General features: G+C 71.9%; 48 protein-coding genes (2 of these 48 only partly in view). 29 read left to right on the forward strand and 19 right to left on the reverse strand.

Annotated elements, in window-relative coordinates:
• The 3 genes from OG538_RS28990 to OG538_RS29000 all read left to right on the forward strand — a co-directional run.
• Positions 1-525: the end of a DNA polymerase III subunit alpha gene (locus OG538_RS28990; protein ID WP_406098395.1), read on the forward strand. It extends 3,003 nt beyond the left edge of the window; only the last 525 of its 3,528 coding nucleotides appear in the window; its start codon lies beyond the left edge, outside the window; it ends in the stop codon at positions 523-525.
• Entirely contained in the window at positions 522-1,520 is a 999-nt protein-coding gene (locus OG538_RS28995) for a hypothetical protein (protein ID WP_406098396.1), read from the forward strand. Before OG538_RS28990 ends, OG538_RS28995 begins: the two co-directional genes overlap by 4 nt.
• A gap of 189 nt (positions 1,521-1,709) precedes the next feature.
• A complete protein-coding gene (locus OG538_RS29000; RefSeq protein WP_406098397.1) occupies positions 1,710-2,603 on the forward strand; it encodes an esterase/lipase family protein in 894 nt (297 codons plus the stop codon).
• A gap of 31 nt (positions 2,604-2,634) precedes the next feature.
• Here the strand turns inward: OG538_RS29000 and OG538_RS29005 are convergent, their stop codons facing one another.
• The gene (locus tag OG538_RS29005; protein ID WP_406098398.1) at positions 2,635-3,687 is read right to left on the reverse strand and encodes a lytic polysaccharide monooxygenase; all 1,053 of its coding nucleotides are present in this window, start codon (positions 3,685-3,687) and stop codon (positions 2,635-2,637) included.
• A 230-nt stretch (positions 3,688-3,917) separates the two neighbouring features.
• Here OG538_RS29005 and OG538_RS29010 point away from each other — a divergent pair, with 230 nt between their 5' ends.
• On the forward strand, positions 3,918-5,465 hold the full coding sequence (locus tag OG538_RS29010) for a trifunctional class I SAM-dependent methyltransferase/NUDIX hydrolase/VOC family protein (protein WP_406098399.1): 1,548 nt from the start codon (positions 3,918-3,920) through the stop codon (positions 5,463-5,465).
• Between the two features lie 103 nt (positions 5,466-5,568).
• On the opposite strand, the gene htpG is transcribed toward OG538_RS29010, so the two are convergent.
• The 3 genes from htpG to OG538_RS29025 form a co-directional block, all read right to left on the reverse strand.
• A complete protein-coding gene (gene htpG / locus OG538_RS29015; RefSeq protein WP_406098400.1) occupies positions 5,569-7,512 on the reverse strand; it encodes a molecular chaperone HtpG in 1,944 nt (647 codons plus the stop codon).
• Between the two features lie 329 nt (positions 7,513-7,841).
• Positions 7,842-8,375 carry a DUF402 domain-containing protein gene (locus tag OG538_RS29020; RefSeq protein ID WP_406098401.1) on the reverse strand — a complete coding sequence of 178 codons (534 nt, stop codon included), beginning with the start codon at positions 8,373-8,375 and terminating at the stop codon, positions 7,842-7,844.
• Complete coding sequence (locus tag OG538_RS29025; RefSeq protein ID WP_406098402.1) at positions 8,356-9,276, reverse strand: GNAT family N-acetyltransferase; 921 nt, start codon at positions 9,274-9,276, stop codon at positions 8,356-8,358. Before OG538_RS29025 ends, OG538_RS29020 begins: the two co-directional genes overlap by 20 nt.
• A 70-nt stretch (positions 9,277-9,346) precedes the next feature.
• Here OG538_RS29025 and OG538_RS29030 point away from each other — a divergent pair, with 70 nt between their 5' ends.
• Positions 9,347-9,721 (forward strand): GntR family transcriptional regulator, encoded by a 375-nt coding sequence (locus tag OG538_RS29030; RefSeq protein WP_406098403.1) that lies wholly within the window; start codon positions 9,347-9,349, stop codon positions 9,719-9,721.
• Positions 9,722-9,767: 46 nt separating this feature from the next.
• Here the strand turns inward: OG538_RS29030 and OG538_RS29035 are convergent, their stop codons facing one another.
• Positions 9,768-10,883 carry a DUF5925 domain-containing protein gene (locus OG538_RS29035; RefSeq protein WP_406098404.1) on the reverse strand — a complete coding sequence of 372 codons (1,116 nt, stop codon included), beginning with the start codon at positions 10,881-10,883 and terminating at the stop codon, positions 9,768-9,770.
• Positions 10,884-11,112: 229 nt separating this feature from the next.
• Here OG538_RS29035 and OG538_RS29040 point away from each other — a divergent pair, with 229 nt between their 5' ends.
• The 3 genes from OG538_RS29040 to OG538_RS29050 all read left to right on the forward strand — a co-directional run bounded on the left by OG538_RS29040 (position 11,113) and on the right by OG538_RS29050 (position 13,276).
• Entirely contained in the window at positions 11,113-11,922 is an 810-nt protein-coding gene (locus tag OG538_RS29040; RefSeq protein WP_406098405.1) for an SGNH/GDSL hydrolase family protein, read from the forward strand.
• Between the two features lie 284 nt (positions 11,923-12,206).
• Positions 12,207-12,470, forward strand: coding sequence for a hypothetical protein (locus tag OG538_RS29045; protein WP_362889458.1), 264 nt, complete (start codon positions 12,207-12,209; stop codon positions 12,468-12,470).
• Positions 12,471-12,667: 197 nt separating this feature from the next.
• Complete coding sequence (locus tag OG538_RS29050) at positions 12,668-13,276, forward strand: TetR/AcrR family transcriptional regulator (protein ID WP_406098406.1); 609 nt, start codon at positions 12,668-12,670, stop codon at positions 13,274-13,276.
• Positions 13,277-13,291: 15 nt separating this feature from the next.
• Here OG538_RS29050 and OG538_RS29055 read toward each other — a convergent pair whose 3' ends face one another.
• Complete coding sequence (locus OG538_RS29055; RefSeq protein WP_406098407.1) at positions 13,292-14,128, reverse strand: ABC transporter permease; 837 nt, start codon at positions 14,126-14,128, stop codon at positions 13,292-13,294.
• Entirely contained in the window at positions 14,125-15,087 is a 963-nt protein-coding gene (locus tag OG538_RS29060; protein WP_406098408.1) for an ATP-binding cassette domain-containing protein, read from the reverse strand. Before OG538_RS29060 ends, OG538_RS29055 begins: the two co-directional genes overlap by 4 nt.
• 63 nt (positions 15,088-15,150) lie before the next feature.
• On the opposite strand from OG538_RS29060, the gene OG538_RS29065 reads away from it, so the two are divergent.
• Complete coding sequence (locus OG538_RS29065) at positions 15,151-15,861, forward strand: TetR/AcrR family transcriptional regulator (RefSeq protein WP_406098409.1); 711 nt, start codon at positions 15,151-15,153, stop codon at positions 15,859-15,861.
• Between the two features lie 24 nt (positions 15,862-15,885).
• Here the strand turns inward: OG538_RS29065 and OG538_RS29070 are convergent, their stop codons facing one another.
• The 3 genes from OG538_RS29070 to hmgA form a co-directional block, all read right to left on the reverse strand.
• On the reverse strand, positions 15,886-17,103 hold the full coding sequence (locus OG538_RS29070; RefSeq protein ID WP_406098410.1) for a type ISP restriction/modification enzyme: 1,218 nt from the start codon (positions 17,101-17,103) through the stop codon (positions 15,886-15,888).
• A gap of 160 nt (positions 17,104-17,263) precedes the next feature.
• Positions 17,264-18,049, reverse strand: a complete 786-nt coding sequence (locus OG538_RS29075; RefSeq protein ID WP_406098411.1) for a GntR family transcriptional regulator — start codon at positions 18,047-18,049, stop codon at positions 17,264-17,266.
• 40 nt (positions 18,050-18,089) lie between these two features.
• Entirely contained in the window at positions 18,090-19,418 is a 1,329-nt protein-coding gene (hmgA, locus tag OG538_RS29080) for a homogentisate 1,2-dioxygenase (protein ID WP_406098412.1), read from the reverse strand.
• 130 nt (positions 19,419-19,548) lie between these two features.
• Between hmgA and OG538_RS29085 the strand changes: the two genes are divergently transcribed.
• The 10 genes from OG538_RS29085 to OG538_RS29130 all read left to right on the forward strand — a co-directional run bounded on the left by OG538_RS29085 (position 19,549) and on the right by OG538_RS29130 (position 34,176).
• The gene (locus OG538_RS29085) at positions 19,549-21,708 is read left to right on the forward strand and encodes a right-handed parallel beta-helix repeat-containing protein (protein ID WP_406098413.1); all 2,160 of its coding nucleotides are present in this window, start codon (positions 19,549-19,551) and stop codon (positions 21,706-21,708) included.
• Positions 21,709-21,764: 56 nt separating this feature from the next.
• Positions 21,765-22,544, forward strand: a complete 780-nt coding sequence (locus tag OG538_RS29090) for a hypothetical protein (RefSeq protein WP_406100361.1) — start codon at positions 21,765-21,767, stop codon at positions 22,542-22,544.
• 23 nt (positions 22,545-22,567) lie between these two features.
• Complete coding sequence (locus OG538_RS29095; RefSeq protein WP_406098414.1) at positions 22,568-23,851, forward strand: hypothetical protein; 1,284 nt, start codon at positions 22,568-22,570, stop codon at positions 23,849-23,851.
• A 263-nt stretch (positions 23,852-24,114) separates the two neighbouring features.
• Complete coding sequence (locus OG538_RS29100) at positions 24,115-24,735, forward strand: TetR family transcriptional regulator (RefSeq protein WP_406098415.1); 621 nt, start codon at positions 24,115-24,117, stop codon at positions 24,733-24,735.
• Positions 24,736-24,913: 178 nt separating this feature from the next.
• Entirely contained in the window at positions 24,914-27,166 is a 2,253-nt protein-coding gene (locus OG538_RS29105) for a molybdopterin-dependent oxidoreductase (protein ID WP_406098416.1), read from the forward strand.
• Positions 27,167-27,286: 120 nt separating this feature from the next.
• Complete coding sequence (locus OG538_RS29110; RefSeq protein ID WP_406098417.1) at positions 27,287-28,699, forward strand: CitMHS family transporter; 1,413 nt, start codon at positions 27,287-27,289, stop codon at positions 28,697-28,699.
• An 8-nt stretch (positions 28,700-28,707) separates the two neighbouring features.
• Positions 28,708-29,976 (forward strand): MFS transporter, encoded by a 1,269-nt coding sequence (locus OG538_RS29115; RefSeq protein WP_406098418.1) that lies wholly within the window; start codon positions 28,708-28,710, stop codon positions 29,974-29,976.
• Between the two features lie 133 nt (positions 29,977-30,109).
• Positions 30,110-31,468, forward strand: coding sequence for an ABC transporter ATP-binding protein (locus OG538_RS29120; protein ID WP_406098419.1), 1,359 nt, complete (start codon positions 30,110-30,112; stop codon positions 31,466-31,468).
• A gap of 173 nt (positions 31,469-31,641) precedes the next feature.
• Positions 31,642-33,036, forward strand: coding sequence for an aldehyde dehydrogenase family protein (locus tag OG538_RS29125; protein WP_406098420.1), 1,395 nt, complete (start codon positions 31,642-31,644; stop codon positions 33,034-33,036).
• A 60-nt stretch (positions 33,037-33,096) separates the two neighbouring features.
• Complete coding sequence (locus OG538_RS29130; RefSeq protein ID WP_406098421.1) at positions 33,097-34,176, forward strand: Zn-dependent alcohol dehydrogenase; 1,080 nt, start codon at positions 33,097-33,099, stop codon at positions 34,174-34,176.
• 154 nt (positions 34,177-34,330) lie between these two features.
• Here the strand turns inward: OG538_RS29130 and ppk2 are convergent, their stop codons facing one another.
• From ppk2 to OG538_RS29145, 3 genes are all read right to left on the reverse strand, one after another.
• Positions 34,331-35,281 carry a polyphosphate kinase 2 gene (gene ppk2 / locus OG538_RS29135; RefSeq protein ID WP_406098422.1) on the reverse strand — a complete coding sequence of 317 codons (951 nt, stop codon included), beginning with the start codon at positions 35,279-35,281 and terminating at the stop codon, positions 34,331-34,333.
• Positions 35,247-36,227 (reverse strand): DMT family transporter, encoded by a 981-nt coding sequence (locus OG538_RS29140; protein ID WP_406098423.1) that lies wholly within the window; start codon positions 36,225-36,227, stop codon positions 35,247-35,249. Before OG538_RS29140 ends, ppk2 begins: the two co-directional genes overlap by 35 nt.
• Positions 36,228-36,294: 67 nt before the next feature.
• A complete protein-coding gene (locus OG538_RS29145) occupies positions 36,295-36,945 on the reverse strand; it encodes a TetR/AcrR family transcriptional regulator (protein ID WP_406098424.1) in 651 nt (216 codons plus the stop codon).
• A 63-nt stretch (positions 36,946-37,008) separates the two neighbouring features.
• Here OG538_RS29145 and OG538_RS29150 point away from each other — a divergent pair, with 63 nt between their 5' ends.
• From OG538_RS29150 to OG538_RS29160, 3 genes are all read left to right on the forward strand, one after another.
• A complete protein-coding gene (locus OG538_RS29150; protein WP_406098425.1) occupies positions 37,009-38,160 on the forward strand; it encodes an acyl-CoA dehydrogenase family protein in 1,152 nt (383 codons plus the stop codon).
• A gap of 89 nt (positions 38,161-38,249) precedes the next feature.
• Positions 38,250-38,540, forward strand: a complete 291-nt coding sequence (locus OG538_RS29155; protein WP_406098426.1) for a YiaA/YiaB family inner membrane protein — start codon at positions 38,250-38,252, stop codon at positions 38,538-38,540.
• Between the two features lie 74 nt (positions 38,541-38,614).
• Entirely contained in the window at positions 38,615-39,238 is a 624-nt protein-coding gene (locus tag OG538_RS29160; RefSeq protein ID WP_406098427.1) for a TetR/AcrR family transcriptional regulator, read from the forward strand.
• Between the two features lie 71 nt (positions 39,239-39,309).
• Here the strand turns inward: OG538_RS29160 and OG538_RS29165 are convergent, their stop codons facing one another.
• Positions 39,310-39,771 (reverse strand): MaoC family dehydratase, encoded by a 462-nt coding sequence (locus OG538_RS29165; protein WP_406098428.1) that lies wholly within the window; start codon positions 39,769-39,771, stop codon positions 39,310-39,312.
• A gap of 120 nt (positions 39,772-39,891) precedes the next feature.
• Here OG538_RS29165 and soxR point away from each other — a divergent pair, with 120 nt between their 5' ends.
• A complete protein-coding gene (gene soxR, locus OG538_RS29170) occupies positions 39,892-40,377 on the forward strand; it encodes a redox-sensitive transcriptional activator SoxR (RefSeq protein ID WP_406098429.1) in 486 nt (161 codons plus the stop codon).
• A gap of 63 nt (positions 40,378-40,440) precedes the next feature.
• Here soxR and OG538_RS29175 read toward each other — a convergent pair whose 3' ends face one another.
• Positions 40,441-41,052 carry a hypothetical protein gene (locus tag OG538_RS29175; RefSeq protein WP_406098430.1) on the reverse strand — a complete coding sequence of 204 codons (612 nt, stop codon included), beginning with the start codon at positions 41,050-41,052 and terminating at the stop codon, positions 40,441-40,443.
• 229 nt (positions 41,053-41,281) lie between these two features.
• On the opposite strand from OG538_RS29175, the gene OG538_RS29180 reads away from it, so the two are divergent.
• Entirely contained in the window at positions 41,282-44,128 is a 2,847-nt protein-coding gene (locus OG538_RS29180; protein WP_406098431.1) for a penicillin acylase family protein, read from the forward strand.
• Between the two features lie 184 nt (positions 44,129-44,312).
• Here the strand turns inward: OG538_RS29180 and OG538_RS29185 are convergent, their stop codons facing one another.
• The gene (locus tag OG538_RS29185) at positions 44,313-45,590 is read right to left on the reverse strand and encodes an exo-beta-N-acetylmuramidase NamZ domain-containing protein (protein WP_406098432.1); all 1,278 of its coding nucleotides are present in this window, start codon (positions 45,588-45,590) and stop codon (positions 44,313-44,315) included.
• 184 nt (positions 45,591-45,774) lie between these two features.
• Here OG538_RS29185 and OG538_RS29190 point away from each other — a divergent pair, with 184 nt between their 5' ends.
• The 3 genes from OG538_RS29190 to OG538_RS29200 are packed head-to-tail and all read left to right on the forward strand — an operon-like array spanning position 45,775 to position 48,826.
• The gene (locus tag OG538_RS29190; RefSeq protein WP_406098433.1) at positions 45,775-46,539 is read left to right on the forward strand and encodes an SDR family oxidoreductase; all 765 of its coding nucleotides are present in this window, start codon (positions 45,775-45,777) and stop codon (positions 46,537-46,539) included.
• Positions 46,536-48,194: a class I adenylate-forming enzyme family protein gene (locus OG538_RS29195; protein WP_406098434.1), complete on the forward strand. Its 1,659-nt coding sequence runs from the start codon at positions 46,536-46,538 to the stop codon at positions 48,192-48,194. Before OG538_RS29190 ends, OG538_RS29195 begins: the two co-directional genes overlap by 4 nt.
• Before the next feature lie 38 nt (positions 48,195-48,232).
• Positions 48,233-48,826, forward strand: a complete 594-nt coding sequence (locus OG538_RS29200) for a TetR/AcrR family transcriptional regulator (protein ID WP_326735315.1) — start codon at positions 48,233-48,235, stop codon at positions 48,824-48,826.
• A gap of 9 nt (positions 48,827-48,835) precedes the next feature.
• Here the strand turns inward: OG538_RS29200 and OG538_RS29205 are convergent, their stop codons facing one another.
• Positions 48,836-49,714, reverse strand: coding sequence for a LysR family transcriptional regulator (locus OG538_RS29205; protein ID WP_406098435.1), 879 nt, complete (start codon positions 49,712-49,714; stop codon positions 48,836-48,838).
• 74 nt (positions 49,715-49,788) lie between these two features.
• On the opposite strand from OG538_RS29205, the gene OG538_RS29210 reads away from it, so the two are divergent.
• Positions 49,789-49,953, forward strand: a complete 165-nt coding sequence (locus tag OG538_RS29210) for a hypothetical protein (protein ID WP_406098436.1) — start codon at positions 49,789-49,791, stop codon at positions 49,951-49,953.
• Positions 49,954-50,027: 74 nt separating this feature from the next.
• Positions 50,028-54,593 (forward strand): HEAT repeat domain-containing protein, encoded by a 4,566-nt coding sequence (locus OG538_RS29215; RefSeq protein WP_406098437.1) that lies wholly within the window; start codon positions 50,028-50,030, stop codon positions 54,591-54,593.
• Between the two features lie 35 nt (positions 54,594-54,628).
• On the opposite strand, the gene OG538_RS29220 is transcribed toward OG538_RS29215, so the two are convergent.
• Together OG538_RS29220 and OG538_RS29225 are read right to left on the reverse strand one after the other, a co-directional pair.
• Positions 54,629-55,843 carry an acyl-CoA dehydrogenase family protein gene (locus OG538_RS29220; protein WP_406098438.1) on the reverse strand — a complete coding sequence of 405 codons (1,215 nt, stop codon included), beginning with the start codon at positions 55,841-55,843 and terminating at the stop codon, positions 54,629-54,631.
• Positions 55,844-55,851: 8 nt separating this feature from the next.
• On the reverse strand, positions 55,852-56,871 hold the 3' portion of the coding sequence (locus tag OG538_RS29225; protein WP_406098439.1) for a phosphotransferase family protein. It continues 9 nt past the right edge of the window; the window shows 1,020 of its 1,029 coding nt (coding positions 10-1,029); its start codon lies off the right edge, out of view; the stop codon is at positions 55,852-55,854.

A 56,871-nucleotide genomic window follows, 5' to 3' on the forward strand; every position in this document is an offset into this window, starting at 1 on the left:
CTCGGCGCGGTCTCGGCCAAGCGGCTGCGCGAGGCGCGGCACGGGGACACCGTGCTGGTCGCGGGCGCCAAGGCGGCCACCCAGACCCCGCCCATCCGCTCCGGCCGTCGGGTCGTCTTCACCACCCTGGACGACGGTACGGGCCTGGTCGACCTGGCCTTCTTCGACGACAGCCATGCCGCCTGCGCGCACACCGTCTTCCATTCCTGGCTGCTGCTGGTGCGCGGGGTGGTGCAGCGGCGCGGGCCGCGGAGCCTGAGCGTGGTCGGCGCGGCCGCCTGGAACCTCGCCGAGCTGGCCGAGCTGCGGCGCACCGGTGGGCTCGACGCGGTCGCGGCCCGGCTGGCGGAGGTGCCCGCCGAGGCGGTTGCTCCGAAGGAGGAGGCGCCCGCTGCCGACGGCGGCCGCCGGATCCGGATGCCCACCGGATACGAGATGAATCCCTGGTCCGACCTTCAGCCGCCCGGCGAAGGGGCACCCACCGGAAGGAAGCTGTGGCACCAGAGCCCAGGGAGCGCGGGATGAGCGAGCAGCCCGGAATCCTCTGCCTGCGATTTCGCCGGGTCGGCGGCGGCCTCCCGGACGGCGCCGGCTATGCGGGACTGCTCGCCCTGCTCGGTTCGTTCACCCCGCTCATCGAGGCGGCGCCGCCCGACGGCGCCCTCGCCGATGTCCGGGGCGCACTGCGCTATTTCGGGCGGGACGTGACGGGGCTGGCCTCGGTGATCCGGGTCCGTGCCCTGGCCCTGCACGGTGCGGACTGCGCGATCGGGGCCGCCGAGAACCCGATGCTGGCCCGGATGGCGGCGCGGCAGGCCGCGCCCGGGACGACCTTCGTGGTGCCCGTCGGCGAGGCCGCCGCCTTCCTCGCGGACCGGCCGGCGGCCGCGCTGGACGGCGTCGGGGCGGCGACGGCCCGCACCCTGTGCGGATACGGGCTCGACTCCGTCGGCCGGATCGCGGCCGCCCCGCTCGGCACCCTGCAGCGGATCACCGGGGTGCGGACGGGGCGCGAGCTGTGGGAGCGGGCGCACGGCATCGACCGTACGACGGTCGTGCCGAACGCCGCGGCGCGCTCGCTCGCCGCCGAACGGACCTTCCCGCGCGACGAGCTGGACCGGGAGCGGCAGCGGCGTGCGCTCATGTCGCTCACCGAGGAGCTGGGCGCGAGGATGCGCGGCGAGGGGCAGGTGTGCCGCTCGCTCGCGGTCTCCGTGCGCTATGCCGACCGGACCGGCTACTCGACGCTGACCCGCAGTCGTACGCTCCGCGAGCCCACCGCGCACTCCGCGGAACTCACCGCACTCGCCTACCGGATCCATGACTCGTTCGCCCTGCAACGGGCCCGGGTGCGGGGGATCGCGCTGCGCGCCGAGGGGCTCGGTGACGCCGGGCGGGCCGCGCACCAGCTGACCTTCGACCCGGTCGACGAACGGGCGCGGCGGATCGAGGCGGTCGCGGACCGGCTGCGGGACAGATTCGGGCCGCAAGCCGTGATGCCGGGGCGGCTCGCGGCCTGAACTGCCCGTGGGGGGACCGTCCTGAAGCTGTGACGAGTGCCGGGCCAGTTTTTACCGACGCGTAACTTCCCAGCCCACCTTACTCATGCGTAATTTGGCATGAGCACGTAGAACGTCGTCAGAACTTGTGGTCCGGGCCGCAGGGTGCACAGACACCGCAATTCCCTTGAGCCGCAAGGAGACCACACGATGCTGCCCTGGACCCGTGCGCCGCGTACCCCACGTGCGCGGACCGCTCTCGCTGCACTGCTCCTCGCCGTCGCCGCAGTCGCCACCCCCACGGCCACTGCCGCCGCAGCAACCCCCACCGCCGCCACGGTCACCTCCCGTGGCTGGAACGACTACTCCTGCAAGCCCTCCGCCGCCCACCCCCGGCCCGTCGTGCTGGTCCACGGGACCTTCGGGAACTCGGTCGACAACTGGCTCGTCCTCGCGCCCTACCTGGTCAACCGGGGCTACTGCGTCTACTCGCTCGACTACGGGCAGCTCCCCGGCGTGCCACTCTTCAACGGCCTCGGCCCGATCGACAAGTCGGCCGGGCAGCTCGCCACCTTCGTCGACAAGGTGCTCGCCTCCACCGGGGCCCCCAAGGCCGACCTCGTCGGCCACTCCCAGGGCGGCATGATGCCGAACTACTACCTGAAGTTCCTCGGCGGAGCGGCCAAGGTGAACGCCCTGGTCGGGCTCGCGCCCGACAACCACGGCACCACCCTCCTCGGCCTCACCAAGCTGCTGCCGTACTTCCCCGGCGCCGAGGACCTGCTCAACGCCGGCACGCCCGGACTCGCCGACCAGGTGGCCGGATCGCCCTTCGTCACCAAGCTCAACTCGGTTCCCGACACCGTGCCCGGCGTGCACTACACCGTCATCGCGACCAGGTACGACGAGGTCGTGACCCCGTACCGGACACAGTTCCTGGACGGGCCGGACGTACGCAACGTCCTGCTCCAGGACCTGTGCCCGGTCGACCTGTCCGAGCACGTGGCGATCGGGACCATCGACAGGATCGCCTACCACGAGGTGGCGAACGCCCTGGACCCGGCGCACGCCTCCTCGACCACGTGCGCCTCGGCCATCGGGTAGGGCCTTTCGTCCGGACCGGGCGGGAGCGGAGTCAGCGCCGGGCCGCTGCGGCGGACCGGCGTCGGACCGAGGCCAGTAGTGCGGTCGCACCCAGTGCGATGGCGGCCGCACCACCCATGGCCCAGTAGCGCGTGGCGGCGCTGCCTCCCGTCTCGGCGAGGTTGTCCACTCCCGCGACGGGGGCGTCACCGGACGCGCTGTCCGGCTCCGGGGCGTTGGCCCCGGTCCCGGCCGTACCGGAATCCGCAGGACCGGCCGCCTCGGTGACGGCCGCGCCCGTATCGGCGTCGTCGTCACCGTGGCCGCCGTGCTCGACCGAGGACTTCTCCGCACCCTCCGCGATCTCCTGCTCGGAGGGCGCGGACGCCGACGGGGCGGGAACGGCGGCGACCGAACCGCTGCCGCTCGTACCGTTCCCGCTCGTACCGCTCGCGCCCGCACCGCCGAAGACCACGTCCGAGCAGGCGTAGAACGCCTCCGGGGAGTCCGACCGCTGCCAGACGGTGTAGATCAGCTGGCGCCCCGAGCGCTCGGGAACGGTGCCGTCGAAGACGTACGAACCGTCCACCAGCTTCGGATCGGTGGCCTCGGCGAACGGCTTCTCCTCCAGGTCCGACCACTTCAGCGGCTTCGACGGGTCGTAGCCGGCGGTGGTGAGATACAGCGCGAAGGAACCCTTGTGCGGGGCGGTGGCCCGGAAGCGGAAGGTGTGGGAGCCCGCCTTGAGATCGGTGGCCGGCCAGTCGGCGCGCGACAGATCGAGCCCCTTGAACTTGTCGTTGCCCGCGCTGCACAGCTTGCCGTCCGGAATCAACTGCCGGTGATTTCCGGCCGCATTGGCGATGTTGACGCCGTTCCAGTCATACAGTGCCTGAGTGCCGCCCGCCGCGACCGCGGCCACACACGCGGCGGACCGCGGGTGTTCCGGGCCCTCGGCGAAGCAGGCCGAGACCCGGCTGACCGGATCCGTCAGTGAGCCGTGCGCCGAGGCCGGGGCGGCGGCCAGAACGGTGAGGACGAGCGGCGTCGCACCGAACGCGGCGACGGCGGCGGCCCTGCGGCGGGCGGGAGTGATGGCGGGCATGGCGGGGGTACTCCTTCAGCGGTTCACGAGGGTGGGCGAGGCGTCCCGGGAACAGCAAGCTAGCCTCCGCCCGGCCCCGGAAAGCCCGTGCGAAGGGGCTGCTGACGATCGTTATGACGCCCTTAAGGAGCCGCTCACGAACGCTTAAGAGCGGCCGCCGGCGGGCCTGCTGCCGCCCTTCCCCACGGACATCGCCGCCGCTTGTCAGTGGCAGCTGGCACGATCGGTCCATGACGACGATCGACTGGGATTCCGCCGCCGGTTCCTTCGACGACGAGCCGGATCACGGTCTGCTCGATCCCGTGGTCCGGCACGCCTGGGCGCAGCGTCTGGAGAGCTGGCTGCCCCGGGGGCGGTCCGAGGTGCTCGACCTGGGGTGCGGCACCGGAAGCCTGGCTCTGCTCGTCGCCGGGCAGGGCCACCGCGTCACCGCCGTGGACCGTTCGCCCCGCATGGTCGAGCAGGCGCGCGCCAAACTCGCGGGTACGGGGACCGAGGTGCTCACCGGGGACGCGGCCGCACCGCCGGTCGGCAAGCAGCGGTTCGACGTGATCCTCGCCCGGCACGTGGTGTGGCTGCTCCCCGATCCGGCCCAGGTCCTGCGCCACTGGTTCGGTCTGCTGCGGCCCGGCGGCAGACTGGTACTGGTCGAAGGCGTGTGGAACGGGGTCGGACTCTCCACCGGGCAACTCACCGCGCTGATCGCCCCCTTCACCGAACGCATCCACCACGAGCGGCTCTCCGGCGACCGAGACCTCTGGGGCAAGGAGGTCGACGACGAGCGCTACGCCCTGGTGGCGCGTGCCGAACCCCCGCGCAGGCACACCGAGGTCGTCGATGTGCATCTGATCCTGCGCCGCGGCCCCGACGTCCTGCTCGCCCGGCGGGCCGGCACGGGGTATGCGGACGGCCTGCTGCACGCTCCGTCGGGACACGTGGAGGACGGCGAGGACGTCCGCGCGGCGGTGATCCGCGAGACGGCCGAGGAGATCGGGGTGGCGCTCGAACCGGGGGAGCTGCGTACGGCCCTGGTCATGCAGCACCGGGGGCCGGGCGGCAGCCCCCGGACGGGCTGGTTCTTCGAGGCGGCGTACGACCCGGACCGGCCCCCGTACAACCGTGAACCGGACAAGTGTTCCGAGCTGGAGTGGTTCCCGCTGGACGCCCTGCCGGACGACATGGTCGCCTACTGCCGCGCCGGCCTCGACGGCTACCGGGCGGGGGAGCACTTCCTGGTCCACTGGCACGAGGACGGCGACGCCGTCGCGTACGAACCACGGGGCGTGCGGCGGGCCGTCCCGCTGCCCGTCGGCGGGGTCCGCACCGGGCGGCTTCACCACATCGAGCTGTGGGTGCCCGATCTGGGAGCGGCGGCTCCGGGCTGGGGCTGGCTCCTCGGCGAGCTGGGTCATGTCCCGTACCAGCAATGGGCGCACGGGCGCAGCTGGCGGCGGGGCGACAGCTACGTGGTGATCGAGCAGTCGCCCGACCTCGCCCCCGGAGGGCACGAACGACGGCGTCCCGGGCTCAACCACCTGGCGTTCCACGTCGAGGACCGGGCCACTCTCGACGCACTGGTGGCCCGGGCCCCGGAGCACGGCTGGCGGCAGCTCTTCGCGGACCGCCATCCCCACGCGGGCGGTGACGGGCACATCGCCGCGTATCTGGAGGACGTGGCGGGGTACGAGGTCGAACTGGTCGCCGGGGCCTCGCACACCAGCCCCCCGCCGCCGGCTCCGGCGCCCCACACCGATGGATGGGCATGGCGCCGGGACTGAGCCCTCCCCGCGTGTTCCGCGTGAGGCGGCGCGTCCACGCAGCCCTCAGCGCATCTGTGCCGGGTCGCCCCGCAGCGTTACGGGGCAACCCGGCAGACATGCCCTAGAGGGTGCGCTCCAGGCGGTCCGCCATCAGCCGGACGAAGCGCGACGGGTCGCCCAGCTCGCCGCCCTCCGCCAGCAGCGCCAGATCGTGGAGGAGTCCGGCCGTTTCCTCCAGACCGGTGAGGGCGTCCTCGCCGCGTCCCGTGTACGCGCGGTTGAGGCCGGTGACCAACGGGTGCTCCGGGTTGAGCTCGAGGATGCGCTTCACCTGGGGGACGGGCTGCCCCATGGCGCGGTACATGCTCTCCAGGGCCGGTGTCACATCGTGCGTGTCCGAGACGATGCAGGCGGGCGACACGGTCAGGCGCGAGGAGAGCCGGACCTCCTTGACGGTTTCGCTCAGCCGGTCCGTCATCCAGGTGAGCAGCTCCGCGTACTCCTGCTGCCTGTTCTCCCGCTCGGTCGCGGCCTCCTTCTTCTCCTCCTCCGTGCCGAGGTCGACCTCGCCCTTGGCGACCGACAGCAGCTTCCTGCCGTCGAACTCGGGCTCCGCCTCCACCCACACCTCGTCGACAGGATCCGTCAGCAGCAGTACCTCGACGCCCTTGGCCCGGAACGCCTCCATGTGCGGGGAGTTCTCGATGGCCTCCCGGGACTCGCCCGTGAGGTAGTAGATGTGCTCCTGACCGTCCTTCATCCGCTCCACGTACTGCCGCAGCGTGACCGGCTCGTCCTTGTCGCGGGTCGTGGCGAAGGAGGCGACACCGAGGATGGCGTCGCGGTTCTCGAAGTCGCTCAGCAGCCCCTCCTTGATGACGCGGCCGAACTCCCGCCAGAGCGTGGCGTACCGCTCGGGGTCGCCGGACATCATGTCCTTGACCGTCGACAGCACCTTCTTCGCCAGCCGCCGGTGCATCAACTGGATCTGACGGTCCTGCTGGAGGATCTCCCGCGAGACGTTGAGCGAGAGGTCCTGCGCATCGACGACACCCTTGACGAAGCGCAGGTACGACGGCATCAGCGCTTCGCAGTCGTCCATGATGAAGACGCGCTTCACATAGAGCTGGATGCCGCGCTTGTACCCCTGCATGAAGAGGTCCTGGGGCGCGTGCGAGGGGATGAAGAGCAGCGCCTGGTACTCGAAGGTGCCCTCCGCCTGGAGCCGGACGGTTTCGAGCGGGGCGATCCAGTCGTGGCTGATGTGCTTGTACAGCTCGTGGTACTCGTCGTCCGTGACCTCGTCGCGCGAGCGTGCCCACAGGGCCTTCATCGAGTTGAGGGTCTCGGGCTCGCGGTCGGTGCCGCCGGCCTCCTGCCCCTCCCCGGCATCCGTGCCGGTCGGCTCCGGGGCCATCCGCACCGGCCAGGTGATGAAGTCCGAGTACCGCTTGATGATCTCCCTGATCTTCCAGGGAGATGTGTAGTCGTGGAGCTGGTCCTCGGAGTCCTCCGGCTTGAGCCGCAGGGTGACCGTGGTGCCCTGGGGAGCCTCGTCGACGGCCTCGACCGTGTAGGTGCCCTCACCGGTCGATGTCCAGCGGGTGCCCTGCTCCTCACCCGCGCGCCGGGTCAGCAGCACGACCTCGTCGGCGACCATGAAGCTGGAGTAGAAACCGACACCGAACTGACCGATCAGGCCCTCGGCCGCGGCACCGTCGCCGGCGTCCCTGGCCTCCTTGAGGTCCCGGAGGAACGCGGCCGTTCCCGAGTTCGCGATGGTGCCGATGAGCTGGACCACCTCGTCGTGCGACATCCCGATGCCGTTGTCCCGCACGGTCAGCGTCCGGGCCTGCCGGTCTGTTTCGAGCTCGATGTGGAGGTCGGACACGTCCGCGCCGAGCGCGTCGTCGCGGAGCGCTTCGAGTCGCAACTTGTCGAGCGCGTCGGAGGCGTTGGAGACGAGCTCGCGCAGGAACACGTCTTTGTTCGAGTAGATCGAGTGGATCATCATCTGCAGAAGCTGGCGGGCTTCGACCTGGAACTCGAACGTCTCAGTGGGCATAGTCCGTGCATCCTTCTCAGGTCACCGGGCGGGCAACGACCTGAGCACTCTAACGACCTTGTCCGCGATCGGCAGCGGGAGGAGGAGCGGTGACGGGTCCTTCGAACCCAGGGCGGGGGTCCCAGGTGCCGCGACGCCGCTGCCACGCGCGGGTGGGACCGTCAGGGACGTACCGTGATCCCCGGCCGGCGCACGACGACAGCTACGGCACCTCGCCGTGCTGTGCTGCCGGAACGCCCGAATGCTTCCGGGGCGCGGGCGTCTCTCCGCCGTGCGATGGACCTCAGCCGCCCCCGCGCGCTGAGCCACCCGAGATGACGGGACAGCGCTCAGATCAACTGAGCGTCTGCGCAGGGGTGTTCCGGAGGTACGGCCAGCAGCCCGGCCAGACCCTCCGCGCGGGCGAGCCGTTCCAGGCCGTCGAGGGCGCGCACGGCCTCCCGGGCCGCCGCCGGATCGCGCCCGGCCAGTCCGCTCTCCTCGAATTCGTCCTCGTCCAGCCGGAGCACCGTGGATCCGTCCGCCGACACCCACAGGTCGAGGTCCAGGTCCTCGACCAGCAGCACCCCGTCCCGAATCTCCGCGGGACGGGTGATGTCGCAGTACCAGCCCTTGAGCACGCCCGCGCCGGTGCGTACCTCCTTCACCGCGAACCAGCGGTCGCGCCAGTAGTGCTCGGTGAACACGTCGCCCGGCTCGAACCGCACGAAGCCGAAGTCACGGACCCCGGGCGCGGCCCACGGAGCGCGCACCGTCACCCGGGTGCCGTCGTCGTGCACCAGCACCGCCGGATAGGCGATCTTGGTCCGGCCGCCCTTCACCAGTGTGACCGTGAGCGAGGACTCAGCCGAACGTACGGACATGGCGCACCTCCGTGGCACAGATTTCGTAACCGAACCACCTGTTGATCGCCAGCATCGGGCCGTTCTCGGCGTCGTTGCCGGTATAGGCGTCCGTGTACCCGGCTGCGCGCGCCCGGTGCAGGGAGTCGTTCTTCGCGAGCTTGGCCAGCCCGCGGTTGCGGTACGCGCGACGGGTGCCGGTCATCCCCGACCAGTAGCGGTCCACGCCGTCGGTCTCCGCCGCGCTGAAGGCCGCCACCGCGCCGTCGGCCACGACGACGGAGGTGAGGTGATGGTTGAGGCCGGGATTGCGCCAGGTCTCGTCGAGCCACTCCTCGTAGTCCGAGAGCTGGGCCGGCGTGTCGCTGGGCTCGTCCGCGGTGGTCTCGGCATCCGCCTCGAAGAGCGGGCGCGGGTCGTCGGCGAAGTCGGCGCCGGTGCGCAGTTCGACACCGACGGGCAGCTCCTGACGGGGCGGCAGCGTGCCGTGCGCCAGATCGAGATGGAGGAAGTGTGCCGGCCGGCTCGGCGCGTAGCCGTGCTTCCCGGCGAACGCCAGGTCGCCGGGGGTGTCCAGGACCCAGGTGTAGACCGTGGTCGCGCCGGCCATGACCAGGTGTTCCTCGGCCGTGCGCAGCAGCAGCGTGCCCGCCCCCCGGCCGGTCCGCTCCGGATAGACGTACGGATTGCAGAACGCCTGCCCCGGCTCGGGACTGTCATGGGCCAGGCCCGCCTGGGCTGTTCCGATGATCTCGCCGTCCTCCTCCGCCACCAGCATCCGGTAGCGCTTGTCCGGATGGGCGGTATCCAGGTCGAAGACCACCCTCTCCGGGGTCGTGACCATGAACGGGAGCGCGGCGCGCCGTACCCGCACCCATTGCGGGGCGTCGGTGGGCCGGAAATCGCGCACGAGGACAGTCATGTCCCGGACCGTACCCGCGGGGCAGGGCCGGGCGCCCCCGAATATTCCGGGGGTGGGGGAGAATGCGGCCGTGACTCTGAAGATCGCTGTTGACCCGGATTCCGGCACCGCCCCGTACGAGCAGCTGCGCACGCAGATCTCCGAACTGGCCCGCTCCGGCGCCCTGCCGGTCGGCTACCGGCTTCCGACCGTGCGCGGCTTCGCCGAGGAGCTGGGTCTCGCCGCCAACACCGTCGCCAAGGCGTACCGCGCGCTGGAGGCGGACGGGGTGATCGAGACGCGGGGGCGCAACGGGACGTTCGTCGCCGCCGCGGGCGACGCGGCCGAACGCCACGCGGCATCCGCCGCCCGCGAGTACGCGGAGCAGGCCCGGCGGCTGGGGATGTCCCGGGCCCGGGCGACGGAGCTGGCCCAGGACGCGGTGCGGGCGGTGTACGCGGGGTGAGGTGAGGGCTGCTCCGGGCCCCGGGTGCGGGTCCCGGCTGCGGGTCTCAGAGGTACAGCCCCGCGTCCGCCCCCGAGTCCTGCTTGGGTACCGATGCGGGGCCCGTGCCGCGGCGCAGCGCGTACAGCTCCGCCAGGGTCGTGCCCTCGCGGGCGGCGTCCCGGCCCAGGCCCTGCTCCGTGCCGAGCCAGGCCACCGACTCCTTGCGGGTCAGCGGGCCCACCTCGATGCGGGCCAGGCAGCGGCCGGGCCGGACGACCGCCGGGTGCAGCCGCTCCAGGTCCTCGTTGGTCGTCACGCCCACCAGCACGTTGCGGCCCTGGCCCAGCAGCCCGTCCGTGAGGTTCAGCAGCCGCGACAGTGCCTGGCCCGCCGTGTGCTTGGCCTCGCCCCGGATCAGCTCGTCGCAGTCCTCCAGGAGCAGCAGCCTCCAGCGGCCCTTCGCGCTGCCGTCGTCCTCGCCGATCGCGATGTCCATCAGGTAGCCGACGTCGTTGAAGAGCCGCTCGGGGTCGAGCACGCAGTCGACCTGGCACCAGTCCCGCCACGACCGGGCCAGCGTGCGCAGGGCGGAGGTCTTGCCCGTCCCGGGAGGGCCGTGCAGCAGGAGCAGGCGGCCCGCGATGTCGTCGGGGGTGACCTTCATCAGCCGGTCCATGGCATCGGCCACGGGAGCGGTGTAGTTGGGCCGGACCTCGTCCCACGTGCCGGCCGCGATCTGACGGGTCGTGCGGTACGGGCCGCGTCTCGGCGACACGTACCAGAAGCCCATCGTCACGTTCTCGGGCTGGGGCTCCGGTTCGTCCTGGGCGCCCTCCGTGGCCTCGTCGAGCACCTTCTGGGCCAGTTCGGCGCTGGTCGCGGTGACCGTGACGTCGGCGCCCCGGTTCCACCGCGAGATGAGCAGTGTCCAGCCCTCTCCCTCGGCGAGCGTGGCGCTGCGGTCGTCGTCCCGGGCGGCGCGCAGCACTTTCGAGGCAGGAGGAAGGAGCGTGGCGTTCGTCCTGACGCGGTCGAGGGACGCGCTGTGCGAATACGGCTGCTCGCCCGTCGCGAAGCGGCCGAGGAACAGCGCGTCGACGACGTCGGCCGGGGAGTCGCTGTCGTCGACGGTGAGCCGGATCGGCAGAGCGGACTCGGGGTTGGCAGGCATGTCGCCCATGATCCGGCACGGCGGCGGCCGGTGCACCCGTGTTTCGCCACCTGCCCCGTCCTGAGCCCGCACGACCGCTAACGCCTCATGGCGGTCCTGGCGGGCCGATATGACCGAAAGTCAGGGGCGGCGGACGAAGCCTCACCGATGGACTTGGCATGGACACTTCCGAAAGCGCCTCCACTGCTGCTACCACTGAGTACGCAGAGATCCTGCTGGTCGGTTCAAGGGAGATTCCATGAAAATATCCAGACTCGTGGCGTTCTCGTCCTCGCTCCTGCTCGGTGCCGTCATCGCCCTGACCGGGGCGGCGACCGCGAACGCCGCATCGTCTGTACAGGCCGTCGACTACGTCGCCCTGGGGGACTCCTACTCCTCGGGGGTCGGCTCCGGCAGCTACATCGGCTCCAGTGGTGACTGCAAGCGCAGCACCCTTGCCTACCCCTCGCTCTGGGCGGCCGCCCACGCGCCCGCCTCCTTCGCCTTCACCGCCTGCTCGGGAGCGCGCACCGGTGACGTGACGGCGAACCAGCTCGGACCGCTCACCTCCTCGACCGACTTCGTCTCGATCTCCATCGGCGGCAACGACGCCGGATTTGCCGATGTCATGACGACCTGTGTCCTCCAGTCGGAGGCCACCTGCCTCAACCGGATCGCCACCGCCCGCAGCTACGTGGACTCCACGCTGCCCGGCAAGCTCGACTCGGTGTACGACGCGATCAGCGCCAAAGCCCCGTCCGCCCACGTCGTCGTCCTCGGCTACCCGCGCTTCTACAAGATCGGCGGCAGCTGCGTCGTCGGTCTGAGCGACAAGGTGCGCACCGCCATCAATGGCGCCGCCGACTACCTCAACACGGCCACCGCCAAGCGTGCCGCCGACCACGGCTTCACGTTCGGCGATGTCGCCGGGCAGTTCACCGGGCATGAGATCTGCTCCGGGAGTGCCTGGCTGCACAGCCTCAACTGGCTCAACATCGGTGAGTCGTACCACCCCTTCGCCGCAGGGCAGTCCGGTGGCTACCTGCCCGTCCTCAACGCGCTCGACTGACGGCGGGTACGCCTGATCGCCGCTCCGGGGGCCGTTCCCCGGGCCGCCCGCCGGTGTGGAGCCCGCGATGCGGGGACCGCGCCGGGGGCGGGCCCCCGACCGGCCTGATCCGTCCGGACGTTGACGATCTGTCCAACTCGCCCCGGAATCGGGCAGATTCACGGACGGGTCGTCAACCTCCGTATGTGTGTGCTCAATCCTGTGCCCGGGATACACGCGTGTCGCCGAGGGGCGATAGGGTTAACCTGCCCGGGCCGGGTGCCCTCGTACGGGTGGGGAGTGACATGGAACAGATAACGGTGCGCAGCAGGCCGCGTGTGCCTGCCATTACATGCGGGAGCGGTGCGACGAGTTCGCGCCTCGACCGCCATCTCGCAGTGCTGGGCGGCCCTGTCGTCCCGCAGCGCGAGTCCGCTGAGGCGACGCTGCTGATGCTCGAGCTCACCTCGCGCGACGCCGCGCACACCCGCCGGAGCAGGAGCGCGCGGGTCTCGCTCTTCGCCCCGCTGCGGCGGCTGCGGCGCTCGCTCTTCGGCAGCCGCCGCTGACCCGACGCCCCGGTCCCGGCACCGCGCTGCTGCCCGCTCTTCCGTCATCCCCGGAGCCGGCAGTGGCGCGTCGCCATGTCCGCACGGCCCCCAGGGGCCCGCATCCGGGTGGTGCCGGGGTCGTGGCCGCGTGCGGGTTCTGCCGGTGACACGGGTGCCGAGGTAATTCGGCGCCGAAGTACTTCTACACTGTCGGCATGCCCGAGAAGCGAGCCGCGCGCCTGAGCCCCGACGAGCGAAGGGCGCAGCTGGCCGCGATTGGCGTGGACATGCTTATCGATCGCTCGCTGGACGAGCTCTCCACCGACGATGTGGCGCGCCGCGCCGGCATCTCGCGGGGGCTGCTCTTCCACTACTTCGACTCCAAGCGGGACTTCTACCGCTACGTGGTGCAGCAGGAGTGCGACGACTTCGCCGCAGCCACGGAACCGGACCCCTCGCTGGAGCCCGTCCCCTGGCTGCGGTCGTTCATCGCCGGGTTCGCGGCGTACGTCACGGAGCACCGCAAGGTCTATCTCGCCCTCGTCCGCGGCGCCGCCGGCAGTCATCCCACCGTGGAGGACATCGTCGAGTGCACCCGTGACACCCTGGCCCGGCGGGTGCAGGAGGGGCAGCGACGGCTCGGCATGCCGGATTCGCCGCGGCTGCTCGTCGCCGCCCGGGCCTGGATGGCCTTTGCCGAGGAAGCCGTCACCAGCTGGCCGCTCGACTTGCCGGATGCGGTCGATGAACTCGGTGCCTTTCTGGAGTCGAGCTTCATCTCCCTGCTGGGCACACTGGACCGGCCCGTCGCGCTGCCCGGCTGAGCGGCGCGCTCCCCCTCATTCGCCGCCGCGTGAGTAGCGCCGTACGGACAGCGGGACGGCGACCGCGAGCAGCGCGGCCGACCAGAGCAGCGTCCCGGCCACCGGGTGGGCGACCGGCCAGGCGGCGTCGGTGACCGGCGCGGCATTGCCGAAGAGGTCGCGGGCGGCCGCGGCGACGGCGCTGATCGGGTTCCACTCCGCGAGTGTGCGCAGCCACCCCGGCAGGTTGTCGGTCGGGATGTAGGCGCTGGACAGCAGCGGCAGGATGAACGTGGAGGCGCCCAGCTGTCCTGCGGCCTCCTCGTTCCGGATCACCAGCCCCAGCCAGCAGCCCACCCACGAGGTGGCGAACCGGAACAGGAGCAGCAGCCCGAAGGCGCCCAGCGCGGCGGCCGGGCCGCCTTCGATCCGCCAGCCCACGGCGAGCCCGACCAGCATCAGGGGGACCAGGCCGACGGCCGTGGTCAGCACATCGGCCGCGGTCTGGCCGAAGGGTACGGCGGACCGGCTCATCGGCAGGGTGCGCAGCCGGTCCATCACCCCCCGGTGGCAGTCCTGCGCCGACTGGAACATCCCGGTCATGATGCCGTTCGCCGCGGTCGCCGCCAGCAGCCCCGGCACCAGGAAGGCGCGGTACTCCTGGCCGGGGACGGCCAGGGCGCTGCCGAAGACGTACCCGAAGAACAGCAGCATCGTGATCGGCATGGTCTGGGTCAGGATCAGGACGCCCGGGGCCGCCTTGATCCGCTGCAGATGGCGGCCGAGGACGGCCAGACCGTCGGCGACCGGGGTGTTCGTGGGCCTGGTGGCGTCCGCGGTCCGCCGTTCCGTCACGATTGCGTCGGTGCTCATGCTGCCGTCTCCTTGATGGGGGTGCTGCGGCCGGTCAGGCGCAGGAAGACCTCGTCGAGGGTGGGTGGTCGCAGGCTGGCGTCGATCACCGCCGCGCCCGCCGCGTCGAGCTCGCGGACGATCCGGGGCAGGGTGAGCGAGGGGTCCGTGGCGACCGCGCCGACCGTGCGCCGCTCATGGTCGAGCACGGGCGCCGCGCCCGTCAGATGGTCCAGGACCGCCGCGGCCGGCCCGAGCGCGGAGGCGTGGGCGACGACGACCTCGGCGTAGCTGCCGATCCTGGCCTTCAGCTCGGCGGGGCTGCCGCTGTGGGCGGCCCGGCCGCTGTCGACGAGCACGATGTCGTCGGCCAGCTGATCGGCCTCCTCCAGGTACTGCGTGGTGAGCAGGACGGTCGTGCCGCGGCCCGCCAGTTCCCGTACCGCCGCCCAGATCTGATTGCGGCTGTGCGGGTCGAGGCCGGTGGTCGGCTCGTCCAGGAAGAGCACCTGCGGCCTGGCCAGCAGGCTGGCGGCGAGATCCAGGCGGCGGCGCATTCCGCCCGAGTAGGTGCGGGCCGGGCGGTCGGCCGCCTCGGTCAGCTCGAAGCGTTCGAGGAGCTCGTCGGCCCGGGTGCGGGCGGCGGCGCTCCGGTACTTCAGGAGCCTGGCGAAGAGCCGGAGGTTCTGCCGGCCGGACAGCTCGCCGTCGACGGAGGCGCTCTGCCCCGTGACGCCGATGGCCGCCCGTACGGCCGCCGCCTCACGCACCACGTCGTGGCCCGCGATCCGGGCGCTGCCGGCATCGGGGGTGGTCAGCGTGGTGAGGACGCGGACGGCGGTGGTCTTGCCGGCGCCGTTGGGCCCCAGCACCCCGCAGACGGTGCCTTCGGCGACGGCCAGATCGAGGCCGCGCAGCGCATGGACGTCGCCATAGCGCTTCTCCAGACCTTCACTAAGTACAGCGTACGTAGTTGTCATGCCGCAACGGTACCGCACTACGTACGGTGTACGTAACTACCATGGTGGTCGAGGTGATGATCAATGGTGGGGCGACCCGCTGTACCGGAAGTGATCTGGGCGCGCCCCGAGCGTGCGGGCCGTGGCCCCAAGCCCGCGTTCAGCCGTGCGGACATCGCGGCGGCGGCCGTGCGTATCGCGGACGCGGAGGGGCTCGACGCGGTGTCGATGAGGAAGGTGGCCGCCGAGCTCGGCTGCGGCACGATGTCGCTCTACAACTACGTGCCCCGCAAGGAGGACCTGCACGAGCTGATGCTCGACGCGGTCAGCGCCGGGTACGACTACCCCGAGCCCTCCGGCGACTGGCGGGCCGACCTGCTCGCCCTCGCCCACCAGGCGCGGGGGATGATGCGCCGCCACACCTGGGTGCCCCGGCTGATGTCACCGGTGTACGGATTCAGCCCCAACGCCCTGCGCTACCTGGAGTACGCGCTGAGCTGCCTGGACGGGGTCGAGGCGCGGTTCGGCGAGAAGATGGAGCTCATCGCCATGGTCAACGGTGTGGTCACCACCTACACCGCCAACGAGATCGCCACGGCGGAGCGCAGCCGGTCGCTGCCCTGGTCCGAGGAGCAGGAGCAGGCCGCCCGCACCGGGTATCTGATCAGCCAGATCATGACCGGCAAGTACCCGCGGATGGCTGCCGGATTCGCCGAGGACCCCGGGCCCATCGACCTGGACGGGGTGTTCGACCGGGCGCTCGCCCGGGTGCTGGACTCGTTCGGCCGCACGTAGGGCGTGCGCTCGGGCCGGCCCGGGTCACAGCAGCGCGAACTGGCCGTCCGGGCCCTCCTCCTGGTGATCCAGTACGGAAGCGGGCCGCCGGGCCGCTCCCGCCACCGGCAGTACGCCCGCGGCCCGCAGTTCCCGCACGCCGATCTCCGAGCCCTCCGCCAGTTCCTCCTGCCGTGGCCGCAGCTCGGCGAGCAGGGTGAGCAGCGTGATCAGTTCCAGCAGCTCCGATGTCCACTCCTGCGGCCAGACGCGCGGGCGTACACCCGCCAGCCCCTCCGTCCCCGGCGCCCCCGTCCGGCGCCCGAACCACAGCTCCAGCATCCGCACGCCGCACACCCGGAACTCCCACGCGCCGGCGGGCACCGGCGAGATGCGTCCCGTGCCGAGGCCCAGCGCCTCTTCCCCGGCGTCGTAGGACAGCTCCGACGGTGAGGGCGGGACGGCGGCCCGCACATAGGGGCGGCGCCCGCCCGGCAGCCGGGGCCGCTCCCCGCCGCGTGCCCCGCGCAACTGGAGCCGCAACAGCTCACGGCCCAGCTCCACCCCCGCCCACCAGCGCGCGGAGTCCGCGGGCAGCGGCACCGCACAGCCCGCGGGGGTGCGCCGGGCCGCTGCGAGGATCCAGGCCAGTACTGACTCGGCGGTGACCGCGTCCCCGTGGCGCGCACGCAGCAGGGCGAGCAGCCCGGGGGCCAGATTGGGCTCGGTGCCGCCCGGGCGCCGGTACAGCGGACGGATCCGGCCGGGCCGGCCCGCGGGGGAGTTGCCGTCGGGGAGCAGCGCGGTCACGGAGAGGGTGGGGCCGGTGTCCTGGGGAACCCGGCCGTGCTCGACCACGAAGAGCTGGTGGGCGTCGGCGACCCGCCACAGCTCGGGCCGGGCCGCGTCGATCAGACGGTGGTCGGGGAGCAGCCATTGCTCGTCGAACGGTCCGTGCAGGATCCGCACCGGCTCCGGGCACGGTCCCGGCTCACGGGCGAACCGGCCCGTCCCGGTGGACTGCCCGGGAAGGGCCGCCACCGGAGTTTGCGGAGTGCGGGAGCGGGTGGGTCCGAACAACCGCTCCCGTTCGGCGTCCCCCGCCCGGACGAGGCGTTCCCAACGGGCCCTGAGGGATGCGGCGTCGGGCGCGGTGACCCAGGGGCGCCCGGTCCTGAGCGGACGTACGGACCACGGCATGAGGTCGTCGAGGAGCGGGCCGTGCGGACCCTCGCCGGAGCCGGCCGCTGCCGGAGCTGCCACCGTGTCGTCCTCCCCGTCGCCACGCCTGCCGCCTTCCCCGGCATCGTAACCGCGCCGCCACCGGTCCCGTCAGTGCGCCTGCCGGGACCCGTGGCGGCGGCCGTTGCCGCCAGTGCGTGGGGCGCCCTGCCGGGTCCGGTGGCCGCGGTGGCCGCTGCAGTCAGTGCGCCTCCAGCGTGACCGAGAAGGAGAACCGGTCGCCCCGGTAGCGGATCTGCGCCACGTCGACCACCTGGCCGTCCTCGTCGTACGTCACGCCCGTGTAGTACAGGATCGGGCTGAGCAGCGGGACCCCCAGCAGTTCGGCGGTGGCCGGGTCGGCGAGCCGGGCCTCGACCGTGTCGGTGATCCGGGCGATCGGGACACCGACGCGGTCGCGCAGCACCTTGGTCATCGGCCACCGTTCGAGATCGGTGGGGTCGAGACCGGCCGCGACCTCCGGACGGACCCAGTTCTGCGCCCAGTTGGTGGGTTCGCCGGTGTCCTCGTCACACCGCAGACGCCGGTAGCCCATGACCTCCGGGCAGTCGGGGAAGTGCTCCGCGACATCGCCCGGCACCGGGGAGGGGCCGTGACCGAGCACGACGGTCCGTTCGCCCGACTGCTGGGCGACGATGGCGTCGACGGAACCGAGCAGCCGCACCGGTGACACCCGGCGGGCGCGCGGCTCGATGAAGGTGCCGCGGCGCCGGTGCCGGGTGATCAGCCCCTCCGTCTCCAGTTCCTTGAGCGCCTGCCGCATGGTGAGCACGCTGACGCCGTAGTGCGCAGCCAGCTGCTCCTCGGTCGGCAGCCGCAGAGTGGCGTCCGCGGTCCGGCCCAGTATCGAGGCCCGCAACGACTGCGAGACCTGGTACCACAGCGGGAGCTTGCGGTTCAGTACCAGCGAGTCGGGCGCGAAGGCGGCTCCCGGGGGCGCGGGGGGCTTCAGAGGAGGGTGCGGCACCTGGTCACCTGCATTCGTCGTCGCTGGGACAGGGGCCCGCTCACGGATGGAAGTTGCGGCTCAGACCCTGCCACACATCGTCGTAGCCGTGCTGGAGATGGCCGGCCGTCGCCGCCTGAGCGGTCGCGGTGACGGGCCAGCGGGTCTCGAACATGAAGGCCAGACCGTCGTCGATCTTCTGCGGCTTCAGCTCCGCCGCGCTCGCCCGCTCGAACGTCTCCCGGTCCGGGCCGTGTGCGGACATCATGTTGTGCAGGGAGCCGCCGCCCGGCACGAAGCCCCCCTTGCCGGCCGTCTTCGCGTCGTACGCACCCTCGATCAGGCCCATGTACTCGCTCATGACATTGCGGTGGAAGTACGGCGGCCGGAAGGTCTCCTCGCCCACCAGCCAGCGCGGCGCGAAGATCACGAAGTCGACCCCGGCCAGGCCGGGGGTGTCCGACGGGGAGGTCAGGACCGTGAAGATCGACGGGTCCGGGTGGTCGTAGCTGATCGAGCCGATGACGTTGAACCGGTGCAGGTCGTAGACGTACGGGGTGTGGTTGCCGTGCCAGGCGACCACATCGAGCGGCGAGTGGTCGTACGTCGCCGACCAGAGGTTGCCGCAGTACTTGTTGACCACCTCGACCGGGCGCTCCACGTCCTCGTACGCGGCGACCGGGGCGAGGAAGTCCCGTGCGGCCGCGAGGCCGTTGGCGCCGATCGGGCCGAGGTCCGGGAGGACGAACGGCTGGCCGTAGTTCTCGCAGACGTAGCCGCGGGCGTTGGCGTCGAGCAGTTCGACCCGGAAGCGGACACCGCGCGGGATCAGCGCGACATGGCCCGGTTCGGCGCGCAGCAGGCCCAGTTCGGTGCGCAGCAGCAGGCCACCGTGCTCGGGGACGATCAGGAGTTCGCCGTCGCTGTCGCTGAATACCCGGTCGGTCATGGCGGCGTTGGCGGCGTAGAGGTGCACGGCCATGCCGGTGCGCTGGGTGGCGTCGCCGTTTCCGCCCAGCGTCCACAGACCCGCCAGGAAGTCCGTGCCGGGCGCCGGTTCCGGGAGCGGGTCCCAGCGCAGCCGGTTGGGGTCGGGGACGGTCTCGGTGAACGGGGCGGTGCGCAGGGTGCCGTTGTCGATCCGGACGAACGGCGGATGGGCCGCCGAGGGGCGGATCCGGTAGAGCCAGGAGCGGCGGTTGTGGACCCGCGGTTCGGTGAAGGCCGAGCCGCTCAGCTGCTCGGCGTACAGGCCCAGCGGTGCGCGCTGCGGTGAGTTGCGGCCGTGCGGCAGCGCCCCCGGCACCGCTTCCGAGCTGTGCTGATTGCCGAATCCCGCGGAGTGCGCGAGCCCTTCCGCCGTCTTCCGCGCCTGCTCGATGCCGCTCATATGTGCTCCCGGTGCCTGAGGAATCCTGGAATCCTATGGTCAACCGTAGGAATCGGGCCGCAGGGAGTCAACGGCATTCGTGTGGCACAGGGGGGTTCCAAAAGATGAACAATGCTCTACTCTCCGCCTCATGTCGTGGACACGAAGACTTCTGCTGGTTCCGGCGGCCCTGGTGGCCGCTCTGCTCGCGGCCCCGGCCGCCCAGGCGCACGAGGAGCGGCCCGTCACCCTGCCCGACGGCACCGGCAGCGTCCCCGTGTACCGCACCGGCGAGCCCGATCTCCTGGTCTGCAAGAGCGACCGGGCCGACTTCGAGCACCGGATATCCGGATTCCCCGACGCCCTGCGGAGCAGGAACCTGACGCTCTTCGACCGGTGTCAGAAGTCCGGCTACCGCCACCTCCAGCAGGCCGTCGACGCCGTCACCGGGCCCGGGAAGAACATCGCGATCCTCCCCGGCCTCTACGAGGAGGAGCCGTCGCTGCCGGCGCCGAAGGGCGAGTGCGCCCGGATGAAGGCCCCCAACTCCCAGCTCGGCTACCAGATCCTGAGCTACGCCCAGCAGGCGAAGTGCCCGCACAACCAGAACCTGGTGGCGATCCTCGGCAAGAAGGACCTCCAGATCGAGGGCACCGGCGCCGCGCGCACGGACGTCGTGATCGACGCCAAGTACCAGAAGCTCAACGCGGTCCGCGCGGACGGCTCCGACGGCGTCTACTTCAAGAACTTCACCGCCCAGCGCACCACGTTCAACTCGCTGTACATCCTGGCCCAGGACGGTTTCGTCATCGACGACGTCCTGACCCGGTGGAACGACGAGTACGGATTCCTGACCTTCGCGAGTGACCATGGCCTGTACAAGGACTGCGAGTCGTACGGCAACGGTGACTCCGGCATCTATCCGGGCAGCGCGTCGAACATCAACGACGCCTACGGCTACGAGGTGCCGCGCTACTCGATCGAGATCACCGGCTGTCACAGCCACCACAACATGGTCGGCTACTCCGGCACCGCGGGTGACTCGGTCTACGTCCACGACAACGAGTTCGACCACAACATGGGCGGCGCCTCGATGGACAGCGCCTTCCCCGGCCACCCCGGCCTGCCGCAGAACCACGCCCGCTTCGAGCGCAACCTGATCCACGACAACAACGCCGACTACTACCCGTACGTCGCCGACGGCACCTGCGCCAAGCCGCCCGTCGAGCGCGGTTACGAGGACGGGGTGGTCTGCCCGCAGATCTCGATGCCGCCGGGCACCGGCATCATCACCGCGGGCGGCAACTGGAACCTCTACGAGAACAACTGGGTCTACGGGCAGCAGCGTGCCGCCTTCTTCCTGAGTGCCGTACCCGCCTTCATCCGCGGCGAGGGGGCGCTCGGCAAACAGACCGACACCTCGCACCACAACCGGTACGCGAACAACCACCTCGGCACCGACAAGCAGGGCCGCTCGCGCCCCAACGGCACCGATGTGTGGTGGGACGGGCAAGGGGCCGGCAACTGCTGGCAGCCGGACACGGGCGCCTCCACTCCGCGCTCCCTGCCCGCGTGCGGGACGGGGCGCGGCGCCGTCACCGGCAGCACCGACCGGCTGGTGGGTGAGCCGGTCAAACTGGCCCAACTGCTGGTCTGCGCCGACTACAACGTGCAGGCGCGCCGACTGCCGGCCGGGTGCGACTGGTACGGGGCGCGCGGCATCGAGCGCATCGAGGTACAGGCCGCCCTGGGCATCGCGGTGGTGCTCGTGCTGGTCGGCGGGGTGCTGTGGTGGCGCAGGATGCGGTCCAGCAGGCTCGCGACGGCGGCCACGGCCCTCGGCCTCATCGGCCTCGGACTGGACGTTGCCGGGTCGACGACGGGGCTCGCCGGCACCTACGTGCCCGCCCTCGCGCTGCTGCTGACCGGGCTCTGGTGGACGGGGATCGGACTGGTGCTGCGCAGGCGGCGGCCGGGGCTGGGCTGGACCACCGTTGTGCTGGGCGGTCTCACCCTGCTCGACGCGCTGGACAAGGGCGTGTTCATGATCCCGTGGATCCCCCTGAGCCCGGCCTGGGTGCGGGGGCTGCTCGGCCTGGTGTGGGTGGTGTGGGCGGTTGTCGCCGCCGCCCGCCACGGCGAGCGCGCGAAGGGGACGCCGGACGCGGCGGCGGACAAGGGAGGGGCCGAGACCTCTGCTTCGGACCCGCATCCGGTCTCGGGCCCCGAAGGCGCGTCGGCTCCGCGGGAGCCCGCCCCACCCGTCTCACCCACCCCGCCGGCCGCCGGCCCGAACGGAGAACCGTCGTGAACCGCAATCCGGACCAGGCGTGCGCGCCGGTTCGCCGGCGAGGGCCCGCTGCGGCACTGGTCGTCATCGCCCTCCTCCTGGGGGCGGGTGCCTGCGGAGGGCGGGCCACCACCCACCACAAGCCGGGCACCAGCCATGAGCAGGCCACCGGCAGCAACGGACGGCTCCTGACCGCGGACGACGGGTCCGGCAGCCGACTGCGCCAGGTCGACGCCCAGGGGGCACCCGAGGTGGCCGTGGCCGTTCGGCCCGACTCGGAGGACGGCTGGAACGTCCACCTCACGGTGCGGAACTTCCGGTTCACCCCGGACAGCGTCGGTGGCGCAGCGCTCCTCGGACGGGGGCATGCCCGGCTCTTCCTCGACGGTCACCCCCTCGCCCGTGTCTACGGCGGGTGGTTCCACCTACCGGAGTCGCTCCTGCGCGCCGCCGGGGGCGGCACCCGCCTGACCGCCCGCCTCTACGCCGACGACCACACGGCCTGGGCGGTCGATTCCGCTCCGGTCCAGGCCGGCGCCACGCTCGGCGGGGCCCCTTCGGCATTCACCCCCACCCCCACCCCCACCCCCACCCCCGGCACCACCGTGGAGATCTCGATCCGCGACGGCAAGGTCAGCCCCGCCCCCGGGCGCACCGAGGTCACCAAGGGCCGCACCGTGCGCCTGAAGGTCCGCAGCGACAGCGCCGACACCCTTCACGTCCACGGCTACGACAAAGAGGCGCGGCTGCCCGCCGGCCGGGCCGTCACCCTCACCTTCACCGCCGACCGCACCGGGCTCTTCGAGGTCGAGACGCATGAGTCCGGCCTCCTCCTGACCCAACTCGTCGTACGGTGACGGGCCTCGACGACTCCCGTGCCGTGAGCGTCCTCGCTCACGGCATCGGCGCCCAGCACGACCTGCCGCTCTCGCCCTTCTACGCCTTCGCGGGAGCCTTCGCCGCGCTCTTCGTCTCCTTTCTCGCGCTCGGTCTGCTCTGGTCGTCCTCCCGGTTCCGGGGCGACCGGGCGGGCCGCCCGCTGCCGGCCGGTGTCCAGCGGGTGGCCGACGCCCCGGCCACCCGCATCGCGGCCCGTGCGCTCGGCCTGGGCGCCGCGCTCCTGGTCGTGCTGCACCTCCTCCTCGGCCCGGCCGACCCGGAACGCAATCCGGCGCCCGGCGCCGTCTACGTACTCCTCTGGGTCGGACTCGTCCCCGCCTCGCTGCTGTTCGGGCCCGTCTGGCGGCTGCTCAATCCGCTGCGGACCCTCCATCTGCTCGGCTGCCGGGTGCTCGGGCGCGACCCGGCCGCCGGCCGCCGACTGCCCCCACGTCTCGGGACGTGGCCCGCCGCAGCCGGGCTCCTCGCCTTCACGTGGCTCGAACTCGTCGCTCCCGACCCCGCCTCACCCACCGCACTGCTGGTCTTCCTCGCCCTCAGCTCCGCCGCCCAACTCACGGGCGCCGTCCTGTACGGGGCCAGTTGGTTCGGCCACGCCGACGCCTTCGAGGTCTACTCGGGCCTCCTCGCCCGTCTCGCACCGCTCGGCCGCAGGCCCGCCGACCGCCGCCTCGTCCTGCGCTCGCCGTTCAACGGGCTCGACGCCACACCCCAGCTCCCCGGACTCGTCGCCACCGTCTGCGTGATGCTCGGATCCACCGCCTACGACGGGTTCTCCGACGCGCCCTCCTGGATCACCACCGTCCAGACCTCGGCCCTGGGCCGCACCACCACCGCCACCCTCGGACTCCTGGGCGCCGTCGCCCTGGTCGCCACCCTCTACGCCCTCTGTGCCGGTGCCACCCGGCTCCTCTCGGGCCTATTGCCGCACCCCCTCACCGCCTTCGCGCACTCCCTCGTACCGATCGCCCTCGGCTATCTCGTCGCCCACTACTTCACACTCTTCGTCACCGAGGGGCCGCGTACCGTCATGGTGGCACTCGGCTCCGACGACCCGGCACCGCCCGAACCGCCCCTGGGGCCGGGCGGTATCGCCACGCTCCAGGTCGTCGCCATCGTTCTCGGCCATGTCCTCGGCGTCGTCGCCGCCCACGACCGCTCCGTCAGGCTCTTCCCGCCGGGACGCGCCGTCGCAGGTCAGCTGCCGCTGCTGATCCTGATGGTCGCGTACACGATCGGCGGACTGGCACTGCTCATCGCCTGACGAGGGGGGCGGGACAGCCCATAGCCAGGGCGTGTTTCGAAAGTCCCGCCTGCTCGGCGGCGCCCGGCGCGCACGCTCGCCGCGTTGTCGGGATCACCCCGATACACCCGGTATCGGGGCGACCCTCCGCGTTGCGATCGCACGCACCGGACGCCGCCGGGCCCGCCCTCCGGGCGGACGGCGCTACTTTCGAAACAGGCCCCAGGCCGGGCCGTTGTCTGCGGGCCCCACCCGTGCCCCCGGCAGAGGAGGCCCACGGCATCATGGAACCCGTGCCCCATGCGAACACGAACCTCCGCCGCGCCCCCGTGCAGCAGCGCAGCGCCGAGCGCCTCGCCCGGATACTCGACGCCTGTGCCGAACTCCTCGACGAGACCGGTTACGAGCAGCTCTCCACCCGGGCGGTGGCGGCGCGTGCCGGGGTGCCCATCGGTTCCGTCTACCGGTTCTTCTCCAACAAGCGGGCGCTGGCCGACGCCCTGGCCGGCCGCAACCTGGACAGTTACGCCGAGCGGATCACCGCCCGGCTCGTCACCATCCCGGCCGGTGACTGGCGCCATGCCATCGACGCCGTGCTCGACGAGTACCTGGCGATGAAGAGTTCCGTCCCCGGCTTCTCCTTCATCGACTTCGGCGCCCCCGCACCCGACGACGACCCGGCCGACGACGCCAACCGGCGCGTCGCGGGGCGGCTCACCGACCTGCTCGCCGGCCACCTGGACCGCGACCCCGACGACGCTCTCCTGCGTTCCATCCTGGTGTGCGTGGAGGCCGCCGACGCGCTGCTCCAACTCGCCTTCCGCACCGACCCGTCCGGCGACCGGGCCATCGTCGCCGAGACCCGTGTCCTGCTCCAGGCCTACCTCGCGCGGGTGCTGGACTGAGACCGCCCGGAGGCCGCGGGCCCCGGGCCGGGGCCCGCGGTCGAGCCGTACCGATCCCGGGGCAACCTTCTTCCCCCGCATGTCTCCCCAGCGTGCGTACCGGTCGGTATGCTCGGCCGTGCTTGGCCGGGCTCCGCCGTGTCCGCGCCACCGCTGCCGCCGCCCCCGGGAGGGCCCCATGCCGCACGACCCCAGCAGCTCCCGTACCGCCCTGCGCATCTGCCCCCTCTGTGAAGCCACTTGCGGGCTCACCCTCACCATCGAGGGGACCAGGGTCACCGGTGCCCGCGGCGACCGGGAGGACGTGTTCAGCAAAGGCTTCATCTGCCCCAAGGGTGCGTCGATCGGCGGGCTCGACGAGGACCCGGACCGGCTGCGCACTCCCCTCGTCCGCAAGGACGGAGTCCTGACGGAGGCGAGCTGGGGCGAGGCGTTCGACGCGATCGCCCACGCCCTGCCGGCTCTCGTGGGGGAACACGGGCCGCAGTCCGTCGGCGTCGTCCTCGGCAACCCCAACGTGCACACCATGGCCGGTGCGCTCTACCCGCCTGCCCTGCTCGCCGCCCTGCGCACCCGGGCGCTGTTCACCGCGAGCACCCTGGACCAGATGCCCAAACACGTCTCCAGCGGACTGCTCTTCGGCGACCCGAACGCGATCCCGGTGCCGGACCTCGACCGCACCGACCACCTGCTGATGCTGGGTGCCAACCCCCTCGAATCCAACGGCAGCCTGTGCACCGCCCCCGACTTCCCCGGCAAGCTCAAGGCACTGCGCCGCCGCGGCGGCAGCCTCACCGTCATCGACCCGCGCCGCACCCGCACCGCGCGCCTCGCCGACCGGCACGTGGCCATCCGGCCCGGCACCGACGCCCTCCTGCTCGCCGCGATGGCCCACGTGCTCTTCGAGGAGAAGCTCACCGACCCCGGCGCGCTCGCGGACCACGTCGAGGGGATCGGTGAAGTCGCCGACGCGGTACGTGACTTCACGCCGGAGGCCGTCGCCGCTGCCTGCGATGTGGATGCCGGGACCATCCGTACCCTCGCCCGGGAACTCGCGGCCGCCCCCACCGCCGCCGTGTACGGGCGCATCGGCAGCTGCACCGTCGAACACGGCACCCTCGCCAGCTGGCTCGTCGACGTCCTCAACGTCCTCACCGGCAACCTCGACCGCCCGGGCGGCGCCCTCTTCCCGCTCTCCGCGACCGCCCGCGCCCCGCGTCCCGCCGCCCCCGGCAAGGGATTCGCGCTCGGCCGCTGGGCGAGCCGGGTCTCCGCTCACCCCGAGGCCAAGGGCGAACTGCCCATCTCCGCGCTGGCCGAGGAGATAGAGACACCGGGCGAGGGACGGATCCGCGCCCTCATCGTTCTGGCGGCGAACCCGGTGCTCTCCGCGCCCGACGGTGCCCGGCTCGACGGTGCGCTGGCCGACGGGCTCGACTTCATGGTGAGCGTCGACCCCTATCTCAACGAGACCTCCCGCCACGCCGACGTGGTGCTTCCCCCGCCGCCGCCCTCGCAGAGCGCCCACTTCGACTTCGCGTTCAACGCCCTGGCCGTGCGCAACCAGGTCCGCTACACCCGCCCCGCCGTGCCCCTGGACGACGGCCGGATGGACGAGGCGGAGATCCTCGCCCGGCTCGTCCTCGCCGTCTCCGGGATGCACGGCGCGGAACCGGACGCCGTGGACACCATGATCATTGACCGGGCCCTCGGCAAGGCGGTCGCCGACCCGCTCTCGCCCGTGCACGGCCGTGCCCCCGCCGACATCTCCGCCGCGCTCACCGGCCGCACCGGAGCGGAGCGACGCCTCGACCTCATGCTCCGGCTCGGCCCGTACGGCGAGGGCTTCGGCACCGACCCCGACGGCCTGAGCCTGGAACGACTGCTCGCCCACCCGCACGGCATCGACCTCGGCCCCCTCGCTCCCCGCGTCCCCGAGGTCCTCACCACCCGCAGCGGGCGCGTCGAACTGTTTCCCGCACCTGTCGCAGCCGACCTGCCGAGGCTGCGCCGCGCCCTCGACGGCCGCAGGGACCCCGAAGCGCTCGTCCTCGTCGGCCGCCGCCATCTGCGGTCCAACAACAGCTGGCTGCACAACGTCGCCGCACTCCGCGGTGGATCCAACGTCTGCACCCTCCAGATGCACCCCGAGGACGCGGCACGCCTCGGACTGAGCGACGGCGCAACCGCCACGGTCACCGCGGACGGCGGCGAGCTCACGGTCCCGGTCGAGGTCACCGACAGCGTGAGGACGGGCGTGGTGAGCCTTCCGCACGGCTGGGGGCACAACCGCCCCGGCACCAGGATGGCCGTCGCCGCCGAGCAGCCCGGCGTCAACGTCAACCAGCTCCTCGACGGCAGCCGCCTCGACCCGCTCTCCGGCACGGCGGTACTCAACGCCATCCCCGTCACCGTGGCGCCCTCGCGTTGACCTGGGGTTTTGCTCGTATTGCTCACATGTCAACGTCTTGTTAACGCCATGTGGGGCGCCCTAACGTCGTCCGCACCGCCGGCTCCGGCGGGAGTTCAAGGGTGAACGATAGGTATCCATATGCTGACCATCCTCGGCTTCGCCATGATTGCGACCTTCCTGGTCCTGATCATGATGAAGAAGATGTCGCCGATCGCGGCGCTCGTCCTGATCCCCGCACTCTTCTGCGTAGCCGTGGGCAAGGGTGCGCATCTAGGCGACTACGTCATCGAAGGCGTCGGCAATCTGGCGCCGACCGCCGCCATGCTGATGTTCGCGATCGTCTACTTCGGCGTGATGATCGACGTCGGACTCTTCGACCCGATCGTCCGCGGCATCCTGCGCTTCTGCAAGGCGGACCCGATGCGGATCGTGGTGGGTACGGCGGTGCTCGCCGCCATCGTCTCGCTGGACGGGGACGGCTCCACCACCTTCATGATCACGGTCTCGGCCATGTATCCGCTCTACAAGCGCCTGAAGATGAGCCTGGTCGTGATGACCGGGGTCGCCGCCACGGCGAACGGCGTCATGAACACCCTGCCCTGGGGTGGCCCCACGGCCCGCGCCGCCACCGCCCTGAAGCTGGACGCGGGCGACATCTTCGTCCCCATGATCCCGGCGCTCGGCGTCGGACTGCTCGCGGTGATCCTGCTGGCCGTCGTCCTCGGCCGCCGCGAGCGCAAGCGGCTCGGCACGCTCACCCTCGACGGGGCACCGGCGACCGAGACGGTCACGGAGACGGAGCAGGTCCTCGTCGCCGCGGGCGGCGGCAGTGGCCGGCCGTACGGGAGCACCGGCGGCGCAGGCGTGGGCGGCACGGACTCCGAGGACGCCGGGAAGGCGGACGAGGGCTTCAAGGGCCTGGACCCCCACCGCGCCACCCTGCGGCCCGGGCTCTACTGGTTCAACGCGGGGCTCACCATCGCCCTGCTCACCGCGATGATCATGGAACTGATGCCGATCCCGGTGCTCTTCCTCCTCGGTGCGGCCCTCGCCCTCACGGTCAACTTCCCCCACATGCCGGACCAGCGGGCCCGCATCGCGGCCCACGCCGACAACGTCCTCAACGTCTCCGGCATGGTCTTCGCCGCCGCCGTCTTCACCGGGGTGCTCACCGGCACCGGCATGGTCGACCACATGGCCGACTGGCTGGTCGGCGCGATCCCGGAGGGCATGGGACCGCACATGGCCCTCGTCACCGGCGTGCTGAGCATTCCGCTCACGTACTTCATGTCCAACGACGGCTTCTACTTCGGCGTCGTGCCCGTGCTCGCCGAGGCCGGCGCCGCACACGGCGTCTCCCCGCTGGAGATCGCCCGTGCCTCCCTGGTCGGCCAGCCGCTGCACATGTCGTCCCCGCTGGTGCCCGCCGTCTACGTCCTCGTCGGCATGGCCAAGGTCGAGTTCGGCGACCACACCCGCTTCACCGTCAAGTGGGCCGCGATCACCTCGCTGGTGGTGCTCGGCGCCGGACTCCTGTTCGGGATCATCTAAGAGTGTCCATGACCGACACCACCGGGCCCGGCCGGAGCTGGCTGCTGCGCCTCGTCATCGCCTTCGCCTTCGCGCAGGGGGCGGTGTCGATGGCGCGGCCCGCAGTCTCCTACCGGGCCCTGGCGCTCGGTGCGGACGAGCGTGCGATCGGCGTCATCACCGGGGTGTACGCGCTCCTGCCGCTCTTCGCCGCCGTCCCGCTGGGGCGCCGGACGGACCACGGCAGATGCGCACCCCTGCTGCCGATCGGCGTCGTGCTGATCGCCGGGGGCTGCATGCTCAGCGGCCGGGCGGGCTCGCTGAGCGCGATGGCGGCCTGGAGCGGGGTCATGGGGCTCGGCCACCTCTGCTTCGTGATCGGCGCCCAGTCGATCGTCGCCCGACAGTCCGCCCCGGCCGAACAGGACCGCAACTTCGGCCACTTCACCATCGGTGCCTCCCTCGGCCAGCTCATCGGCCCGATCGCTGCCGGGTATCTGATCTCGGAGCGCGACGGCGCCATGGGCCGCACCAGCGCCCTCGCCCTGACCGTCTCGGCGGTGGTCGCCGCCCTCTCCCTCGGCTCCCTCTGGCGCATCGAGCACCGGACCGCCGCCGCACACCGTGGCAGGGCCTCGGACGCCAAAGTGCCCGTCGGCGGCATTCTGCGTACCCGGGGCGTTCCCGCCGGCATCTTCATCAGCCTCGCCGTGCTCTCCGCGACCGACATCCTCACCGCCTACCTGCCGGTCGTCGGGGAACACCGCGGCATCGCCCCCGCCACGGTCGGACTGCTGCTGAGCCTGCGTGCCGCGGCCACCATCGCCTGCCGGCTGGTGATGACCCCTCTGCTCCGGGCCCGGGGCAGGGCCGCACTGCTCACCTCCACCTGTCTGACGGCCGGGGTGCTCTGCGCCGCCATCGCCCTCCCCGTCCCTGTGGGGGTGCTGGCCCTGATGCTCGCCGTCCTCGGTTTCTGTCTCGGCGCGGGCCAGCCGCTGTCGATGACCACCGTGGTCCGGGCCGCCCCCGCTGCCGCGCGCTCCACCGCGCTCGCCCTGCGCCTGACCGGCAACCGGCTCGGCCAGGTGGCGACTCCTGCCGCTGCCGGGCTGGTCGCCGGAGTCGCGGGGACCGCGGCGCCGTTCGTCATGCTCGGCGTACTGCTGGTCGCGGCGGCGGGCCTGGGCGCACGCGGCGAAGGCGGCCGCACACCTCGCCGGGAGGGGCCGGACCCGGATCGGGCGGTGCCCGCGGACGGCCCCGCGCGGACCGGCCTCAACCGGAATCCCACCTGACACTTACGTCCCTGCACTACCAGTACGGTGCAACCTTTGCGCGAGTCATTCCCTCACCCTGCGCAGTGGGTTAATTTCAGGCCACTACTGCCGCTCCCCACCGCTCCACCTTCATCCTCCCGGGCGGAACCACATGACTCGCGCCATCACTCTGAACAACGTAAGCAAGGCCTACGGACGCTCCCCGCGTGCTGTCGACCGCGTCTCACTCTCCATCGACCCGGGCGAGTTCGTCGTCCTGCTGGGCCCTTCGGGGTGCGGCAAGTCGACCGTGCTCCGCATGATCGCCGGCCTGGAGGACGTCACCGAGGGCGAGATCCTGCTCGACGGTGAGCCGTCCGAATTCCTCACACCCCGCGAACGCGGCATGGCCATGGTCTTCCAGAACTTCGCGCTCTACCCGACCATGACCAACCGGGCCAACATCGGCTTCCCGCTGAAACTGGAGAACCCGCGCCAGGACCACAACGAACGCATCGAGAACACGGCCAGGATGCTCGGCATCGAGAGCGTCCTGGACCGGTTCCCCGGCCAGCTCTCGGGCGGTGAGCGCCAGCGGGTCGCGATGGGCCGCGCGATTTCGCGCCAGCCTTCGGCGTTCCTCATGGACGAGCCGCTCTCCAACCTCGACGCGAAGCTCCGCAACCACCTGCGGGCCGAGATATCCCAGCTCACCAAGGAACTCGGCGTCACCACGGTCTATGTGACGCATGATCAGGCGGAAGCCATGTCGCTGGGCGACCGGGTCGCCGTGATGCGCGGGGGAGTGCTCCAGCAGGTCAGCCCGCCTCGCGAGGTGTACTCCCTGCCGGAGAACGTGTTCGTCGCCGCGTTCATCGGAACTCCGCGGATCAACCTGCTGCAGGCCGTCGTGCACGCGCCTCTGGAAGGGCGGATGTCGATCGACCTCGGCCGTCAGCGTCTTCCGCTGCCCGAACCCCTCAGCCCCGACCATCAGTTGCTGCGCATCCAGCAGGGCCGGCGCATCATCGTGGGACTGCGCTCCGAGGCGGTCCGGATCGCCCCGCCCAGCCAGGCCCGACCCGGCGAGGTCGCGCTCAGCGGCATAGTCGAGCACGTCGAATACCAGGGACACGAGGCGCTGGTCCACCTCAACACCGGGTCGCAGCCCGCCGTGGTACCGGACCTGGAATCGGCCCGCCCGGACCGTGGCACCGTGCGCAGGCGCCGTGGCGCCGGGGGCGGGGTCGGCGTCCTGGAACGCCTCAGGGAGCGCGCCACCGGACAGGCCGGCGCATCCGTCGCCGTCCTCGACGAACCGGGATTCGAGCCGCTGCCGCCAGGTGTGCGCAGCCCCGACCGCCCCGCGGTCACCTCCAGCGACCTCGTCGTGCGCACTGGGCCCGACATGCGACTGCGCACCGGGGGCCAGGTTCCGCTCCTGGTCGACCTGGCGCACCTGTACGTCTTCGACCACCGGGGCCGCCGGATCTGCCCGCTGCCGAAGGACGTGCCGGGACTGGAGGTGTAGGGCGACGGCTCCGGGGCCCGTCCGCCGAGCCGCCTCCTCCCGCGGCCTGACCGGGTCGCGGCGGCGGCGGACGGGCCCCGGCACGTGACCGACGTCTCTGGCGCCTGAAAACTAACGGCGCTAGTTTAGGTCGCGGACGACCTCGTCCGTCACCGCGTCCGGGAGGAACAGCCATGAAGGCCCATGACGGTATGTACATCGGCGGCGCATGGCGGCCCGCCGCCGGAACGGACACCATCGCGGTGGTGAACCCGGCGGACGAACAGGTCATCGCACACGTCCCGGCGGGCACCGCCGAGGACGTCGACGCCGCGGTACGGGCCGCCCGCGCCGCGTTCCCCGGCTGGGCCACGACCCCGCCCGCCGAGCGGGCCGCCCGGATCGGCGCGCTGCGCGATGTGCTGGCCGCGCGCAAGGACGAGATCGCCGAAACGGTCACCGCCGAGCTGGGGTCCCCCCTGCCGATGTCGCAGATGGTGCACGCGGGCGTGCCGGTGCTGGTCGCCGGTTCGTACGCCGAACTGGCCGCGACGTACGCCTTCGAGGAACGCCACGGCAACTCCACCGTGTTCCTGGAGCCCGTCGGAGTGGTCGGCGCGATCACGCCGTGGAACTACCCGCTGCACCAGATCGTCGCCAAGGTGGCCCCCGCCCTCGCCGCCGGCTGCACGGTCGTCCTCAAGCCCGCCGAGGACACCCCCCTCACCGCGCAGCTCTTCGCCGAGGCCATCGAGGAGGCCGGCCTGCCCGCCGGTGTCTTCAACCTGGTCACCGGCCTGGGCCCGGTCGCCGGACAGGCACTCGCCGAGCACGAGGACGTCGACCTGGTCTCCTTCACCGGCTCCACCGCGGTCGGCAGGCAGATCGGTGCCACGGCGGGCGGCGCCGTCAAGCGCGTCGCGCTGGAGCTCGGCGGCAAGTCCGCCAACGTCATCCTGCCCTCGGCCGATCTGGCCAAGGCGGTGAACGTCGGCATCGCCAACGTGATGTCCAACTCCGGGCAGACGTGCAGCGCCTGGACCCGGATGCTGGTGGACGCCGAACGGTACGAGGAGGCCGTCGCCCTCGCCGCCGCGGCCGTCGCCAAGTACGTACCCGGCGAGCGGGTCGGTCCGCTGGTCAACGCCAAGCAGCAGGCCCGGGTGCGCGGTTACATCGAGAAGGGCATCGAGGAGGGCGCCCGCGTCGTGGCCGGCGGCCCCGACGCGCCACTGGCCACCGGGTACTACGTCAGCCCCACCGTGTTCGCCGACGTCACCCCTGACATGACCATCGCCCAGGAGGAGATCTTCGGCCCGGTCGTCTCGATCCTGAAGTACGAGGACGAGGCCGACGCGCTGCGCATCGCCAACGGCACCGTGTACGGGCTCGCGGGCGCCGTCTGGGCCGCCGACGACGCGGAGGCCGTCGCCTTCGCCCGCCGGATGGACACCGGTCAGGTCGACATCAACGGCGGCCGCTTCAACCCGCTCGCCCCCTTCGGCGGTTACAAGCAGTCCGGCGTCGGACGCGAACTCGGTGCGCACGGTCTCGCCGAGTACCTCCAGACCAAGTCCCTCCAGTTCTGAACCGCTCTGCTCTCCCGTACCCCCGCTCGTCCGTGTCCCCGATCAGCAAGGAGCCAGTCCGTGGTCCGCGCCGCCGTACTGTCCGCCGTCGGAGCTCCGCTGGAGATCACCGACATCACCCTGCCCGAGCCCGGCCCCGGCCAGGTCCGCGTCCGTCTCGCCGCGGCGGGGGTCTGCCACTCCGACCTCTCACTGTCCAACGGCACCATGCGGCTGCCCGTCCCCGCCGTCCTCGGCCATGAGGGAGCGGGCACCGTGGTCTCGGTGGGCGAGGGCGTCGGCCACCTCGCCCCGGGCGACGGCGTCGTCCTCAACTGGGCGCCGTCCTGCGGCAGCTGCCACCACTGCGGCATCGGCGAGGTCTGGCTCTGCACCAACGCCCTGGCCGGCGCGGCGAACATCCACGCCCGCACCGCCGACGGCACCGAACTGCACCCCGGACTGAACGTCGCCGCCTTCGCGCAGGAGACCGTCGTCGCCGCGAACTGCGTCCTGCCTGCACCGGACGGCATCCCGCTCACCGACGCGGCCCTGCTCGGCTGCGCGGTGCTGACCGGCTACGGGGCCGTCCATCACAGCGCCCGGGTCCGCGACGGCGAGTCCGTCGTGGTGTTCGGCATCGGCGGCGTCGGCCTCGCCGTGCTCCAGGCCGCCCGGATCGCGGGCGCCTCGAAGATCATCGCGGTGGACGTCTCCCCGGAGAAGGAGGAGCTGGCACGCAGGGCCGGTGCCACGGACTACGTGATCGCCTCCGCCACCACGCCCCGCGAGATCCGGGGGCTCACCGGCGGCCAGGGCGCGGACGTGGCGGTCGAGTGCGTCGGGCGGGCCGCCACCATCCGCAGCGCCTGGGAGTCCACCCGACGCGGTGGCCGCACCACGGTCGTCGGCATCGGGGGCAAGGACCAGCAGGTGACGTTCAACGCCCTGGAGATCTTCCACTGGGGCAGGTCCCTGACCGGCTGTGTGTACGGGAACAGCGACCCGGCCCGCGACCTGCCGGTGCTGGCCGACCACATCCGGGCGGGCCGCTTCGACCTCTCGATGATGGTCACCGAACGGATCGCGCTGGACGGAATCCCGGCGGCCTTCGACAACATGATCGCCGGCAAGGGCGGCCGGGCCCTGGTGGTCTTCTAGGGCGTGTTCGAAAGTCCCGTCCGGCCCGCGACGCCTGGCACGGCGCCTCGCCGCGTTGTCGGGATCGTCCACGTACGCCCCGTACGAGGACGACCCTCCGCCTTGCGAGGCACCGCACCGGACGCCGCGGGCCCCGCCCTCCGGGCGGACGACGCTACTTTCGAGACACGCCCCAGACGCTTTCCGGGCCGGTCTCCGACCGGCCCGCGGTGAGCAGCCGGGCCTCCGTCTCGCCCTGCTCGAACAGGCGGGAGGCCGGGCCCACGATCAGCGGGTCCGGCTCCCCGGCCACCGTCCCGTCCTTGTCCGGGTAGTCGAAGCGGTGCAGGACGTGCCGGATGGCCTCCAGCCGGGCCCGCTTCTTGTCGTTGCTCTTCACCACGGTCCAGGGGGCGTCCGCCGTGTCGGTGTGGAAGAGCATCAGCTCCTTTGCCTCGGTGTAGGCGTCCCACTTGTCGAGCGACGCGAGGTCGACCGGGCTCAGCTTCCACTGCCGCACCGGATCGGTCTGCCGGGTCATGAACCGCTTGCGCTGCTCGTCGCGCGAGACGGAGAACCAGAACTTCACCAGGTGGATGCCGTCGCGGGCCAGCATCCGCTCGAAACCCGGGGCCTGGTGCATGAATTCGAGGTACTCGGGCGTCGAGCAGAACCCCATCACCCGCTCCACACCGGCCCGGTTGTACCAGGACCGGTCGAACATCACGATCTCCCCGGCAGCCGGCAGATGCGCCACGTACCGCTGGAAGTACCACTGGGTGCGCTCGCGTCCGGTGGGCTTCTCCAGCGCCACCACGCGCGCGCCACGGGGGTTGAGGTGCTCGGTGAACCGCTTGATGGTGCCGCCCTTGCCGGCGGCGTCGCGCCCCTCGAAGAGGATGACGAGCCGTTCGTCGTGCTCCTTGACCCAGTGCTGGAGCTTGAGCAGTTCTATCTGCAGGGCGCGCTTGGAGGTGTCGTACGCCTTGCGGCCGAGCTTGGAGGTGTACGGATAGTCCTCGCGCCAGGCGTCGGCCGCCCGGCCCTCGGGCGTCACCAGCTTCACCGGTTCGTCTGCCCTCTTCGCCTTCTTACGGCCGGTCCGCTGCTTGGCGCTCCGCGTCATGAGGGGGTCCTTCCACCTGCGGGGCCGGAATCTTCCGCGTCGCACCAGTCTGCGGACGCTTGCGGGAGACCGCCACCCCGGCCAGACAGAGCAGCCCGCCGCACACGGTGAGCAGCGCCGGCACCTCGTCCAGCAGCAGCCACGACATCAGCACCACGAGCGCGGGCACCGCGTAGGTGGTGGCGCCCATCCGCCCCGCTGTGGTGCGGGCCAGCGCGTAGGCCCAGGTGGTGAAGGCCAGTGCGGTCGGGAAGAGCCCCAGGTAGACCATGTTCAGGGTGGCCGACAGGGGTGCGTCGGCCGCGTCGGAGATCAGCGCACCGGCGAACGGCAGACACGCCACGGTGCCGACCAGACAGCCGAACGTGGTGATCTGCAGGGCCGAGCCGTGCCGCAGCGCCGGCTTCTGGCCGACGACGCCACCGGCGTACGCCACCGCGGCCAGCAGGCAGAGCAGCACGCCCAGCACCGAGGAGCTCCCGTGGCCCGACATGGAGAGTCCCACCACCGCGGCCCCCGCGAAGGACACGCCCATGCCCAGCAGCAGCCGGCGCGGCAGGCCCTCGCCGAGCAGCCGGGCGCCGAGGAGGGCGATCAGCAGGGGCCCGATGTTCACGACCATCGCTGCGGTGCCCGCGTCCACCTGCTGCTCACCCCAGTTGAGCACCACCATGTACAGGCCGAACCACAGCAGCCCCGACCAGAGGATCCCCGGCCAGGCGGCCCGCGACGGCAGTCCCTCCCGGCGTACGAGCAGGAGGGTGCCGAGCGCCAGGGAGCCGGCCAGCAGCCGTCCGAGGGCCAGGGCGCCGGGGGAGTAGGCCTCGCCCGCGCTGCGGATGGAGACGAAGGCGGAGGCCCACAGCACCACGGTGGTGCAGGCGGCGGCCGTGGCCCGCCAGTCACGGTTTTCCGGGGGTGCGGCGAAGGAGGGGAGCGTCGTCATGGACCTGACCGTAGAGCCAGGACGGTTCGGTGCCCACCGAATAGTTGGCGCTCCGGCCAGGGCGTCTCTATCGCGCGTCCTGTGCGGGCGGGGCGTACTGGAGGGCGAGCCCGTCGATCAGCGCGCGCAGGCCCGTCTCGAACGCTCCTTCGTCGACCTGCTGCCGCCGCTCCGCCAGCAGATGCGCCTGGCCCAGGTGCGGGTAGTCGGCCGGGTCGTACGCCGTCTCGTCGTCGACGAAGCCCCTGGCGAACGACCCCAGGGCCGATCCGGTGATGAAGTAGCGCATCAGCGCGCCGATGTAGGTGGCCTGGGCGGGCGGCCAGCCGGCACGGACCATCGCGCCGAAGACCGCGTCGGCGACCCGCAGCCCGGCCGGGCGGCGGCCGGGGCCTTGGGCGAGCACCGGGACGATGTGCGGATGCGCGCTGAGCGCCGCACGGTAGGAGAGGGCCCAGTCATGCAGCGCGGCCCGCCAGTCCCGGGCGTCGGATTCGTCGAACATCGACAGATCGACCTGTGCGGAGACGGCATCGGCGACCGCGTCCAGGATCTCGTCCTTGTTGCGGAAGTGGTTGTAGAGCGACGGCCCGCTGACCCCTAGCTCGGCCGCGAGGCGGCGGGTCGAGACGGCGTCGAGCCCCTCGGCGTCCACGAGGGCGCTCGCCGTCTCGACGATGCGGTCTCTGCTGAGGAGGGGCTTGCGCGGGCGGGCCATGCGGCACATAGTAGGCCCTGCGCCCCTAAAACTAGCAGTGCTAATTAAGTGGAGAGTCGAAGGATGAACCTGGAGCTCAGCGAGGAGCAGGAAGCCGTCCGGCAGCTCGCCAAGGACTTCGTCGCCCGTGACATCGCCCCGTATGTCATCGAGTGGGACCGGGCCGAGAGTGTCGACAAGTCGATCGTGAGGAAGCTGGGCTCCCTCGGCTTCCTCGGGCTGACGGTCCCCGAGGAGTACGGCGGCTCGGGCGGCGACCACCTCGCGTACTGCCTGGTCACCGAAGAGCTCGGGCGCGGGGACTCCTCGGTGCGCGGCATCGTCTCCGTCTCCCTCGGGCTGGTCGCCAAGACCATTGCCGCGTGGGGCGACGAGGAGCAGAAGCGGCAGTGGCTGCCCCGGCTGACCTCCGGTGACGCCGTCGGCTGCTTCGGCCTCACCGAGCCGGGTACGGGATCGGACGCCGGGAATCTGGCGACGAGGGCCGTACGGGACGGCGGTGACTACGTCATCAACGGCAGCAAGATGTTCATCACCAACGGCACCTGGGCCGATGTGGTGCTGCTCTTCGCCCGGACCAACGAGACTCCCGGCCACAAGGGCGTGTCCGCCTTCCTGGTCCCGGCCGACGCCCCCGGGCTCACCCGGCGCACCATCCACGGCAAGCTCGGTCTGCGCGGCCAGGCCACCGCCGAACTGGTCCTGGAGGACGTCCGCGTCCCCGCATCCGCCCTCATGGGTCCGGAGGGCAAGGGCTTCTCCATAGCCATGTCCGCACTGGCCAAGGGGCGGATGTCGGTCGCGGCCGGCTGTGTCGGCATCGCGCAGGCGGCCCTGGACGCGGCCGTGGGGTACGCGGGCGAACGCGAGCAGTTCGGCAAGTCCATCGCGAGCTACCAGCTCGTCCAGGAACTCATCAGCGACATCTCCGTGGACGTCGACGCCGCCCGCCTGCTGACCTGGCGGGTGGCCGACCTGATCGACCGAGGTGAGAGTTTCGCGACCGCCGCCTCCCAGGCGAAGCTCTTCGCCTCCGAGGCCGCCGTCCGCGCCGCGAACAACGCCGTCCAGGTCTTCGGCGGCTACGGCTACATCGACGAGTACCCGGTCGGCAAGCTGCTGCGGGACGCCCGGGTGATGACGCTCTACGAGGGCACCAGTCAGATCCAGAAGCTGATCATCGGCCGCGCCCTGACGGGCGTCTCCGCCTTCTGAACACCCGCGCGGCCCGAACTGGCGTCTGAGTACCGGCCTGAGTACGAGAGCGGATGTGGTGTGTGCCACATCGCCCGATGCTGGGCGGCATGAGTGAGACCACATCGGTAAAGCAGCAGAGCACCGCCGCCTTCTACGGCCAGGCCGTCGCGTCCTTCGGGATCGCGATGGGGTCGGTGACCCTCGGGATCTTCTTCCTCGACGCCGACGTCTGGGTGCGGGCCTTCCTGGCCATCGGCGTCCTCTACCTCGTCACGTCCGCCTTCACGCTGGCCAAGGTGGTCCGGGACCGGCAGGAGGCCGGTCAGATCGTCAGCCGGGTCGACCAGGCACGGCTGGAGAAGATCCTCGCCGAGCACGACCCCTTCCAGAAGCTCTGACGAACGGATCTCTAAGCGCTTGCTCAGGATCGGGGTATGGTGTTCGTCCTGCTGACTGAGAGGGGCGACCGACGATGAGCACGGCGGAGGAGACCGACGGCGAGAACACGCCGTGGGCCGAAGTGACGCCCGAGGCCGCCCGGCGGCTCCTCGTCGCAGCCGTCGACGCCTTCGCCGAGCGCGGGTACCACGCGACCACCACCCGGGACATCGCGGGCCGCGCCGGAATGAGCCCTGCCGCGCTCTACATCCACTACAAGACGAAGGAAGAGCTGCTCCACCGGATCAGCAGGATCGGGCACGACCGGGCCCTGACCCTTCTGGAGTCTGCGGCGGGCAGCGACGGCACGGCCACCGAGCGCCTCGCCGGCGCCGTGCGGGCCTTCGTCCGCTGGCACGCCGAGCGGCACACCACCGCACGCGTGGTCCAGTACGAGCTCGACGCGCTCGCCGAGGAGCACCGCACCGAAATCGTCGAACTGCGCCGCAGGAGCGACGCCGCGGTGCGCAGGATCATCGGTGAGGGCGTGGCGGCGGGGGAGTTCGACGTCGCCGACGTGCCCGGCACCGCGCTCGCCGTTCTCTCGCTCTGCATCGATGTGGCGCGCTGGTTCAACGCGCAGGGCAGCCGCACGCCGGACGAGGTGGGCGAACTCTACGCGGGCCTGGTGCTGCGGATGGTTGCGGCCGGGCGCTGACGCCCGCGACCGGCCGCTGTACGGGGTGGGGCCCGGCCCCCCGCGGGGTCTGGGCCCCACTCGCGTACGGCTCAGAAGTAGTAGCGCGACACCGACTCGGCGACGCACGCCGGCTTCTCGCCGCCCTCGCGTTCGACCGTGACGACGGCGGTGACCTGCACGCCGCCGCCCGCCTCCTCGACGTTCTTCAGGACAGCCGTCGCCCGCAGCCGGGAGCCCACGGGCACGGTGGAGGGGAAGCGGACCTTGTTGGTGCCGTAGTTGATGCCCATCTTGGTGTTCTCGACCTGCATGACCTGCGGTACGAGCGCCGGCAGCAACGAGAGCGTGAGGTAGCCGTGCGCGATCGTCGTGCCGAACGGCCCGGCCGCGGCGCGCTCGGGGTCCACGTGGATCCACTGGTGGTCGCCGGTGGCATCGGCGAAGAGGTCGATCCTCTTCTGGTCGACCTCCAGCCAGTCGCTGTGTCCCAGCTGCTCGCCCACACCGTCCCGCAGCTCCTGCGCGGACGTGAAGATCCTCGGCTCTGCCATGTCCCTGGTCCCTGCCTTCCCACTCTCGACCGTGTGTCTAAGCGCTTGCTCAGCATGGTTGGCGGGTGCGTTCCTGTCAACGACGGACCGGCCGGGAACGCGCCGCGTAGGGTTCGACGAGTGCCCCAGATCCCACAGAAGCTCCATGAACTCACGGTCGGCCAGCTCTCCGCACGCAGCGGCGCCGCGGTCTCGGCCCTGCACTTCTACGAGGCCAAGGGCCTGATCAGCAGCAGTCGTACCAGTGGCAACCAGCGCCGCTACACCAGGGACGCGCTGCGCCGGGTGGCCTTCGTCCGTGCGGCGCAGCGGGTCGGCATTCCGCTGGCCACCATCCGTGACGCCCTGGCGGAGCTCCCGGAGGAGCGCACCCCGAACCGGGACGACTGGGCCAGGCTCTCCGCGGCCTGGCGGTCCGAACTGGACGAGCGGATCCGGCAGCTGGCCAGACTGCGCGACCACCTCACCGACTGCATCGGCTGCGGCTGTCTGTCGCTCGACACCTGTGTGCTCTCCAACCCGGACGACGTCTCGGGCGACCGGATCAGCGGTTCGCGTCTGATGCCGGAGCACAAGGCCGCGAACGGGGCCGAGGGAGGGTGCTGATCGTCCGGCCGGGCCGGGGCGCCCGTCCGGCGGCTCCCCCGCCGGGCAGGTGCGCGCCGTTCCTCAGGCGATCGTCGCCAGGTCGCCGAGCCGGGTGCGCCGGGCCTTCGCCAGCGCGTCAGGAGTGAGCACGGGCTGCGGCACCACGATGCCGCACCCGGTACAGACCGGCCCGGACCACGGTTCGCTGTCCAGGTCCTGCCGCCAGGCGATGCGGGCCTGTGCGCACACCGGGCAGTCGGTGCCCGGCTCCGACTCCAGGGCCGAGATCAGCCGGGCCAGCACGTCGGCGAGCGGTGCCGCCGGGTGGACCGCAGGGTCCTCGCACCGTGCGACCCCGTTCCCGCCCCAGGTGCACCGGTGCCAGTCGTCGAAGGCGGCCGGCCGGCGCAGTCCCTCGTGCTTCTCCCGTCTGCGGCGCTCGGCGAACCCCGCTTCGTAACCGAGCCAGACCGCCCGTGCGGTCTCCAGTTCCTCCAGGGCCCGCATGAGCCGCGCCGGGTCGGGTGACCGGTCCTCGGGGCCCATTCCGTGCCGGGCGCACAGATGGTCCCAGGTCGCCCGGTGACCGTACGGTGCGAAGCGTTCCAGGCATTTGCGCAGCGAATACCGCCGCAATGCCAGATCGCTCCGCGGATCGCGGACCTGTCTCGCCAGACTCCGGAAACCGGCCATGGCGCCGCCACCTCCGTCGCTCGTACTCCGTCGCCCGCACTTCGGCGTCAGTGAGTGGACGTACGCCTGCCCGAATCGGCTCCATCCAAAGATCGATCCGTCCACTTAGTGAGATGACGGACCGTCAGGCGCCAGATGTGGCGATTCGGAAAAGGTGACCGATGTTCACCTTACCCGCGGGTCATACCGTCGGTAACCTCCGGCGCATCGGCCTCTTCGAGGAGCACGCATGCCCCCACGCACCCGCATGTCCGTACCCACCGGCAGGACGCGAGCCGCCACGGTCGCGGCCGTTCTCGCCCTCGGCTCGTCCCTGCTGGCCTCCGCACCCCATGCGGGCGCCGCCGAGGCGGACCCCGTCCCCGTCGTCGACTACTGCCAGGGGCAGTGCGACGACATCCTGCCGCCCGGCGAGAACGGCAACGCCACTCTCGTCGAGATCCTCGGCAACAAGGCGTTCGGCACCCACCCCGCGCACAGTGACGACCAACTCGACCGTTACGACGGCCTGGTGGCCGGGCACACCGGCCTCACCGACCAGAAACTGAACGACTTCTTCAACGACGCCTCCTTCGGCGTCGCGAAGGACCAGGTCGAGTCCGTCACCGCGCCGCGCGACGACGTCACCATCACCCGCGACAAGGTGTCGGGCGTCCCGCACATCAAGGGCACCACCCGCTACGGAACGGAGTTCGGCGCCGGCTTCGCGGCCGGCCAGGACCGGCTCTGGCTGATGGACCTCTTCCGCCACATCGGACGCGGTGAGCTGACCTCGTTCGCCGGTGGCGCGCTGGCCAACCAGGGCCTGGAGCAGCAGTTCTGGCCGCAGGCCCCGTACACCGAAGCCGACCTGGAGGCCCAGGTCGACTACATCAGGACACATGAGGGCGCCCGCGGCGAACAGGCCATGGCGGACGCCCAGGCCTACGTGGACGGCATCAACTCCTACCGGGAGAAGTCGAAGAAGGGCCGCTACTTCCCCGGGGAGTACGTCCTCACCGGCAAGATCGACGCCATCACCAACGTGGGCGAGATCCAGCCGTTCAAGCTGACCGACCTGATCTCGATCGCCTCCGTCGTCGGCGGCCAGTTCGGTGGTGGTGGCGGCGGCGAGGTGCAGGCCGCCCTGTCCCTCCTGTCGGCCCAGCAGAAGTACGGCGTCGCCGAAGGGACCAAGGTCTGGGAGTCGTTCCGCCAGCGCAACGACCCCGAGGCCGTGCTGACCGTGCACGACGGCACCTCGTTCCCGTACGCGAACAAGCCCGACAAGGCCGTCGGAACCGCGCTCCCCGATCCCGGCTCCGTCACCACCGAGCCGCTGATCCACGACCGCACCGGCTCCGCGGGCACGAACACGAAGGCGCCGGTCAAGGCCCCGGCCACCCTCAAGAAGGCCCAGGGCATCTACGACGACGGGGTGATCCCCGAAGGATCGCTCCCCGGTTCCGGCTCCGGCGCGCAGAAGCGCGGCATGTCCAACGCCCTGCTGGTCTCCGGCAAGCACACGGCGAGCGGCAACCCGGTCGCCGTGTTCGGCCCGCAGACCGGCTACTTCGCCCCGCAGCTGATGATGCTCCAGGAGCTCCAGGGGCCCGGCATCAGCGCCCGCGGTGTGTCCTTCGCCGGCGTCGGCATGTACATCCAGATGGGCCGCGGCCAGGACTACGCCTGGAGCGCCACCTCGGCGGGCCAGGACATCACCGACACGTACACCGTCGACCTGTGCGAACCCGACGGCTCCACGCCCACCAAGGACTCCACGCACTACCTCTACCGCGGTGCCTGCACCGCCATGGAGAAGCTGGAGCGCACCAACTCCTGGAAGCCCACCGTCGCCGACTCCACGGCGAAGGGCTCCTACCGGATGCAGGTGTGGCGCACCGGCTACGGCATCGTCACCCACCGTGCCACGGTGGGCGGCAAGCCCGTCGCGTACACCACGCTGCGCACCACCTACCGGCACGAGGCCGACTCGATCATCGGCTTCCAGATGCTCAACGACCCCTCCTACGTCACCGACGCCGCGTCCTTCCAGCGAGCGGCGAGCAACATCGACTACGCCTTCAACTGGTTCTACGCCGACTCCCGCACCGCCGCCTACTACAACAGCGGCATGAACCCGGTGCGCGCGGCCGGTGTCGATCCGGCGCTGCCCATCAGGGCCGAGAAGGCGTACGAGTGGCAGGGCTACGACCCGGCGGCCAACACCGCCGCCTACACCCCCTTCGCCGAGCACCCGCACTCCAGCGGCCAGGACTACTACGTCTCCTGGAACAACAAGCAGGCCGAGGGGTACGCCTCCGCCGGCTTCGGGCTCAGCGCGGTGCACCGGGCGGACCTGCTCGACGACCGCGTGGCGAAACTGGTCGAGGAGGGCGGCGTGACCCGGGCCTCCCTCACCCGCGCGATGGCGGACGCCGCGCTCACCGATCTGCGCGGCGAGCAGCTGCTGCCCGAGCTGCTGAAGGTGATCCGTACCCAGCCGGTCACCGACCCGGAGCTGAACACGGTGGTCCAGCAGCTGGATTCCTGGCGGGCGTCGGGCGCCCAGCGCAAGGAGAGCAGCCCGGGCTCGCACGCCTACACCAACGCCGACGCGGTACGTGTCATGGACGCCTGGTGGCCCAGGCTGATCGAGGCGGAGTTCAAGCCCGGGCTCGGCGACGACCTCTACGGGGCGCTGACCGCCAACCTGGCCACCGACGAGTCCCCGGCGGCCAGCCACGGGCCGAGCGGCGCGCACAGTGGTTCCGCGTTCCAGTACGGCTGGTGGGGCTTCGCCGACAAGGACCTGCGCCAGGTGCTGGGGCAGCCCGTCAAGGGGCCGCTGGCCAAGTCCTACTGCGGCAGCGGTGATCTGAGCGCCTGCCGCACCGCGCTGCTGATTTCGCTGAAGCAGGCGGCGGCCGTGCCGGCGGCCGAGGTGTACCCGGCCGACGACAACTGCAAGGCCGGCGAGCAGTGGTGCACCGACTCGATCATCCACCGGGCGCTGGGCGGGATCACGCAGAAGGCGATCCACTGGCAGAACCGCCCGACCTACCAGCAGGTGGTGGAGTTCCCGGCCCACCGCTGAGGGCTGTCCCGCCAGGAGTCGCGGGACAGCCCTGAGGGCTCCTGTCCGGATCAGGCCGGCCCCGGCGTGATCCGGACGAGAGGCCCTGGGCCTGCCCGCCCCGGCCGGGGATCGAGGACGGAGCCGTTCGGCAGGGCGGGCCCGCGCGCACGGTTCACCCGTGCACGCGGGCCCGCCCGCATGCTCACCGGTACTGCAGGTACCGCTTGCGCACGGCCCGGAACGCGGCCAGGTCCTGCGCCCACGCCCCCACGACCTCATCCGTGTCCGCCCCCGCGTCGATCATCGTGCGGACCCGGGTGTTGCCGGTGAGCTTGTCGATCCAGTTGTCCGGCCGCCAGGCGAAGCCGCTCCACGTCCGCTTCGCCGTCACGAGGAGCGCGATCCCGGTGCGCACCGGGTCGAAGACCTCGCGGTCCTGCACGTGCACCTGCACTCCACCGACCGTCTTCCCCTGGAACTTGGAGAACGTCGGCGCGAAGTACGCCTCGCGGAACGCCACTCCGGGCAGGTCCAGCGCGTTGGCCGCGGCCGCCCAGGTGTGGTCGACGCCCTCCGCGCCCAGCAGCTCGAAGGGACGCGTCGTGCCGCGTCCCTCGGAGAGGTTCGTGCCCTCGAAGAGGCAGGTGCCCGAGTAGACCAGCGCGGTGTCGGGCGTCGGCATGTTGGGACTCGGCGGCACCCACGGCAGCCCGGTCGCGTCGAAGAAGTCCGAGCGCGACCACCCCGACATCTTCACGATCTCCAGCTCGGCAGGACGCTCCGCGAGGAACTCGGCGTTGAACAGCAGCGCAAGCTCGGTGACCGTCATGCCGTGCGCCTGGGAGATCTCCCGGCGCCCCACGAAGGTGCCGAACGCGGGGTCGAGCACGGGCCCGAGGGCCGCCCGCCCCGTCACAGGGTTCGGCCGGTCCAGCACCACGAACCTCTTCCCCGCGAGGGCGGCCGCCTCCAGGCAGTCGTACAGCGTCCAGATGTACGTGTAGAAGCGGGCGCCCGCGTCCTGGATGTCGAAGACGATCGTGTCCACGCCGGACGCGGTGAAGACGTCCGCGAGCGTCTGCCCGCTCTTCAGGTACGTGTCGTAGACCGGCAGCCCGGTCGCGGGGTCGTCGTAGCGTCCCTCCGAGCCGCCCGCCTGCGCGGTGCCGCGGAAGCCGTGCTCCGGGCCGAAGACGGCGGTCAGGTTCACGCGCTCGTCCGGGTGCATCACATCGACGATGTGCCGGACGTCGGAGGTGATGCCGGTGGGATTCGTGACGATGCCGACGCGCTGCCCCTTCAGCAGCGTGTAGCCGTCCGCCGCCAGCCGGTCGAAGCCGGTACGGACCCGGCCGTGTCCGGCGCCGTGCCCCTTGCCGGGGGAAGGGAGGGCGCCTGCGGGCCCGGCCGAGGCGGCGGTCGCCGCGAGAGCTCCCACCGCACCGCCGGCGGCCAGCAATCCACGTCTGGACAGGCTCATTCGGCTACCTCCATGATCGCGACGTCTGTCATGGTCACGCACGCTAGCGCGCGTGACGGCCGGGGGGAACGAGCCGGACGGGACGGCTGCGCACGGAGTGGCGGATGACTCGCGCCGACCCCTTCCCCGGCGACATACCGACCGGTTAGTCTGCCGGTGCAGTCGGCTGAGAGAGGCGGGACCGATGAGTACGGTGCAGGGCGCGGGCGTAGTGGTCACGGGAGCCGGAGGCGGCATCGGAGCCGCGCTGGCCCGCAGATTCGCCGCCGAGGGCGCACGGGTCGTGGTCAACGACCTCGACGAGAGCCGCATCAAGGCCCTGGCCGAGGAGATCGGTGGCACCGCCGTCGCCGGCGACGCCTCACGGATCGTCGAGGCCGCCCGGGAGGCGCTGGACGGCACGGTGGACGTCTACTGCGCCAACGCGGGCCTCGCCTCGCCCGGCGACGTCTTCGCCGACGAGCAGGTCTGGGCCGCCGCCTGGGACGTCAACGTCATGGCGCACGTCCGCGCGGCCAAGGCGCTGCTCCCGGACTGGCTGGAACGCGGCAGCGGCAGGTTCGTCTCCACGGCCTCCGCTGCCGGTCTGCTGACGATGATCGGCGCGGCGCCGTACAGCGTCACCAAGCACGGCGCGGTCGCCTTCGCCGAGTGGCTCTCCCTCACCTACCGTCACCGCGGAGTCAAGGTCCACGCGATCTGCCCCCAGGGCGTGCGTACGGACATGCTCACCGCCGCCGGGTCGGCCGGGAAGCTCGTCCTCGCCCCCAGCGCGATCGAGCCCGAGGACGTGGCCGACGCCCTCTTCGACGCCATGGCCGAGGACCGCTTCCTCGTCCTGCCGCACCCCGAGGTCGCCGGGTACTACCGGGCCCGCGCCAAGGACACCGACCACTGGCTCGGCAACATGAACCACCTCCAGCAGAAGTGGGAGGGGGCCGGCGCATGAGCGAGTCGATCTACGCGGCCAAGCCCTGGCTCCACCTGCTCAGTGAGGCGCAGCGGGCCCCAGTGGCCCCCGCCGAGACCCTGGTGCATGCCTTCCGTGAATCCGCGGCCCGCACCCCCGGACACCCGGCGCTCGCCTACTTCGACGGACGCCTCACCTACCGTGAGACGGACGAGCTCTCCGACTCCGTGGCCGGGCATCTGGCGGCCCGGGGCCTGGAGCGCGGCGAGCGGGTCGCGATCATGCTGCAGAACTCCCCGCAGTTCGTCCTCGCGCTGCTCGGTGCCTGGAAGGCCGGGGCGACGGTCGTCCCGCTCAACCCGATGTACAAGTCCGCCGAGGTGGGCCACGTGCTGAAGGACGCCGACGTCACGGCACTGATCTGCTCGGACCGGGCCTGGGAGGCGTATCTGCGGGACACCGCGGCCGGTGCCCCGTCCGTCCGGATCGCCCTCACCGCCTGCGAGCTGGACCTCCAGACGAAGAACGACGAACGGGTGCTGAACTTCGAGCGGCTGCCGGCCGCCGATGACGCCGACGACCTGGTGTCCGTCGCCCGGCAGGGCCTCACGGCCCCCGCGGACCGGGACCTCGGCGCCGCCGACGTGGCGCTGATCAGCTACACCTCCGGGACCAGCGGCACCCCCAAGGGCGCCATGAACTCCCACGGCAACATCATGGTCAACGCCGAACGCCAGCGCACCGGCCATCCCATCGCCGAGGGCTCGGCCTACTTCGCCCTCGCTCCGCTCTTCCACATCACCGGCATGGTCTGCCAGCTGGCCGCCTGCCTCGCCAACGCGGGCACGCTGGTCCTGGCCTACCGCTTCCACCCCGGCGTCGTCCTCGACGCGTTCGCCGAACACCGCCCGGCCTACACCGTCGGCCCGTCGACCGCCTTCATGGCGCTCGCCGCGACTCCCGGAGTCACGCCCGATCACTTCGCCTCCTTCGAGGTGATCTCCTCCGGCGGAGCACCGCTGCCGCCCGCGCTCGTCGAGAAGTTCCGGGCGGGCTTCGGCCCGTACATCCGCAACGGCTACGGCCTCACCGAGTGCACCGCACCGTGCGCCTCCGTGCCGCCCGAGCGCGAGGCGCCCGTCGACCCGGTCTCCGGCACCCTTTCGGTCGGCGTGCCCGGCCCGGACACCGTCGTGCGGATCATCGACGAGAACGGGGCTGACGTGCCCTTCGGCGAGCAGGGCGAGATCGCGGTGCGCGGCCCCCAGGTCGTCTCCGGCTACTGGCGGCTCCCCGAGGCCACCGCCACTGCGTTTCCCGACGGCGAACTGCGCACGGGAGACATCGGCTTCATGGACCGCGAGGGCTGGCTCTACGTCGTCGACCGCAAGAAGGACATGATCAACGCCTCCGGCTTCAAGGTCTGGCCGCGCGAGGTGGAAGACGTCCTGTACACCCATCCCGCCGTGCGTGAGGCGGCCGTCGTCGGTGTCCCGGACGCCTACCGGGGCGAGAGCGTCCGCGCCTACGTCAGTCTGCGGCCCGGCTCCTCGGTCGAACCCGGCGAATTGGGTGCGTACTGCAAGGAACGGCTCGCCGCGTACAAGTATCCGCGCGAAGTCGAGATCCTGACGGAACTTCCCAAGACCGCAAGTGGGAAGATCCTCAGGCGGGAACTGCGTTCACCCCGCTAGGAGCGGTTCACGTACTGCACGGAAGGAAGGTGGCGGCTATGGCCAAGGCGACGGACGGGAGCGGTACCCCCGTCCCCCAGAGGCTGCTGGCCGCCGCCACCCGGCTCTTCGCCGAGCAGGGGTACGACCGCACCTCGGTCCAGGAGATCGTCGAGGCAGCCGGCGTCACCAAGGGCGCGCTCTACCACTACTTCGGCTCCAAGGAAGACCTCCTCCAGGAGGTCTACGCCCGGGTGCTGCGGCTCCAGCAGGAGCGGCTCGACGCCTTCGCGGACGCCGACGCCCCCGTCGAGCAGCGGCTGCGCGAAGCCGCTGCCGACGTGGTCGTCACCACCATCGAGAACCTCGACGACGCCTCGATCTTCTTCCGCTCCATGCACCACCTGAGCCCCGAGAAGAACAAGCAGGTACGGGTCGAGCGGCGCCGCTACCACGAGCGTTTCCGCGCGCTCGTGGAGGAGGGGCAGCGCAGCGGGGTCTTCTCCACGGCCACCCCGGCGGACCTGATCGTCGACTACCACTTCGGCTCGGTCCACCACTTGTCGACCTGGTACCGGCCGGACGGCCCGCTGACCCAGCAGGAGGTCGCCGACCACCTAGCCGACCTGTTGCTGCGCGCGCTGCGGCCGTAGGGAGCTCTCTCAGGACCCGCTGCCGGCCAGCCGGCCCAGCAGTGCCTCCGCCGCCGGATTGCGCGGCCGGGGCGCCCGGCCCGCCAGCACCACGGTCCGGCCCGGTTCCGGCTGCCGGATGCTCACGCACGGCAGCCCGGCCTCCTCACCGATCCGGCGCGGCACGATCGCGACGCCGATGCCCGCCCGCACCAGGTCCACGAGCAGCCGGATCTGCGTCACGTCACAGGTGATCCGGCGTTCCAGACCGCAGTGCGCGGCCAGCCGCCGCACCGCCGTCTCCAGACCGGTCCCCGCGCGCAGGTCCACGAACGGCTCTTCGGCGAGGTCCTTGATCAGGGTGCGCCCGGCCGTCGCGAGCCGGTGGCCCGGCGCCGTGATCAGCACCAGATCCTCCTGCCATGACGCGAACGCCACGATTCCCTCCGGGAGTTCGGCCCCGTCCGGCGCGAGATAGGCGAGGTCCAGCTCGCCGGTGCGTACCCCCGCGAGCAGTTCCGGGGTCGTCGCCTCGCGGAGCGAGATCTGCACCCCCGGCCACAGCCGGTGGAACGAGGCGAGCTGGGCGGCCAGGTCCACGCAGGTGAGCGTCTGGATCGTGCCGATCCTCACCCGCCCGGTGGCCAGCCCCGAGACGGCGGCCACCGCATCACGGGCCGCGTCCGTCCCTGCCGGCACCGTCCGGGCCGACGGCAGCAGCGCCCGCCCCGCCTCGGTCAGCACCACCCGGCGGCCGGTCCGCTCGAACAGATCGGCCCCCAGCTCCCGTTCGAGGTTGCGGACGGAGGTGCTCAGCGCGGACTGCACGATCAGTTCGGCGCGGGCGGCGGCGGTGAAGCTGCCATGCGTGATCACCGCCATGAAGTGGCGGAGCCGGCGAATCTCCATCCATCTACGGTAGCGATCCCAGCCGGCGAAACCATCTGTTGGACCGAAGCCGGTGGCGGGGCGAAGCTGGATACATGGCGCACATCCAGGTTTCGACGCGTGTCCCCGCTCTGTGGAAAGTGGCCTACGGGCCGCACCGGCCGTGGGTCGTCCGGGCCCTCGCCCGGTGCCTGCTGCGGGTGAGGGCCTTCGCCCGTGAGCTGGCCCTGGCCGACCACGTACCGTACGGCGGCTACTGAGGCGGTCGCGGGAAGGGCTCGAAGGGCCCGAAACGTGTTGGTGGGGCCGCGGAGTGCCCGGTTAGCATCCGACGATGCGGACGCCGGCCGACGAAGAAATCCGAGCCCTGGGCCCACTGCTCGGGCACGAGGACCCCGCCCAGCGTCATGCGGCACTGGTCCGCCTGGCCGAGCGCGTCACCGGGAGCCCGTCGTCCGACGACGGCGAGGCGGAGGTACTCGCCGGGCTGCTGCCCATGTCACTCACCGGACTGCCGGAGGCCGACCTGCTTCTGGCAGAGCTCTACGAGCGGCTCGGCCACCACCTGCGCGATCACCCCCGGCCGCCGTGGCGCACGGCCGCTCGACTGCCCGCGCGGGTACGGATCGCCTGGCTGCGCGCCGATGTGCTGCACGATCCCGAGGTGCTCGGCGAGGAGGCTCCGGGCGAGCTCCTCTACCAGGCCGTGAGGGGTGTGGAGATCACCGGCGCGTCCCGGCCGGCGCTCCTGCTGGACATGCTGGCCGGCAGCGGTGATCCGGTGCTTCAGGCAGAGGCGCTGCGGCTGGCCCGGCAGGGACTGCACGCCGGACTTCTGGCCCCCGCCCTGGTACGGGAGAAGCTGGTTGCTCTGCTGGGAGCCGCCGGAGGCCCCGCCGTCGCGGGCGCGCTGGGCGGTCTCGCCGAACCGTGGACGGCGATGGACCCGTTGCCGCCCGGCCTCTTCCTCCCCTTTCTCTTCCGCGACCACGTGCCCGGCCCGGCGGCGGAAGCTGTGCCGGAGCGGCCGGCAGAGGCGTCGGCCGCCCTCGCGGCCGCCGCCCGTCACGGCCACCGGGACGTGCTGCGCCGGGTCGTCGCCGACCCCGCACTCGCGCCGGGCCTTCGGCGACAGGCGATGGAACTGCTCGGCGAACTGGCGGACCGCGACGACATCGGCGAGCTGACGGCCCTCGCCACCCGCGATCCGCTGCTGCTCGGCGGCCCGGCCGTGGCCTGCCTGCGCGGCCTCCACCGCCGCGGGCACTTCCCGGACGGCCCCTCCGTCCGCACCGTCATCGACCTGGCCCTGTCCGATCACTCGATCCGGCCCGGCGACGTGGCGACGATCCTCTACACCTCCCGTCAGGAGATGCTCCGGGCCCTGACGGACGTACCGGCCGACGATCCGGGCTGGCCGCGACGGCTCGCCCTGCTCGTCGCCCTGGCCCGGCAGGGGGCCACGGACGTCCCGATCGGGGAGGCCGTCGCTCGCGTACTGCCCTCCGCTCCCGCACCCGTGCCCTTCCTCGACGCGATCCGCGCACTGCGCCACGCGGACGCGGAGGATGCCGTGATCGCCCTGCTGCCCTCCGTACCGGCCGCGGCCCTGAACACCCTGGAGGCGATCGGCGGTGAACGGACGGTGCAGGCCCTGACCGCAGGCCTGGGCCTTGCCGGGGACCGGACGGTGCCCCACCTGCACTCCGTACGCGACCGGGCCCTGGAATTGGTGTGGCAGCTGAACCTCGACCCGGCGCGGCGCCGCGCCCTGCTCGCACGGCTCGACCCCCTCGACCTGCCGCCGCGCATCGCAGCCGGGCTCGGCGGACCCGACGCCCGCGAGATGGCCCTGCTGAGCTCCCACCTGGACCCGGACGAGCCGGCCTCGGCCCTGTGCCGGCTGGCGGCCCACGGGGACGCCGCCACGCTTCCCGTCATCGCCGACCTGCTGCTGCGCGTCGTGGCGGGGCAGGCCGCGGCGAGGAACCCGGACTCCGCTCCCCGGACACGGGAGCACGGCCGGCCGGCCGGCGAGCCCGCGGTACCGCAGGAAGTCCTGGACGCCGTGGGCGCCCTGGGCCGCCGGCTCCACGCACAGGGCGCGATCCGGCCCGTCTGTCTGCTCGACGCAGCGGACGCTCGGGAGGCCGGACACGCGCTGGTCGCGACCCTGGCGCTGGACCTGCTCGACCGCCCCGGACTGTCCGACGACGAGCAGGTGATCCTGGCCGAAGTGCTGCTCAGGGCCCCCTGGGCGGGCGTCCGCGCGCGGGCGCACCGATTGCTGCGCCACCGCGACCGGCACGTACGCAAGCACGTCATCGCGCTGTTCGCCCACGATGCCGCCGGTGAGGACGCCCAGGCACTCGCGGCGACACTGATCGTGCTGACGAGAGCCCGGGACATCCAGACCGTCCGGCAGGCACTGCTCGCCCTGGGCCACGCCCGGGCCCACTGGGCGAGTGCCGCGATCTCCGCGTGCCTCGGCCATCCGAACATGAACGTCAGGAAGACGGCGGCGCAGGTGCTGGTCCCGGCGGCCGCACCGGCGGCGCTCCCCATGCTCCTCACCCGGCTCGGGCAGGACAGCAACCCCGGTCTGCGCTCAGCCCTCGTCGCGGCTCTGCACGCCGTGCTCGGCGACGCCTATGCCGCCACCCTCGTGGCCGCTGCCGAGCACAGCCGGGACGATGCCGGCCGGTGCCTGCTGCTGGAGGGTCTCGACGGCGTCCTCACCGCACGCTCGGTCCTGGCACTGGACGAACAGAAGTCATCAGTGGCGCGTGACCTGCTCACACTGGTGGCGACCCGCCGGGTCGCCCTGGCCTCCGGCACCGTCCGGGAGCTGGCCCCGGCGATGGCCCGGTACGGGATACCGGTCGCCCAGGAGCCACCGGCGGCCGGGGCAGCGGACCGGGACATCGAGGCTCTGCTCACCAGGGGCTGGGACCCGGGGACCGCGCTGCGGCTGGCCCAGCGGGACGAGCCGCTCGGCCCCGCCTCGAAACGGTTGCGGCCGATGGCGAGCGGCTGGCTGGCGCTGGCGGGCTCACCGCCGCAGTCCCGGGACAAGGCGCTCCGGAACAGGGCGGTGGGGTTCGCGCTGAGGCTCTGCGTCGAGCCGTGGAGCGCCGAGGAGCTGACAGCGTTCGCGCGGTCCGCCCCGCTCCTGCTGGACGCGCTGGCCGACGCCCGGGACGGGGACCGGCACGATCTGATCGCCGCGCTCGAAGCGGTCGCCCCGATGCTGACGGCAGCCGCGAAACCGGCCGCCATCGCCGCCGTACGGGCCCTGGATCCCGCACCGGCCATGCCGAGCCGGTCCACGCTGCCCCTGCTGCGCCGACTCGGCGCGGTCACGGTCCGCGCCGATCTGGACCGGGCCCTCGCGGACGCCCGGCTCGGCGCCGACCCAGGGCGGGCCGAGACCGCCGTGCTCCGGGACGCCTTCGCCGTACCGGAGCCCGACGCGACCGCGTCCGTGTCCGCCGCGGCCCTGGGCCGGCGGGCCCAGCCGGCCGAAGTGGTCAGGGCACCGGGCCCCCTCGCGGAGTTGCGCCGTGCGGACGACGGCACGGTCACCTCGCGGGACCGGCTGGCCGCGCTGATCGAGGCCCACCGTGGCGCCGGCCCCGTGGCCGGCGCCGCCCTCGTCGACCGGATGGCGCGGCTGCAGCCCGTGGACGCGCCGCCCTGGACCATCGCGGAGACCGCCGCCGTACCGGAGCCGGCCGCGCGCCGGGTCCGTGCCGACGACCTCGACCAGCCGCGTTCGGCGGCCCTTCGGGAGCGGCTGCTCACCATGCTGGGGTCGGCCGAGGCGGAGAGCCGGCAGACCGCGGCGGAGGCGCTGGCGCGGTGGCCCGAGCCGGAGACCCGCCTGGCGGTGCTCCGGGCATACCTCCGCGGCCGCGTCGACCTGCCTGCCGGAGCGGACCTCACCCGTGCGCTCGGCACCATCGACGAGACGGAACTCCGGGGCGACGGCATCGTGCGCGAACGGGTGGCGCGCGCGGCCGGCGGGCTCGACCCGTGGGAGACGGCACGGCTGGTCCCGCTGCTGCTGGAATGGTGGGAAAAGGCGCCGCCCGCCGTGGCCCGGGCCGCCCGGGACACGTTGCGCGCGTACCCCGCCGACGCGCTGGCCGAAGCGCTGGGGGACCGACTCGACGCCGGGGCATGGGGCTTCCTCGACCTGCTCGTCGCCCGCCCCCTGCTGCGTACCCAGGCCCTGACACGGACCTGCCGGCGCCTGCGAACGGAAGGGCGCGCCGAACTCGCCGACCGGCTCCGTCTCGTGGAGGGACCGTTGCGGGGTCCGGACGCCGGACTGCAGGACGCGGCGGCCGTGGCCGCCCTCCGTGACCGAGGTACGGCCGTCCCCGCCGCGAGGGGGCACGGCCCCACCCGGCAGGAGCTGCTGGACCTGGCCGCGACGGGCACGCCGGAGCAGATCTGCCGGGCGCTGACGGAACTGGCACAGACGGACCCCGGCCCCGCACCCGACCAGGACCGGCAACTCCTCGACCTGCTGGACGGACTGCTCACGCACCCCAGGCCGCGCGTCCGGCTGCGCGCCCACCGGACCTCCCGGGCGTTGCTGGGCCGGGCGACCCATCTGCGCCACACCGAACTCCTCCTGGACGACCCCCGTCCGGACGTGGTGCGCATGGCGGTCCGGACGCTCTGCCGGGCGGGCTGGGAGCCGGCGGTCCCCACGGTGACGACCCTGCTCGGGCACCCGCGGGCCGTCGTGCGCGAGGCGGCCGCCGAAGGGCTCGTGGAGCTGGGCGGGGCGGCCGTCCCCGTACTCCGTCACGCCGCCGCCCGTGCCCGGCCCGACCGTCGCTCCCGGTACACGGACGTACTGGACCGGATCGGGGAGGGCGCACCCTGACGTGACCCGCCGCCCCGCCCGGCCGCCGGCCACCCCTACAGGTACTTCTTGATCTCCCGCCGCGCCAGTGACCGCTGGTGCACCTCGTCCGGGCCGTCCGCCAGCCGGAGCGTCCGGGCCGCCGCCCACAGTTCGGCCAGCGGGAAGTCCTGACTGACCCCGCCCGCACCGTGCAGCTGCACCGCCTGGTCGAGGATGGTGACCACGGCACGCGGGGTGGCGATCTTGATGGACTGGATCTCGGTGTGCGCACCGCGGTTGCCGACGGTGTCCATCAGCCAGGCCGTCTTCAGCACCAGCAGGCGCAGCTGCTCCACCGTGACCCGGGCGTCCGCGATCCAGTTCTGCACGACGCCCTGCTGGGCGAGCGGCTTGCCGAAGGCGGTCCGGGCCACCGCGCGCCGGCACATCAGCTCGATGGCGCGCTCGGCCATGCCGATCAGCCGCATGCAGTGGTGGATGCGGCCCGGGCCCAGTCGCGCCTGGGCGATGGCGAAGCCGCCGCCCTCCTCGCCGATCAGGTTCGTGGCGGGCACCCGCACGTTGTCGAAGACCACCTCGGCGTGACCGCCGTGGGAGTGGTCCTCGTAGCCGTACACCTGCATCGCGCGCTTCACCGTCAGGCCCGGGGTGTCGCGCGGGACCAGGATCTGCGACTGCTGGCGGCGGATGTCCTCGCCGTCCGGATCGGTCTTGCCCATCACGATGAAGATCGCGCAGTCCGGGTTCATCGCCCCGGAGATGTACCACTTGCGGCCGTTGATGACGTAGTCATCGCCTTCCCGCGTGATCCGGGTCTCGATGTTGGTCGCGTCCGACGAGGCGACCTCCGGCTCCGTCATCGCGAACGCGGACCGGATCTCACCGGCCAGCAGCGGCTCCAGCCACTGCTTCTTCTGCTCCTCGGTGCCGAACTGGGCCAGCACCTCCATGTTCCCGGTGTCAGGCGCCGCGCAGTTCAGCGCGGTCGGCGCCAGGTGAGGGGAGCGGCCGAGGATCTCCGCCATCGGGGCGTACTGCAGGTTGGTGAGCCCGGCGCCGTACTCGGCGTCCGGCAGGAAGAGGTTCCACAGCCCCTGCCGACGGGCCTCGGCCTTGAGGTCCTCCACGATCTTCGGGGTGTCCCACGGCGACGCGAGCTGTGCGCGCTGCTCCTGCTCGGTCTGCTCGGCCGGGTAGACGTGTTCGTCCATGAAGGTGAGCAGCTTGGCGCGCAGCTCCTCGGTACGGGCGTCGAATGCGAAGTCCATGGGGTGGGTCAGCCTTCCTGGAGGGTGGTGAGGCCGTGCTCGATGAAGACGGGGACGAGGTCGCCGATGCGGTCGAAGCCGCCGCCGACCGTCTGACCCAGGGTGTAGCGGTAGTGGATGCCCTCCAGGATCACGGCGAGCTTGAACCACGCGAACGCCGTGTACCAGGAGATGCCGGAGGCGTCCCGGCCGGAGCGGGCGGCGTAGCGCTCGATCAGTTCCGCGGGGGAGGGGTGGCCGGCCGCGCCGCTGGTGGTGGAGACCGGGGACTGGGGCAGGCCCAGGTCGGAGCTGTACATCACCAGCAGGCCGAGGTCGGTGAGCGGGTCGCCGAGCGTCGACATCTCCCAGTCGAGGACGGCCTTGATCTCGTCGTCGGACCCGATCAGCACGTTGTCCAGGCGGTAGTCGCCGTGGATGACCGTGGGGTCGGGGGAGTCGGGCAGGTGCCGGCCGAGCGCCGCGTGCAGCTCGTCGATGCCGGGCAGTTCGCGGTTGCGGGAGGCGTCCAGCTGCTTGCCCCAGCGGCGCAGCTGCCGGTCGAGGAAGCCCTCGGGGCGCCCGAAGTCGCCGAGGCCGACGGCCTGCGGGTCCACGGCGTGCAGGTCCACGAGGGTGTCGACCAGCCCCAGCACCGCCTTGCGAGTGCGCTCGGCGCCCAGCGGGGCGAGCTGCTCCGCCGTGCGGTACGGGGTGCCCTCGACGTACTCCATGACGTAGAAGGGGGAGCCGATGACCGAGTCGTCCTCGCAGAGCAGGATCGGTTCGGGGACCGGGACAGCCGTGGGGTGCAGTCCGCTGATCACCCGGTGCTCGCGCTTCATGTCGTGCGCGGTGGCCAGGACATGGCCCAGGGGAGGCCTGCGGACCACCCACCGGCCCGTGCCGTCGGTGTCCGTGACGACGTAGGTCAGGTTCGAGCGGCCGCCTTCGATGAGCCGGGCATCGAGAGGTCCGCTCACCAGACCCGGCCGCTCGCGGTCGAGATGTCCGCGCAAGCGGTCCAGATCGAGACCTGGCGGGTGGAC

Source organism: Streptomyces sp. NBC_01013, from assembly GCF_045162765.1.
Classification (GTDB): Bacteria; Actinomycetota; Actinomycetes; order Streptomycetales; family Streptomycetaceae; genus Streptomyces.

Bases quoted from the DNA above. Each gene is read 5' to 3' on its own strand.
- OG538_RS28995 (WP_406098396.1), top strand. From the start codon at position 522: ATGAGCGAGCAGCCCGGAATCCTCTGCCTGCGATTTCGCCGGGTCGGC.
- OG538_RS29005 (WP_406098398.1), bottom strand. From the start codon at position 3,687: ATGCCCGCCATCACTCCCGCCCGCCGCAGGGCCGCCGCCGTCGCCGCG.
- OG538_RS29010 (WP_406098399.1), top strand. From the start codon at position 3,918: ATGACGACGATCGACTGGGATTCCGCCGCCGGTTCCTTCGACGACGAG.
- OG538_RS29145 (WP_406098424.1), bottom strand. From the start codon at position 36,945: ATGGCCCGCCCGCGCAAGCCCCTCCTCAGCAGAGACCGCATCGTCGAG.
- OG538_RS29045 (WP_362889458.1), top strand. From the start codon at position 12,207: ATGGAACAGATAACGGTGCGCAGCAGGCCGCGTGTGCCTGCCATTACA.
- ppk2 (WP_406098422.1), bottom strand. From the start codon at position 35,281: ATGACGCGGAGCGCCAAGCAGCGGACCGGCCGTAAGAAGGCGAAGAGG.
- OG538_RS29120 (WP_406098419.1), top strand. From the start codon at position 30,110: ATGACTCGCGCCATCACTCTGAACAACGTAAGCAAGGCCTACGGACGC.
- OG538_RS29210 (WP_406098436.1), top strand. From the start codon at position 49,789: ATGGCGCACATCCAGGTTTCGACGCGTGTCCCCGCTCTGTGGAAAGTG.
- OG538_RS29205 (WP_406098435.1), bottom strand. From the start codon at position 49,714: ATGGAGATTCGCCGGCTCCGCCACTTCATGGCGGTGATCACGCATGGC.
- OG538_RS29185 (WP_406098432.1), bottom strand. From the start codon at position 45,590: ATGAGCCTGTCCAGACGTGGATTGCTGGCCGCCGGCGGTGCGGTGGGA.
- OG538_RS29150 (WP_406098425.1), top strand. From the start codon at position 37,009: ATGAACCTGGAGCTCAGCGAGGAGCAGGAAGCCGTCCGGCAGCTCGCC.
- OG538_RS29220 (WP_406098438.1), bottom strand. From the start codon at position 55,843: ATGGACTTCGCATTCGACGCCCGTACCGAGGAGCTGCGCGCCAAGCTG.
- OG538_RS29025 (WP_406098402.1), bottom strand. From the start codon at position 9,276: ATGACTGTCCTCGTGCGCGATTTCCGGCCCACCGACGCCCCGCAATGG.
- OG538_RS29125 (WP_406098420.1), top strand. From the start codon at position 31,642: ATGAAGGCCCATGACGGTATGTACATCGGCGGCGCATGGCGGCCCGCC.
- OG538_RS29165 (WP_406098428.1), bottom strand. From the start codon at position 39,771: ATGGCAGAGCCGAGGATCTTCACGTCCGCGCAGGAGCTGCGGGACGGT.
- htpG (WP_406098400.1), bottom strand. From the start codon at position 7,512: ATGCCCACTGAGACGTTCGAGTTCCAGGTCGAAGCCCGCCAGCTTCTG.
- OG538_RS29195 (WP_406098434.1), top strand. From the start codon at position 46,536: ATGAGCGAGTCGATCTACGCGGCCAAGCCCTGGCTCCACCTGCTCAGT.
- OG538_RS29065 (WP_406098409.1), top strand. From the start codon at position 15,151: ATGGTGGGGCGACCCGCTGTACCGGAAGTGATCTGGGCGCGCCCCGAG.
- OG538_RS29020 (WP_406098401.1), bottom strand. From the start codon at position 8,375: ATGTCCGTACGTTCGGCTGAGTCCTCGCTCACGGTCACACTGGTGAAG.
- OG538_RS29035 (WP_406098404.1), bottom strand. From the start codon at position 10,883: ATGGGCGACATGCCTGCCAACCCCGAGTCCGCTCTGCCGATCCGGCTC.
- OG538_RS29215 (WP_406098437.1), top strand. From the start codon at position 50,028: ATGCGGACGCCGGCCGACGAAGAAATCCGAGCCCTGGGCCCACTGCTC.
- OG538_RS29085 (WP_406098413.1), top strand. From the start codon at position 19,549: ATGTCGTGGACACGAAGACTTCTGCTGGTTCCGGCGGCCCTGGTGGCC.
- OG538_RS29160 (WP_406098427.1), top strand. From the start codon at position 38,615: ATGAGCACGGCGGAGGAGACCGACGGCGAGAACACGCCGTGGGCCGAA.
- OG538_RS29175 (WP_406098430.1), bottom strand. From the start codon at position 41,052: ATGGCCGGTTTCCGGAGTCTGGCGAGACAGGTCCGCGATCCGCGGAGC.
- OG538_RS29040 (WP_406098405.1), top strand. From the start codon at position 11,113: ATGAAAATATCCAGACTCGTGGCGTTCTCGTCCTCGCTCCTGCTCGGT.
- OG538_RS29105 (WP_406098416.1), top strand. From the start codon at position 24,914: ATGCCGCACGACCCCAGCAGCTCCCGTACCGCCCTGCGCATCTGCCCC.
- OG538_RS29060 (WP_406098408.1), bottom strand. From the start codon at position 15,087: ATGACAACTACGTACGCTGTACTTAGTGAAGGTCTGGAGAAGCGCTAT.
- OG538_RS29180 (WP_406098431.1), top strand. From the start codon at position 41,282: ATGCCCCCACGCACCCGCATGTCCGTACCCACCGGCAGGACGCGAGCC.
- OG538_RS29100 (WP_406098415.1), top strand. From the start codon at position 24,115: ATGGAACCCGTGCCCCATGCGAACACGAACCTCCGCCGCGCCCCCGTG.
- OG538_RS29000 (WP_406098397.1), top strand. From the start codon at position 1,710: ATGCTGCCCTGGACCCGTGCGCCGCGTACCCCACGTGCGCGGACCGCT.
- OG538_RS29155 (WP_406098426.1), top strand. From the start codon at position 38,250: ATGAGTGAGACCACATCGGTAAAGCAGCAGAGCACCGCCGCCTTCTAC.
- OG538_RS29110 (WP_406098417.1), top strand. From the start codon at position 27,287: ATGCTGACCATCCTCGGCTTCGCCATGATTGCGACCTTCCTGGTCCTG.
- OG538_RS29140 (WP_406098423.1), bottom strand. From the start codon at position 36,227: ATGACGACGCTCCCCTCCTTCGCCGCACCCCCGGAAAACCGTGACTGG.
- hmgA (WP_406098412.1), bottom strand. From the start codon at position 19,418: ATGAGCGGCATCGAGCAGGCGCGGAAGACGGCGGAAGGGCTCGCGCAC.
- OG538_RS29115 (WP_406098418.1), top strand. From the start codon at position 28,708: ATGACCGACACCACCGGGCCCGGCCGGAGCTGGCTGCTGCGCCTCGTC.
- OG538_RS29190 (WP_406098433.1), top strand. From the start codon at position 45,775: ATGAGTACGGTGCAGGGCGCGGGCGTAGTGGTCACGGGAGCCGGAGGC.
- OG538_RS29050 (WP_406098406.1), top strand. From the start codon at position 12,668: ATGCCCGAGAAGCGAGCCGCGCGCCTGAGCCCCGACGAGCGAAGGGCG.
- OG538_RS29200 (WP_326735315.1), top strand. From the start codon at position 48,233: ATGGCCAAGGCGACGGACGGGAGCGGTACCCCCGTCCCCCAGAGGCTG.
- OG538_RS29055 (WP_406098407.1), bottom strand. From the start codon at position 14,128: ATGAGCACCGACGCAATCGTGACGGAACGGCGGACCGCGGACGCCACC.